45 protein-coding genes and 1 tRNA gene are annotated in these 57,671 nt (G+C 33.5%); 32 read left to right on the top strand and 14 right to left on the bottom strand.

Going from position 1 to position 57,671, the window contains the following annotated elements; all coding sequences use genetic code 11:
* Nucleotides 1–449 precede the first annotated feature (449 nt).
* Together ettA and mutL are read left to right on the top strand one after the other, a co-directional pair.
* Entirely contained in the window at nt 450–2,138 is a 1,689-nt protein-coding gene (gene ettA / locus IC221_RS18365) for an energy-dependent translational throttle protein EttA (RefSeq protein ID WP_188170362.1), read from the top strand.
* A gap of 173 nt (nt 2,139–2,311) precedes the next feature.
* Nucleotides 2,312–4,324 carry a DNA mismatch repair endonuclease MutL gene (gene mutL, locus IC221_RS18360; protein ID WP_188170361.1) on the top strand — a complete coding sequence of 671 codons (2,013 nt, stop codon included), beginning with the start codon at nt 2,312–2,314 and terminating at the stop codon, nt 4,322–4,324.
* On the opposite strand, the gene IC221_RS18355 is transcribed toward mutL, so the two are convergent.
* The 11 genes from IC221_RS18355 to IC221_RS18305 all read right to left on the bottom strand — a co-directional run bounded on the left by IC221_RS18355 (nt 4,321) and on the right by IC221_RS18305 (nt 12,393).
* Nucleotides 4,321–4,575 carry a 4a-hydroxytetrahydrobiopterin dehydratase gene (locus tag IC221_RS18355; protein WP_188170381.1) on the bottom strand — a complete coding sequence of 85 codons (255 nt, stop codon included), beginning with the start codon at nt 4,573–4,575 and terminating at the stop codon, nt 4,321–4,323. The genes mutL and IC221_RS18355 overlap by 4 nt on opposite strands.
* A 22-nt stretch (nt 4,576–4,597) precedes the next feature.
* Nucleotides 4,598–4,894: a hypothetical protein gene (locus IC221_RS18350; protein ID WP_188170360.1), complete on the bottom strand. Its 297-nt coding sequence runs from the start codon at nt 4,892–4,894 to the stop codon at nt 4,598–4,600.
* Between the two features lie 124 nt (nt 4,895–5,018).
* A complete protein-coding gene (gene purH, locus IC221_RS18345; RefSeq protein WP_044206201.1) occupies nt 5,019–6,560 on the bottom strand; it encodes a bifunctional phosphoribosylaminoimidazolecarboxamide formyltransferase/IMP cyclohydrolase in 1,542 nt (513 codons plus the stop codon).
* A gap of 147 nt (nt 6,561–6,707) precedes the next feature.
* Complete coding sequence (gene coaE / locus IC221_RS18340; protein ID WP_188170359.1) at nt 6,708–7,316, bottom strand: dephospho-CoA kinase; 609 nt, start codon at nt 7,314–7,316, stop codon at nt 6,708–6,710.
* A gap of 2 nt (nt 7,317–7,318) precedes the next feature.
* Complete coding sequence (locus IC221_RS18335; protein ID WP_188170358.1) at nt 7,319–8,362, bottom strand: hypothetical protein; 1,044 nt, start codon at nt 8,360–8,362, stop codon at nt 7,319–7,321.
* A 172-nt stretch (nt 8,363–8,534) separates the two neighbouring features.
* On the bottom strand, nt 8,535–8,858 hold the full coding sequence (yajC, locus tag IC221_RS18330; protein ID WP_044206262.1) for a preprotein translocase subunit YajC: 324 nt from the start codon (nt 8,856–8,858) through the stop codon (nt 8,535–8,537).
* Between the two features lie 109 nt (nt 8,859–8,967).
* Nucleotides 8,968–9,447, bottom strand: coding sequence for a DUF1573 domain-containing protein (locus IC221_RS18325; protein ID WP_044206193.1), 480 nt, complete (start codon nt 9,445–9,447; stop codon nt 8,968–8,970).
* A 171-nt stretch (nt 9,448–9,618) separates the two neighbouring features.
* Nucleotides 9,619–9,939 carry a YtxH domain-containing protein gene (locus IC221_RS18320; RefSeq protein WP_044206191.1) on the bottom strand — a complete coding sequence of 107 codons (321 nt, stop codon included), beginning with the start codon at nt 9,937–9,939 and terminating at the stop codon, nt 9,619–9,621.
* Nucleotides 9,940–9,960: 21 nt separating this feature from the next.
* Complete coding sequence (gene nusB, locus IC221_RS18315) at nt 9,961–11,145, bottom strand: transcription antitermination factor NusB (RefSeq protein ID WP_188170357.1); 1,185 nt, start codon at nt 11,143–11,145, stop codon at nt 9,961–9,963.
* Between the two features lie 348 nt (nt 11,146–11,493).
* Nucleotides 11,494–11,569 (bottom strand) — tRNA-Met (locus tag IC221_RS18310).
* A gap of 122 nt (nt 11,570–11,691) precedes the next feature.
* Nucleotides 11,692–12,393, bottom strand: a complete 702-nt coding sequence (locus IC221_RS18305) for a ComF family protein (RefSeq protein WP_188170356.1) — start codon at nt 12,391–12,393, stop codon at nt 11,692–11,694.
* A gap of 196 nt (nt 12,394–12,589) precedes the next feature.
* On the opposite strand from IC221_RS18305, the gene IC221_RS18300 reads away from it, so the two are divergent.
* From IC221_RS18300 to IC221_RS18260, 9 genes are all read left to right on the top strand, one after another.
* Entirely contained in the window at nt 12,590–12,952 is a 363-nt protein-coding gene (locus IC221_RS18300) for a hypothetical protein (RefSeq protein WP_188170355.1), read from the top strand.
* A 4-nt stretch (nt 12,953–12,956) separates the two neighbouring features.
* Nucleotides 12,957–13,721 (top strand): exodeoxyribonuclease III, encoded by a 765-nt coding sequence (locus IC221_RS18295; protein ID WP_188170354.1) that lies wholly within the window; start codon nt 12,957–12,959, stop codon nt 13,719–13,721.
* Nucleotides 13,722–13,877: 156 nt separating this feature from the next.
* Entirely contained in the window at nt 13,878–15,641 is a 1,764-nt protein-coding gene (locus IC221_RS18290; RefSeq protein WP_188170353.1) for an ABC transporter substrate-binding protein, read from the top strand.
* A gap of 115 nt (nt 15,642–15,756) precedes the next feature.
* Nucleotides 15,757–19,134, top strand: coding sequence for a DUF4175 family protein (locus IC221_RS18285; RefSeq protein WP_188170352.1), 3,378 nt, complete (start codon nt 15,757–15,759; stop codon nt 19,132–19,134).
* A 1-nt stretch (nt 19,135) separates the two neighbouring features.
* Nucleotides 19,136–19,552 carry an ATP-binding protein gene (locus IC221_RS18280; protein WP_223241425.1) on the top strand — a complete coding sequence of 139 codons (417 nt, stop codon included), beginning with the start codon at nt 19,136–19,138 and terminating at the stop codon, nt 19,550–19,552.
* The gene (gene ybeY, locus IC221_RS18275) at nt 19,552–19,989 is read left to right on the top strand and encodes an rRNA maturation RNase YbeY (protein ID WP_188170351.1); all 438 of its coding nucleotides are present in this window, start codon (nt 19,552–19,554) and stop codon (nt 19,987–19,989) included. The genes IC221_RS18280 and ybeY overlap by 1 nt, the downstream gene beginning before the upstream one ends.
* Nucleotides 19,990–20,469: 480 nt before the next feature.
* Complete coding sequence (mnmG, locus tag IC221_RS18270) at nt 20,470–22,344, top strand: tRNA uridine-5-carboxymethylaminomethyl(34) synthesis enzyme MnmG (protein ID WP_188170350.1); 1,875 nt, start codon at nt 20,470–20,472, stop codon at nt 22,342–22,344.
* A 153-nt stretch (nt 22,345–22,497) separates the two neighbouring features.
* The gene (locus IC221_RS18265; RefSeq protein WP_188170349.1) at nt 22,498–24,255 is read left to right on the top strand and encodes an Ig-like domain-containing protein; all 1,758 of its coding nucleotides are present in this window, start codon (nt 22,498–22,500) and stop codon (nt 24,253–24,255) included.
* Nucleotides 24,256–25,885: 1,630 nt separating this feature from the next.
* A complete protein-coding gene (locus IC221_RS18260) occupies nt 25,886–27,727 on the top strand; it encodes a tetratricopeptide repeat protein (protein WP_188170348.1) in 1,842 nt (613 codons plus the stop codon).
* A 383-nt stretch (nt 27,728–28,110) separates the two neighbouring features.
* Here the strand turns inward: IC221_RS18260 and IC221_RS18255 are convergent, their stop codons facing one another.
* Nucleotides 28,111–28,848, bottom strand: coding sequence for a cyclopropane-fatty-acyl-phospholipid synthase family protein (locus IC221_RS18255; protein WP_188170347.1), 738 nt, complete (start codon nt 28,846–28,848; stop codon nt 28,111–28,113).
* A 355-nt stretch (nt 28,849–29,203) separates the two neighbouring features.
* Between IC221_RS18255 and metG the strand changes: the two genes are divergently transcribed.
* From metG to IC221_RS18220, 7 genes are all read left to right on the top strand, one after another.
* Nucleotides 29,204–31,267: a methionine--tRNA ligase gene (gene metG, locus IC221_RS18250; RefSeq protein WP_188170346.1), complete on the top strand. Its 2,064-nt coding sequence runs from the start codon at nt 29,204–29,206 to the stop codon at nt 31,265–31,267.
* Nucleotides 31,268–31,335: 68 nt separating this feature from the next.
* Nucleotides 31,336–31,554, top strand: coding sequence for a hypothetical protein (locus tag IC221_RS18245; RefSeq protein ID WP_044206154.1), 219 nt, complete (start codon nt 31,336–31,338; stop codon nt 31,552–31,554).
* Nucleotides 31,555–31,559: 5 nt separating this feature from the next.
* Nucleotides 31,560–32,222, top strand: coding sequence for a hypothetical protein (locus IC221_RS18240; RefSeq protein WP_188170345.1), 663 nt, complete (start codon nt 31,560–31,562; stop codon nt 32,220–32,222).
* A gap of 399 nt (nt 32,223–32,621) precedes the next feature.
* A complete protein-coding gene (locus tag IC221_RS18235; RefSeq protein WP_188170344.1) occupies nt 32,622–33,308 on the top strand; it encodes a LuxR C-terminal-related transcriptional regulator in 687 nt (228 codons plus the stop codon).
* A 79-nt stretch (nt 33,309–33,387) separates the two neighbouring features.
* Complete coding sequence (locus IC221_RS18230; protein ID WP_188170343.1) at nt 33,388–34,128, top strand: hypothetical protein; 741 nt, start codon at nt 33,388–33,390, stop codon at nt 34,126–34,128.
* 239 nt (nt 34,129–34,367) lie between these two features.
* The gene (locus IC221_RS18225) at nt 34,368–34,730 is read left to right on the top strand and encodes a hypothetical protein (RefSeq protein ID WP_188170342.1); all 363 of its coding nucleotides are present in this window, start codon (nt 34,368–34,370) and stop codon (nt 34,728–34,730) included.
* A 242-nt stretch (nt 34,731–34,972) separates the two neighbouring features.
* Entirely contained in the window at nt 34,973–36,163 is a 1,191-nt protein-coding gene (locus IC221_RS18220; protein WP_188170341.1) for a DUF418 domain-containing protein, read from the top strand.
* 178 nt (nt 36,164–36,341) lie between these two features.
* On the opposite strand, the gene IC221_RS18215 is transcribed toward IC221_RS18220, so the two are convergent.
* Nucleotides 36,342–36,638, bottom strand: coding sequence for a hypothetical protein (locus IC221_RS18215; protein ID WP_188170340.1), 297 nt, complete (start codon nt 36,636–36,638; stop codon nt 36,342–36,344).
* A 108-nt stretch (nt 36,639–36,746) separates the two neighbouring features.
* Entirely contained in the window at nt 36,747–38,183 is a 1,437-nt protein-coding gene (locus IC221_RS18210; protein ID WP_188170339.1) for an aldehyde dehydrogenase family protein, read from the bottom strand.
* A 184-nt stretch (nt 38,184–38,367) separates the two neighbouring features.
* On the opposite strand from IC221_RS18210, the gene fahA reads away from it, so the two are divergent.
* The 14 genes from fahA to IC221_RS18140 all read left to right on the top strand — a co-directional run bounded on the left by fahA (nt 38,368) and on the right by IC221_RS18140 (nt 57,497).
* Nucleotides 38,368–39,621 carry a fumarylacetoacetase gene (fahA, locus tag IC221_RS18205; protein ID WP_188170338.1) on the top strand — a complete coding sequence of 418 codons (1,254 nt, stop codon included), beginning with the start codon at nt 38,368–38,370 and terminating at the stop codon, nt 39,619–39,621.
* Nucleotides 39,622–39,722: 101 nt separating this feature from the next.
* Nucleotides 39,723–40,253 (top strand): response regulator transcription factor, encoded by a 531-nt coding sequence (locus IC221_RS29825; protein WP_188170337.1) that lies wholly within the window; start codon nt 39,723–39,725, stop codon nt 40,251–40,253.
* Nucleotides 40,254–40,358: 105 nt separating this feature from the next.
* Nucleotides 40,359–41,639, top strand: a complete 1,281-nt coding sequence (locus IC221_RS18195; protein WP_188170336.1) for a retroviral-like aspartic protease family protein — start codon at nt 40,359–40,361, stop codon at nt 41,637–41,639.
* Between the two features lie 146 nt (nt 41,640–41,785).
* Nucleotides 41,786–43,036, top strand: a complete 1,251-nt coding sequence (locus tag IC221_RS18190) for a hypothetical protein (protein WP_188170335.1) — start codon at nt 41,786–41,788, stop codon at nt 43,034–43,036.
* Nucleotides 43,037–43,048: 12 nt separating this feature from the next.
* Complete coding sequence (locus IC221_RS18185) at nt 43,049–44,104, top strand: hypothetical protein (RefSeq protein ID WP_188170334.1); 1,056 nt, start codon at nt 43,049–43,051, stop codon at nt 44,102–44,104.
* Between the two features lie 56 nt (nt 44,105–44,160).
* Nucleotides 44,161–45,486, top strand: coding sequence for an SWIM zinc finger family protein (locus IC221_RS18180; protein WP_188170333.1), 1,326 nt, complete (start codon nt 44,161–44,163; stop codon nt 45,484–45,486).
* A gap of 3 nt (nt 45,487–45,489) precedes the next feature.
* Nucleotides 45,490–48,207 carry a DUF6493 family protein gene (locus IC221_RS18175; RefSeq protein ID WP_188170332.1) on the top strand — a complete coding sequence of 906 codons (2,718 nt, stop codon included), beginning with the start codon at nt 45,490–45,492 and terminating at the stop codon, nt 48,205–48,207.
* A gap of 369 nt (nt 48,208–48,576) precedes the next feature.
* Nucleotides 48,577–49,395 carry an energy transducer TonB gene (locus IC221_RS18170; protein WP_188170331.1) on the top strand — a complete coding sequence of 273 codons (819 nt, stop codon included), beginning with the start codon at nt 48,577–48,579 and terminating at the stop codon, nt 49,393–49,395.
* 294 nt (nt 49,396–49,689) lie between these two features.
* Nucleotides 49,690–51,096, top strand: a complete 1,407-nt coding sequence (locus IC221_RS18165; RefSeq protein ID WP_188170330.1) for an alginate export family protein — start codon at nt 49,690–49,692, stop codon at nt 51,094–51,096.
* A gap of 80 nt (nt 51,097–51,176) precedes the next feature.
* Entirely contained in the window at nt 51,177–51,836 is a 660-nt protein-coding gene (locus tag IC221_RS18160; RefSeq protein ID WP_188170329.1) for a CPBP family glutamic-type intramembrane protease, read from the top strand.
* 503 nt (nt 51,837–52,339) lie between these two features.
* Complete coding sequence (locus IC221_RS18155) at nt 52,340–52,843, top strand: hypothetical protein (RefSeq protein ID WP_188170328.1); 504 nt, start codon at nt 52,340–52,342, stop codon at nt 52,841–52,843.
* A gap of 630 nt (nt 52,844–53,473) precedes the next feature.
* The gene (locus IC221_RS18150; RefSeq protein WP_223241424.1) at nt 53,474–55,411 is read left to right on the top strand and encodes an FAD-dependent oxidoreductase; all 1,938 of its coding nucleotides are present in this window, start codon (nt 53,474–53,476) and stop codon (nt 55,409–55,411) included.
* A gap of 13 nt (nt 55,412–55,424) precedes the next feature.
* On the top strand, nt 55,425–56,537 hold the full coding sequence (locus IC221_RS18145; protein WP_223241423.1) for a glycoside hydrolase family protein: 1,113 nt from the start codon (nt 55,425–55,427) through the stop codon (nt 56,535–56,537).
* Between the two features lie 93 nt (nt 56,538–56,630).
* Complete coding sequence (locus tag IC221_RS18140) at nt 56,631–57,497, top strand: helix-turn-helix domain-containing protein (protein WP_188170327.1); 867 nt, start codon at nt 56,631–56,633, stop codon at nt 57,495–57,497.
* Nucleotides 57,498–57,671 lie beyond the last annotated feature (174 nt).

Below are 57,671 nucleotides of genomic sequence, written 5' to 3'. Positions count from 1 at the left end.
TAATAAAAGCTGTTGATTAAATTATTAATAAAATAAATTGGTGAAGATAATATCAATTAATACTTAGTCATTAACGTAGTATTAAAATGCATTTGATCAACTTTAAGAATTGAAATGATCAATAGTTTCTGATAGTCTCTTACAAACCGAATTATGATAATTTTTTAAATTAACTGTAATTTTTATCTATACGTTTTTTAAATTATTTTATTAGTCAAACTATATATTTACTACGAATGAGATATATACTTAAATAAGTTATAAGAATTGTGCCACTTTATATTATATACATGGTGTTTTTCTCACATTCTCTAATTATTATGCAATTTGCTACCTTTGATTTTGATTTGCAAATTTTACCACGATATACTCACTTTTATTAGTGATTAATTTAAGTATTCTTCTACATTTACGGAAAATAAGAGTTTTTAGTTCAATAATTTAAAGATATGAGCAACAATAACGAAACTGTCATCTTCTCAATGGCGGGTGTAACGAAAGTATATCCTCCTAATAAACAGGTCCTTAAAAATATTTATTTATCCTTTTTCTATGGAGCCAAAATTGGTGTCTTAGGTCTAAACGGATCAGGTAAATCTTCTCTTTTAAGAATCATTGCAGGAGTTGATAAAGAGTATCGTGGTGAAGTCGTTTTTTCTCAAGGATATAGCATTGGTTACTTAGAGCAAGAACCACAATTAGATCCTGAAAAAACGGTGAAAGAAGTTGTTCAAGAAGGAGCTAAAGAAACGGTAGATTTACTTCAAGAATTTGAAGAAATCAACTTAAAATTTGCTGAGCCTGAGATTCTTGAAGATCCTGACGCAATGAACAAACTCATTGAGCGTCAAGGAGAAGTGCAAGAGAAATTAGATAATCTTGATGCTTGGGAATTGGACAGCAAATTAGAAAGAGCAATGGATGCTTTACGTTGTCCTCCTGAAGATCAAAAAGTAGGTGTACTTTCTGGTGGTGAGAAACGTAGAGTTGCTTTATGTAGATTATTATTACAAGCTCCTGACGTTCTATTACTTGACGAACCTACCAACCACTTGGATGCGGAGTCAGTATTCTGGTTAGAGCAACATTTACAACAATATAAAGGTACTGTCATTGCCGTAACCCACGACCGTTATTTCTTGGATAATGTGGCAGGGTGGATTCTTGAGTTGGACCGTGGTGAAGGTATTCCTTGGAAAGGAAATTACTCTTCTTGGTTAGATCAGAAACAAAAGCGTTTAGCGAAGGAAGAAAAGCAAGAATCAAAACGTCAGAAGACATTAGAGCGTGAGTTGGATTGGATACGTATGACTCCTAAAGGTAGACATGCAAAACAAAAAGCACGTTTATCGTCTTACGAAAATCTCTTAAACGAGGAGGCAAAGGAAAAAGAACAACAGTTAGAGCTTTACATTCCTGCTGGACCTAGATTGGGTAGTAAAGTGATCGAAGCGAAAGGAGTTTCTATGGCTTTTGATGATAAAGTACTTTATGAAGACTTAAACTTCACGTTACCTCAAGGTGGTATTGTAGGTATCGTTGGTCCAAACGGTGCAGGTAAAACTACATTATTCAAATTGATCACGGGTCAACTTCAAGCGAACAATGGTACTTTTGAAGTAGGTGATACTGTTCAAATTGGTTATGTAGACCAAGAACATGCATTGATGGATCCTAATAAAACAGTTTGGGAAACAATTTCAAGAGGTAATGAACTCATGGAAATTGGTGGTAAACAAGTCAACTCTAGAGCTTATGTGAGTAAGTTCAACTTTGCAGGAAATGATCAATCGAAGAAAATCAGTGATCTTTCGGGTGGTATGAGAAACAGAGTACAGTTAGCGATGACCTTAAAAGAAGGTTCTAACTTATTGTTACTTGATGAACCTACCAACGACTTGGATGTTAACACTATGCGTTCGTTAGAGGAAGCATTAGAGAACTTTGCTGGTTGTGCCGTAATTATTTCTCACGACCGTTGGTTCCTTGACCGTTTAGCTACTCACTTATTGGTATTTGAAGGTGATTCAAAAGTACGTTACTTCGAAGGTAACTTCTCAGAGTATGAAGCGAAGAGAAGAGAAGAAGTAGGTGATACAACGCCAAAAAGATTGAAATATAAAAAATTGATGAAATAGTTTTTTTACAAACTTTTCTAAAAGATGCTTCTTTTATCTAATAATGATAATAGAAGCATTTTTTTTAAACAAAAAGAGGTTATTTTTGTAATTCTGATGAGATTCTTTTTTATTGAATTTTTTCAACAAGAATTTTGAAAATTTACTATATCAAATATAGTCAAAGATAGAATATGCAAGACGTCATACGATTATTACCTGAGTCATTAGCCAATCAAATTGCAGCTGGAGAAGTGGTGCAACGCCCCGCTTCAGTGGTGAAAGAATTGGTGGAAAATGCCATCGATGCTGGTAGTAGATCAATCGTACTAAAAGTGAAGGATGCTGGTAAAACATTAATTCAAGTGATTGATAATGGATGCGGTATGTCTGAAACTGATGTACGTATGAGTTTTGAACGTCATGCTACTTCTAAAATTGGATCTTCTGAAGACCTCTTCAATATCAATACATTTGGTTTTAGAGGTGAAGCACTCGCTTCTATCGCTGCAGTAGCTCAAGTGGCTGTCAAAACTAGAAGAGAAGAGGATGAGTTAGGTATTTTATTAGAAATAGAAGGTTCAGAGGTAAAAAATCAAGAACCAATCAGTACTCCTAAAGGAACTGCATTTTCTGTAAAAAACCTTTTCTTCAATGTTCCTGCAAGAAGAAAATTCTTAAAATCGAATCCTGTTGAATTAAAACATATCATTGATGAATTCCAAAGAGTGGCATTGGCTCACCCTGAAATCTCAATGACTATGATTTCTGAAGATAAAGAAATTTATAACCTCAGAGCTGGAAATATTGCAAAGCGTATTGTTTCCATGTTCGGCAAATCTTATCAAGAACAACTTTATCCTTGTCAAGAGGATTTGGGAGTAATCAAAGTAAAAGGTTATATCGGGAAGCCTGAAAATGCCAAGAAAACACGTGGTGAACAGTTTTTCTTTGTCAATGGAAGATACATTAAGCATTCGGCATTAAACCATGCAATCATGACTGCTTATGATACTATTCTTCCTGAAAATCATTTTCCTTTCTACCTTTTGTTTATTGAATTGGATCCTGCCAATGTCGACGTGAATGTTCACCCTACAAAAACAGAGGTGAAATTTGCAGACGAAAGAACAACTTATGCAATTGTTAGTGCTGCTGTAAAACAAGCATTGGCTAGCTATGGCGTTGCGCCTTCAATTGACTTTGGTATTGACGTCAACTTTGCAAAAGACGAAGAAAAAGGACCAATGCTATCTTCTACTCCTCCAAGTATAGATAGTATTGAAATTTCTTCTAATCTTCCAGACTTACCTCCCCCATCGGAAAGTAATTCAACTACTTTCTCCGATAATATTGGTAGTACTTCTACTCCATTAGATGATTTTGTGGTCAATGTTCCTTTTGATCAGGGAAGTAATGGAGAAGATTTTGTAAAAGTTTCTTCTCGATTGAATTCTTGGAGTGATAAAGAAGCGGGAGATATGCCTGATTTCACTCCTTGGAACCCTGATGAAGAACAAATTTCTTCTAACAATTTCTCGACCTCTGAAACTCCTGATGAACCGATCACATACAGCTCAAGGGCCAATGATATAGATCAGTCTGTTGAAAAGCTTTCTGATAATGTAGGTTTTCCTTCTGACAATGTAATTCCTACGCAATTACATCAGAAGTTTATCATGTATCAGGTTAAATCAGGTGTTATGCTCATGAATCAAGAAGCAGCACATGAGCGTATTTTGTATGAGAAATTCCTTTTACAAATTGATAATTCTTCAGGTGTATCACAACAGTTGCTTTTCCCTAAAAAAGTAGCGTTGAATCCTTCTGACTTTGTATTATTTACTGAATTTTCTCCTGAAATTACTGCTTTAGGTTTTGGTTTTTCAATGGAAGAAAATAATGAGATTCTAATCAAAGGCATTCCGGCCATTATACAAGGCGGTGATGAACAAGAAATCCTAGAAGAACTACTTGAGCAAGTAAAACACAATCAAGAATTGCGTCTTTCTGCTAATGAAAACATTGCGAGAGCATTAGCAAAAAGAGCTTGTATCAAGAGTGGTCAGGTATTAGAATTACAAGAGATGAAATCTATGATTGAACAACTTTTCTCTTGCGAGTCACCAAACTACACTCCTGACGGAAAGAAAACAGTTGTATTAATGGATACCGCTCAAATTGAGGGTTTATTCAATATCCGCTAGTTCAACAACTGATCAATAGCTTCTGCTAAATCCCTATCTTTTTCTGTAACAGTATTACCTGCATCATGCGTGGTGAGGTGAATTTCTACTGTATTCCAAACATTCGACCAATTAGGATGATGTTGATGCTGTTCTGCTAAAAACGCCACCCTTGTCATAAAAGCAAAAGCTTCTGAGAAATCTTTAAAAGTAAAAGTTTTCTGAAGTTTACTGTCTTTTTCTATCCAACTCATTTCTAATAATTTTTGTATCAAAAGTATTGTAAACTTTAGGTCATATTAAACCATAAATAATAGACCCAACAAATAGTATTACTATAACTAAGCTAATACCTACATGTTTCAAATTAGCTAACGCTTCTTTGTCATTATTAATTACAGTTGTATAGTAAATACTAGAAAAAATTATCCCTGTAGTGAATAAACTAATTGAGTTATAAGCTTCCTTGGGAATAAAATCTAATCTATTTAATAGTATAATAAAGAGTTGAATTGCACAAGCAAAAATAAAAGGAGCATTTTCTTTATTGACTCTGTTTTGATCGGGTTTTACTTTTTCTGGTTTTACCATAATGAAGGATCGTAAATATGAGTAATAGCTTATTTGTAATGATAGTCATTTTTATGAGTTCAAACAAAAAAACCGACACCCTAAGGTATCGGTTTCTTTGAAAGCAAATTGCTTTATTTATATTCTAGTGTTTGAAATGACGAACACCTGTCATTACCATTGCAACACCATTGTTGTTACAGAAATCAACTGAATCTTGATCTTTGATCGATCCACCTGGTTGAATTACAGCTTCAATTCCTTCTTTTTGTGCAATCTCTACACAATCAGGGAATGGGAAGAATGCATCTGATGCCATTACAGCTTCTGATAAATCAAACCCAAAGCTTTTCGCTTTCAAGATTGCTTGATTCAATGCATCTACTCTTGAAGTTTGACCAACACCACTTGCAAACAACTGACCATCTTTCGCTAAAACAATAGCATTCGATTTAGTGTGCTTACAGATTTTGTTCGCGAAAAGTAAAGCGGCAGTTTGAGCATCCGAAGGTGCTTTTTCAGTTACCGTTTTCAAGTCCTCCCAAGTTTCAGTCTGAAGATCTTTGTCTTGAGCCAATACACCATTCAATAATGACTTGTATTGAACTTTACCAACAGTTACTTCTTTTCTGTTAAGGATGATACGGTTTTTCTTACCTTTTAATAGTGCTAAGGCATCTTCTGCAAAACCTGGAGCGATTACTACTTCACAGAATAATTTGTGAATTTCTTCAGCTGCTGCTAAATCAATTTCTTTATTACTGATCAATACACCACCGAATGCAGAAACAGGATCACAAGCTAATGCTTTTACATAAGCATCTTTGATATCACTACCTAAAGCAACACCACAAGCATTTGTATGCTTCAAGATTGCAAATGCTGCACCTTCTTCAGCAGGGAATTCGTCGATCAATGCTACTGCAGCATCAACGTCTACTAAGTTGTTGTAAGAAAGTTCTTTACCATTTAACTGGTCAAACATTTCTGACAACTCACCGTAGAAAGTTCCTTTTTGATGAGGGTTTTCACCATAACGAAGTGTCTTAGCAGAACGCTCAGATACTTTTAAGCTTGGGATTTCTTCTTCCTCTTCAGCTACCACACTATTGAAGTACTCAAAGATTTTTGAGTCATAGTGAGATGAGATGTCAAATGCTTTTGCAGCGAAACGTAAACGATCTTTAAGATCTGTTGCTCCGTTTTTCTCTGATAAGATTTGAGCTACTTCATCATACTGCTCTCTAGAAGATACAATTAAAGTATCTTTATAGTTCTTAGCAGCAGCACGGATCAAAGAGATACCACCAATATCTACTTTTTCTACGATTGCTTGATGCTCAGCTCCTGAAGCTACAGTCTCCTCAAATGGATATAAGTCTACGATTACCAAATCAATGTTTGGAATATCGTATTCTGCAATTTGAGCTTGATCTGTTTCGTTGTCTCCTCTATTAAGGATACCTCCAAAGATTTTAGGGTGCAAAGTTTTAACACGTCCTCCAAGGATAGAAGGGTACGAAGTTAAGTCTTCAACAGCCGTTACTTCGGCTCCTAGTTCTTCTATAAAACTCTGTGTGCCACCTGTTGAATAAATTGTGACACCATTTTCTTGTAACAGTTTTACAATTGGCGCTAGATTGTCTTTGTAAAAAACCGAAATGAGTGCTGACTCGACCTTTTTCATATTATATTATTGATAATCTTTGATTTGTGATTATAGCGCGAAATTAATCATTTCAAGTTTAAAAAAAGACTGAAGAAATAAAAAAGACCAAAAATTATAGTATTCTATCTATAATTTTTAGTCTTTTTGATGAATTAATTATCAAGTTTAGATTAATTCACTTTCTTTTTCACCTACTGAAAAAGTTTTATGAAGTTCTATTATTTGTGGAATCAATAAAGTAGAGTCATCATTATTTAATCTATAATCCGCTAGATCAAATAACTCCTCTTCCTTTTTTTGTTTCTCAATGATATCTTCAATTTGCTTTGCTGACCTGTGATCTCTAGCTACTACCCTTTGAATTCTTTTTTCAATAGGCGCATCAACCACAATAACTTTGTCCATCTTTTTATAGTTACCATTACTAAACATCAATGCTGCTTCTTTTACAACATAAGGATGTTTTTTTAACTGAATCTCAACCCAGTTTTCATAGTGAGTAGCTACCCGAGGGTGAACAATTTCATTGATAGCTGTTAGCTTTTTTTGGTCATTAAAAATCTGATTCGCTAAATACGTACGATTTAGTTTACCATTTTCTAAGTACGCTTCTTCTCCAAAAACCTCTTTTATTTCATTTATAATTTCTGGGTCTTCGGTCATAAGCATCTTAGCACTGGCATCTGCATTATAGATAGGTGTTCCCAATACTTTGAAAACTCTACATATAAAACTTTTACCAGCCCCAATACCGCCAGTAATTCCTACCTGCATGTTTAATTTAATTTCGTTTTTCGCACTCTAAGGTGCTTCGGTGAGAGTAAAATGTTCTCGTAATTGTCGTTGTCTAAAAACACCTTTGGTGTTACCGTAGAATCTGCCCAATTAATATCCTTGAAGTCAACAACCACAGGGATAGAATCAATACTATTGATTAGGTCTTCTCTGATGATATAGCTAATATAAACATCCTTTGGATCTAATAAAAATGTTGAATCTTCTAGTTGAGGAAAGTTTACTCTTAAAATACGTGTTTTTTCTGTTGAAGAGATAAAATAGTGTACATCAAATTGTACTTTCACCTCATCGTACTGCGAAACTACTAATCGTTTTTGGTTTTTAAAAGGTGTTTCTATCGGTATGTATTCATTTAAATCTTCTGCAATCGGTTCCACATCATCGGAACTTAACAGCAATACATCAGGGTATTTTGCTAGCTCTGTAGCTGGCCCTCTAAAAGTAACACTATCCGGGGTCACATTAATTTTTCCTACCCTCCTATAACCATTTTGAAAATGAAAAGACGAAGAATCAATCTCTATTGCTAACCTTTTGTTGGTCAAAGTATCATAATCAAATGATAAGGTATCTTCTAAAATATAGTTGACTTTTAGTCCTTTTAGTACCTGAGATAATTCCTTCAATAAAAACTTGCCTGCCAAGTATTTTACAGAAACTGGATCCTCTAAGTTGATCGTCAACTTACTTTTACCAACACCTATTGATTTTGAAAGTAATGTCCATCCATTTCCTGTCGCATTGACGCTCACATATTGTGGAGGCTCCTGCAAAGCAACTACATTGTCTTCTTTTACCTTTACATCAACGGGTATTTCAATGGTAGACGTATGATCATCATTTAATGAATGGAAAATCCAAAAAATAAATGCTGTCATAAAACATATCATCATAGCACTCCAATCCCAAGTTTTCATCTCTTGGAAAAAGGTACTATCTTCTATGAGTTCGTCCAGCTTTTTTTTTGACCACTCAATAAGTTTTTCAAAATCAGGGATGTGATATTTCTTATTATCAGGCATATTCTAATTTAAGACCTCTCAGAGCATGTTCCAAATTTGCTCTTGTAAACTAAGGAAAGCTAATTCTTATTTATTCAATACTGCAATGTACTGAAAAAGAAAAGCCGTTGCACAATTTAATTTGTACAACGGCAGAAAATTTATTTCAACTACTTTAGGAAAAAGTTATTCCTTAAGCTTTCTTTTCTTTTTTAGGACCGAAAACAATGTTTGTATTTTCAGCAGAAATTGAAGACTTTTCAAAAGTTACTTTAACGCCTCTATCAATTTCTAACACAACTGAAGAAGAATTTACTTCATATACTTTTCCGTGCATTCCACTTACAGTCACTACCATCTGACCTTTCTTTACCGCATCAGAAAACTTTTGTTGCTCTTTTTGTTTCTTTTGCTGTGGTCTTATCATAAAGAAGTAGAATACAGCTACCATCCCCACGATAAAAATCAAGTTCATAATATTAGCTGACTGTCCTGCAGCTTGTAAAAGTATGTTCATTGTAAGCATAATGTAATTTTATTTATATGAGCCACAAAAATACAAACCTCTACTAGGTATATTTCCTAATAGAGGTTTTTTTTTGTGAATTATCAGAAAAAAGAAGGAATTACATTGAAGCTTTCTCTTCTTTAGGATTCACCTTAGCTCTGATTGTTACTACATCCATACCATCTTCTACATTGGCACTGATTGTAACTCTTTTCACTTGTGTTCCTTTTTTATGAGCACTGTTGAATGTCACTGTTAATTCAGCTGATTCACCTGGCGCTAATGGTTCTCTACTCCAGTTAGGTGCTGTACATCCACAAGTTGTTCTAACGTTTGTGATTGTCAAAGGCACTTCACCTTCATTCGTATAATTAAATACGTGTGTAACTTTATCGCCTTCTGTAATTTCACCAAAATCAAATTCTTTTTCTGTGAATTTAAATTGAGCTAATGGACCTGTTGGGGCACTTGGTTGTTTTACTTCCTCAATTTTTGCTTGAGTTGCATCTGCAGTAGACGAAGATTCCGATTTCTTCTCTCCACATGCTACCATTAATAATGTTAAGGCTAGAACTGAAAGTGCTTTTATAAATTTCATTTTTCTAAAAAATTAGATTTTACCTAGTAACTGATTTTTTATTGTAGGAATAAAGTTAAGAATAAAATTAACATTACTTACTTCACCTCGAGACACAATTATAAAAAACTTTTTGATGAAAAAAGGCAAGGAATTCAAAATTCCTTGCCTTCAAACTAGAATATATTAAAATTATTCATTGTCATCCTCTAAAACAGGCTCGGCGATACTCTCTTTAATAGCATCAACTTCTCCCATTAATTCTTCAGCACGCTTGATTGCATCATCAATCACTTTTTGACCTTCAGATTTTGCAGCTGTAACGGCAATGTTTCTTTCTTCCATTAAGTCTTCTACAAGATCTTCTAAATCTTCACGATACTTATCTAATTTATACGAAAGACGTTCTCTAGTATTTCTTCCTTTATCTGGAGCGAATAAAACGCCTAATAAAGCACCTGCTGCAGCACCGGCAACAAAGCCTAAAAATGAATTTCCACCGTTTTTTGCCATCTTAAAAGTAATATTGTTTAATTATTTGTTATCTAGTAAGCCTTTCCCACTCTTCTTAATCTTCCCTTCGTTTTGAAGCTCTTCAGAGATTGAATCTAACATACCGTTGATAAACTGCCAACTTTTTGGCGTACTATATTGCTTAGAGATCTCAATAAACTCATTTATGGTCACTTTTACAGGAATATTTCTGAAGTTTAACATTTCTGCCAATGCCATGTTGATCAAGATACCATCTACTTTAGCAATTCTATCAACAGCCCATTTTTTGGATTTGCTTTCGATAATTCCTTTGAAGCTTTCCTCTTGATTTAAGGTATAAGTGTAAAGATCTTCGAAGAATTCCTTATCCTCATCCCAGTTTTTAGAGATTGATAAGATTTCAGTCTCTTCTCCTTCACTTAAGTTTTTCACTGTCTTCAACACCATACTTCTAAGTATTTTCTTGTTTTCAGACCAGTTCAAATCTTCCGCTTCAAATGTAGATTCAATTACCTCATTTTTAAAGATGAAGTCTCTAACAATTAAACGTAATATTTCCTGCTGTGTTTCAAATGAATTTGATTCTTTTAAAAGATCTTCAATTTGAGAAATAATCTCTTCATCCTTCTTAAGAGTTCTCAACCATTCCAACACTCTTTCATCATCCTCAATTCTTCTTAATTTCTTTTCAGAAAGGATTTCATTTAAAGCAGCATCTTCTCTTAATAGTTTAAATGCATCATTGTTGTAGAACCAATCCACAAACTTCTGATCCATTTCCATGTTTCTTGCACCTCTTTCTGCTTTACGTTCTAATTCTTTTTTAGAAAGAACAGAGATATCAATGATATACGATAACAGCTTCAAGTATTTTGTAAATAATTGCTCTGTTTCAATGACCATTCTTTTTCTGAATTCCAATTGATCATTGGATACTAAATCTTCATAGTGACTTCTCGCATTAGAAGCTACTTTTAAAAGCTTAGCATCTAGGTTTTCTGTTGAAGCCTCGGCATCTTCATCCACATAGTTATTGAAATACTCAATTACCTTTGCTTGCTCTTCATCAATTCTAGCTTTCTCTTCTTGGCCTAACTCCAAAAATTCTTCTCTGAATTCTGCTTTGATTTTATCAATCGTTAATTCTTTGTTAGAAGCTTTACTTTGCTTAAATGCATAAACGCTTTGCATCACTTTGATGCGTAATAACCTTCTGTTGAGCATGGATTTATATTTTTTCCTAAAACCTAAAGAACATTTACTATTAGTTGACGATAACATTCAATTGAAAGTTCATATCAATCAACTTTATTAAGAGAGTATGTTATATAAATTGTGTGGAAAAGGGAATAATATAGATGGGATTCTCTTTCAAACAGCAAACAAACATACTCTAAGATACTATCTAATTATGGCATTTCATACATGATAATCAGATATTTAAGTATACTTAAAGATGAGATGTTTGTTTTACAAGTTTTTGATTTTGCTTGATGAACAAAGCGTAACTTCCCCTTTAATGGTACTTGGAATGCAATAAAAAAAGGCTAGTCTTTTACGACTAGCCCTACTTGGTAGCGGGGACCAGACTCGAACTGATGACCTTCGGGTTATGAGCCCGACGAGCTACCAACTGCTCCACCCCGCACTGTTTTTCTTAAATGCTTGGCAAAAGTAGAGGTTTATTTTTTACCAACCAAATAAACTTTCAATGTTTAAAGTTAACATACTATAATGCAGACTAGTAAAATTAAAAATAAATATTTTTCACTACATTTTAACCGCTATAGAAAGTATAGAAATGGATTTCGCACCGTTTTTCATCAAAGTGTTTCCTAAAGACTCCACGGTAGCTCCAGTCGTTAACACATCATCTACAATCAAGATATTTTTATCCAGAATCATTTTTTTGTCTGGAATTGCAAAGACTTCTTCCATACTTTTCAACCTTTGTTCTCTTGTTTTCTTCGTTTGAGATGTGGTATACTTCATTCTTTTCACTGCATCTTTGCCATACTCCACACAAGTAATGCCTGATATTGATTGACACAAAACATCAACTTGATTATACCCCCTCTCCTTGTATCGTTTTGGATGTAAAGGTACCGGTATCATCAAATCAAGGTCTTCAAAAAAAGTTTTCTTATCATGATCCAAATAAAAGTCTGTGATCCATTTTCCAATATTCTGATTTCCTTTATACTTTAAATCATGAATTAAACTCTGGACTGCCGATGTATTCTCAAATACAAAAAATGAAGCTGCTTTCTTTAATGGCATTCGGAACTGAAATTTATTAGTGATATAGTTTTTATCAGAAATCCCCCAACTGAATGGGTAGCTAATAATGGTAAATTGACATTTGAAACAAAGTGTCTCCTCTCCTTCTTTTAGAAGCGAATCACAATGAACACATGTCTTCGGAAAAAGACCATAGAAAATAAAATCAAAAAGTTTAGTAATATTATGCATTGAAAAAATAATTAGTTTGAATATGTCGCTCTAAGTAGACAGAAAAAGTAACTTAATCATAAGATTACTCTATTTTTGGGATAGTAATACTACTAAATAGATTGTACTCAAAAGTACAGTAACTAATTGTGCTTACTCTTCATTTTTGTTGTGCTACTAATGTAGTGAAATATTCAAAGAGATAAATAGAATAAAGTTGGAAAACGAAGATTTAGAAAATATAAAAATTGAGTGGTCTCGATTAATCAGTGTTTTAACTGAAGTATTTGATAAACAGCCAAGTGACTTGAATAGTATCTTATTTATGATTGGTGTACAGGAATTAGGAAAAGGTCCTATTCCATTTTCTAAAGAAGAAAAACAAGACCTGATACATATTGCCACTTGTAAAGTATTAAGCTATTCTGGTTACTATGAATTAGAAGGGCTGGACAAGGAAGGTTGGCCTCATTGGAAACTTCTAAAAAAGATCCCTTCTATGGATCTATTGGCTCAAGAGCAACTCATGAGATGGCATATCTTAGAGTATTTTAAAAATGAAACGGACCTATTAGATTAGATAAATGAAACTCATATCTTATAATGTAAATGGCATTCGAGCAGCTTTAAAAAAAGAACTCGACCAATGGGTAGCCAATGTGAACCCAGACATCATCTGTCTTCAGGAAGTAAAAGCAAATCCAGAACAGGTTGATCTGACAATTTTTGAAGACTTAGGTTACAAACATGTCTACTGGCATTCGGCTGAAAAGAAAGGGTATAGTGGAGTCGCTATTTTATCAAAAATCCCTGCAAAGTCTACTAAAATAGGCATGGGAATTGATATATACGACAATGAAGGAAGAACGATACTGTGTGAGTTCGATAATTTCACTTTAATCAATACATATTTTCCCTCTGGAACGTCTGGAGACGAGAGACAAAGTTTCAAGTACAGCTTTTTAGATGATTATTATAATTATATAGAAAGTTTAAAAGCAGATTATAAAAACTTAATTGTGTGTGGTGATTTCAATATCTGTCACAAAGCAATTGATATTCATAACCCTGAAAGAAATAAAAACACATCTGGCTTTCAACCTGCAGAAAGAGCATGGGTTACGAAGTTCATTGAAGAAGGAGGTTTTGTAGATGCTTTCAGAAAATTTGATCCTAGTCCCGGTAAGTATAGTTGGTGGACCTATAGAGCAGGAGCTCGTGGAAAGAACTTAGGTTGGCGCATTGATTACTTTATGGTACAGAATGAATTTGCTAGTCAATTAACAAACGCTGTATTGCATAATGACGCTTTCCATTCTGATCACTGCCCTGTAGAAATTGATTTTTGAAATAAATTTCATAAATAATTGGTCTTTTGTAGGCAAATGATCAATTTTTTGAATATTTTTAGTCTTGTGCATATTAGATGTATCTCTTTCAAAATAAATGATTAATCCTAGTTATACACTTTGTGTAACTGTAACAAATAGAAAATTTCATTGCAGATGAAAAAGCTAATAGCTATTACATTCTCTTTATTGACTTTATTGACCTTCACAGGTTGTACTCCTGGCGATTCTGAAAACAATTCGGAAGAAAATACTTTAACCCCTGCAAAAGGAAATAAGTATTACGGAGGAGTCTTTAGAGTGAATGAATCTGAGTATATCAAAAACTTATACCCTCTTAGTATAATTGATATTTACTCTTACAGAATTGCATCTCAGATTTACGAAGGGTTATTTAAGTTTGATCAGCAAACACTCCAAGTAACTCCTAGTCTTGTAGAAAGCTATGCAAAATCAGATGATCAGCTAGTTTATACTTTTAAACTTAAAGACAATGTCTTCTTTCATGATGACAAGTGTTTTGAAGATGGAAAAGGTAAGAAACTGACAGCTCAAGATATTTTCTATAGTTTTAATCTTATCTGTACTTATAATAAGAACAATCAGTATGCTCATTTATTTACGGACATCGTTGTAGGTGCTGCAGAGTATTATAATGCTACAAAAGAAGATTTATCATTTATCAGAACACCAAAAGGTTTAGAAGGAGTATCAGGTTTTAAAGTAATTGATGAACATACGTTTGAAGTTACGTTGATTAAGCCTAACTCAATGTTCTTATATAACCTTGCTAGGCCAGGTGCTTTTATCTTCCCAAGAGAAGCTAGAGAGTTTTATGGTGATGATATGCGTACAAAATGTGTTGGTACAGGTCCTTTCCAAATTGCATCTGTAGATGAAGATATTAGTATTATTCTTTCTAAAAATGAAAACTACCACGGTACTGATGAGTATGGAAACAAGCTTCCATTCTTAAAAGCAATAGTAGTTTCATTTATCAAGGATAAGAAAATTGAATTTTTAGAGTTTAAGAAAGGTGAATTGGATATGATGTATAGAATCCCAACGGAGGATATCATTGACATTTTAACTGAATCAGATGAAAGCTCTGCAAATTACAAATACCGTTTGCAAAGAGTTCCTGAGATGTCAACTCAATTCTTAGCTTTAAACAATCAAAGTAAAATTTTCAGTGATGTCAATGTTAGAAAAGCATTTAACTTTGCTATCGATAGACAACGTATCCTAGAATACATCTTAAATGGTGAAGGATATATGGAAGGGTATAATGGTATAACTCCTCCTGTATTCAAAAACTATGATATAGGTGAAATCAGAGGTTACTCTATGAACATTGACTCTGCGAAGTATTATTTAGCAAAGGCAGGTTATCCAAACGGTAAAGGTTTTCCAAAAATCACTTTGGACTTAAATACTGAAGGGGAACAATACAGTAACGTTGCTTTAGAAGTGAAAAAACAACTGAAGGATCAACTGAATATCAATATTGAATTGAAATTCTCTCCTTTCGCTCAGATTGCAGAGAAGAGTATTATGGGTAGATATGATTTCCTACGTTTAGCATGGATTGCTGACTATCCAAGTCCAGAAAACTACTTATGGGCTTACTACTCTAAAACATTGCCTGAAAATCCAAATGAGAAATCATGGCCAAACTTAATTCGTTACAAGAATCCTAAGTTTGATGTTGAATATGAGAAAGCATTAGCAGCTACTACACAAGAAGAAGCATTGAAGCATTTTATGAAAGCTGAGCAGATTCTAATGGCAGATGCACCTTTCATTGTACTATGGTATGACGAAGGATATAGACTAATTCAACGCTCGGTACAAGATTTTCCTAATAATGCGATGCAATATCGTGATTTCAGTGCCGTTTATTTTGACAAAACTAATTAATATTAATTATATTACTATAGATTAATAATAAGACTGATTTTATTGTAAAATCAGTCTTGTTTTTTCAAAGAGTAAAGGGTTTTTGCCCTATTTATTTAAAATTAATTTATAGCCCATGTTCGAAAGTAAAATCAAAGCCTACAAACAAAAGCTGTATAGGAATGCAATTCTAAAGGGAGCAATTCTAACGTTTGCCGCTGTTCTGGGTTTGCTTTTACTTTTTAGCGTTTTAGAGTATCTCAATAATTTTGGTACCACTACAAGAACAATTCTATTTGGGTTATACATCTCTACTTTTGTTTATACCTTATTTATTTGGGTATTAAAGCCTGTAGCGAAACTGAATGGTATTAGTAATCGAATCTCTGATGAAAAAGCCGCTGAAGAGATCGGAAAGTACTTTCCAGAGATTTCTGATAAACTTCTTAATACCATCCAACTTCAATCAGAAGCAAAGAAGAATAGCCTCATTCAAGCAACTCTCGAACAAAGAGATAAGCAATTTTCTCCTATCAATTTTACATTAGCAATTTCCTACAAAGAGAATTTAAGATACTGGTATCAATACTTACTACCAGCTCTTTGTATTTTATTGGGCATATTACTGATCAAACCTCAGGTTCTTACAGAAAGTACTCCTAAAATTGTTCAGTTTGATAAAGAATTCCTACCTGTAGCTCCTTTCTCTTTTGAATTAATCTCTTCTGACTTAGATGTATTCAAGGGTGATGACTTCGAGTTAAGAGTAGAATTAAAAGGTGAAGCCATTCCTAATGATGTTTATATAGAAACAGATAAAGGTTCTCTTATCAAATTAGAGGCCTCTACTCCAGGTTTCTCATTTAATCATACTTTCAAAAAGCTACAACACCCTATCAGGTTTCGATTTAAAGCTGCAGGATACTACTCTAAGGAGTTTAAAATGAACATGCTAACAAGACCTAGTCTTTCAAAGTTTAGTGTTCAAATAGAGTATCCTAGATACACCAACAAGAATAATGAAACAATAGCCAATACAGGAAACTTATTAGTTCCTGAAGGTTCTAAGATAACTTGGCTTTTTGATACAAAAACAGCTGATTCTATTAGACTTTACTTTAAAGAATTAGTCATTAATCAGAATGCAAAGAATATTGATGACAATGTATTCAAGTTTGAATACACTTCAAGTAACTCAACGGAATACAGTGTTACTCTTTCAAATATTTATGGTACCAACAAAGACAGTATATCCTATTACCTTAATGTCATAAAGGATCAATACCCAAGTATCAGTATGCGTCAGTATCAAGATACAGTGATGTACGACTACTTGGTATTTGGTGGAAATATTGGTGATGACTACGGTATTACTCGATTAAGAACGAGATATAGAATAAAAAGAAAAGATGATAAAAAGGCTCCTAATACTTTTGAGAAAATTGATATTCCTTTTAATAGAAGAGCTATTGATCAAAGTTTCTACTATCAATTACAAACGGATCAGTTCAACTTAAAAGAAGGTGATAAGTTAGAATACTTTGTGGAAGTTTATGACAATGACGGAGTGAATGGAAACAAAAGAAGTAAAACACCTTTGTATACTTTTCAGTTACCTACGTCAGAAGAAATTGAAAAAGATCTAGAACAGACAAAAGAAGAAACGAAAGATCAACTGGAAGAAACGCTTGCTAAAGCAGATCAATTAGATCGTGATCTAAAGAAATTAGAAGAAAAGCTAAAAGGTAAAAGACAACTGACTTGGCAGGATAAAAAAGATATTCAAAAATTAATCGAGCAGAGAAAAGCTTTAGAAAAGGAAATTGAAAATCTTCAATCTCAAAGTCAGGAGTTGAAAGACAAACAGAATAAATTTTCTGATCAAGATAAAAGTACAGCTGAAAAGTCAGAACAGCTTCAGAAAATTATTAATGATATCAATGATGAAGAGACGAAGAAACTTTATGAGGAACTAAGTAAACTCATGGAGCAAAATCACATTAATCAATCTCTTCAGGAAAATTTGAAGAATATTGAAAAGCAACAGAAGAATCTTAAGCAGGAATTAGAACGTACGATAAAGCTTTTCAAAAAACTTCAAATGCAGCAAAAGGCAAATGAAGTTTCTAAGAAATTAGAGGACCTTGCCCAAGAACAACAAAAGCTTGCAAAAGAAACAAAAGATTTAGAAAGCAAAGAAGAAGAAGCCTCTTCTGAAGAACAGAAAAAAGAAAATGCAGAAGAGAAGAAAGAACTTGTTAAAAAACAGGATGAGTTGAATGAAAAGTTTGATAAAATCAAACAAGAAATGGATCAACTTCGTAAGATGGATAAAGAAGAACGAACAAATCAAGACTTCGAACAATTTACCCCTAATGAGAGATCTATTTCGAAAGAACAACAAAATGCTTCTGAACAATTAAAACAGAATCAGAAAAAGCAAGCCCATCAATCGCAGAAAAAAGCAGCCAATAAAATGCAGCAAATGGCGAAGCAGATGCAGCAAAGTATGCAGTCTGCAGAGATGGAACAGATCAGTGAAGACCATGATGCTTTAAGGCAAATCATGGAGAATTTGATCAAACTTTCCTTCGATCAGGAAAATCTGATGGAATCCTTTAAGGAGGTTAGAAGAATTGACCCTAAATTTGTGGAATTATCACAAACTCAACTTAAATTGAGAGATGATTCTAAATATATAGAAGATAGCTTAGTTGCACTATCAAAACGAGTATTCCAAATTGAATCATTCGTCACTAGAGAAGTGACAGATATGAATAAATATATGGATGAAAGTTTAGATGCCATTAAGAGACGAGTTCCAGAAGTGGCCGCAAGTAAGCAACAGTTTTCTATGACCTCAATTAACAATCTAGCTTTGTTATTGAGCGATATTTTAGATAATATGCAACAGCAAATGAGTCAGAGTATGGCAGGGCAACAGATGAATCAAAAGCAATCATCGTCCTCCCCTAGTCCAAGTCAGATGCAACAGCAATTAAACCAACAGATGGAAAACTTAAAGAAAAGTGGGAAGTCTGGGAAGGAATTATCCAAAGAACTTGCTAAACTTGCAGCACAACAGGAAATGATCCGAAATGCTTTAAAACAAAGTATGGGTAAAGGTCAGGAACAGATGCAAGGAAAGGATAAAGGTGGCAAAGATGGTGAAGGTACTGGAGAAGGAGATGCTTATAAAAAAATCCTTAAGCAAATGGAACAAACAGAAGATGACTTGGTCAACAAGCGTCTTACTGATAAGCTAGTAAAAAGACAGAAAGAAATTTTAACTAGAATGCTTGAGTCTGAAAAGGCGAAAAAAGAAAAAGGAAAAGATGAAGAAAGGAAAGGTGAAACTGCAAAACAACAAAAGCAGATTCCACCGCCAGATAGTTTTGATGAGTACTTAAAACAAAAGGAAACTCAAATTGAATTACTGAGAACAATTCCAACTTCATTAAATACCTACTATAAGCAGGAAGTGAATAAATACTTTGAAAAGATAAAAGATTGAAATGCCGAGTAGCACAATGAATAAGCCATTCAAATTAAAGATACCTTCGTTAATAGAAAACGTTCGTATCGCAGAGAGTTTTATCGACCAAGCTCGTGACGAGTTTAATTTTAATGACGACATCTATGGTAACATTATGATTGCTGTAACTGAGTCGGTCAACAATGCAATCATTCATGGTAACAGAAATGAAAAAGAAAAGAATGTACATTTAGAATTAGATGTATCTGATAAAGAAATTTCATTTACTGTAGAAGATGAAGGAAAAGGTTTTGACTATGATAGTCTCCCCGATCCTACTGCTCCTGAAAATTTAGACAAGCCAGGTGGTAGAGGCATTTTCTTAATTAAACATTTAGCTGACGAAGTAGAATTTTCTAACGAGGGGAAAGCAATTACGCTAAGATTTTATATTTAATGGATAATATTACTTTTTTCAATGAAGACATTGATTTTACAGTTCAGAATGCTGATGAAGTAAAACAGTGGATTCATGAAGTAATTACAAAGTTTAACTTTGAGTTGATTGAGGTCAACTACATCTTATGTTCTGATGAATATCTACATAAAGTAAATGTTGAGTATTTAGATCATGATACTTATACTGACATCATTACTTTTGATAATTCAGAATATGAAAATGAAATTGAGTCTGACATTTTTGTAAGTATTGATAGAATAAAAGAAAATGCTTCTTCTATTGGTACTTCAGAAACAGATGAATTACATAGAGTCTTAATACATGGAATTCTTCACCTCCTTGGTTTTAAAGATAAATCCGAAGAAGAAGCTAAAAAAATGAGAGCTTTAGAAGATGAACAATTAGGCATTAGAATTGAAAAATTGAAAGCTTAGTTTTTTACTTTTATCAAAATATTTAATGTTCCACGTGAAACACTTTGAGATTATAAGATCTGATTTGTTCCACGTGGAACTTTTTGGTTTATAAGATTTAAGATTAGATCATCAGTAGATGTGAATGTTAGTTGATGTTTCACAACTGGTATATTCAATGATAAAATAAGCTTATCTCATTGTTAGAATAAATTGAAAACAGTTCAATAAATCAATTTCAATATTGAAAATGAGAACATGTGTATGAAGAATTATTAATAAATGTATACCTAAAGAATAAATACATCTTTTCATTTATTATCTTTGCACTGCTTTACTAGTTACTACCTATCTGTTAATCAAAGTTTAACTAGTAAACAATTCAATGACTATTTCAGTTTTATAAAATTGAAAATGAAATAGTAGACTACTAAGACTCTTTAGTAGTTTCCACAAAAAGAAAAACATGTTCCACGTGGAACTTTAAAATAAGGAGAAAGAATGTATCCATCTTATGACGTTATTGTAATTGGCGGAGGACATGCTGGATGTGAGGCTGCACATGCTGCTGCAAACCTTGGATCTAAAGTATTACTGATTACAATGAATATGCAAACCATCGCTCAGATGAGCTGTAACCCAGCTATGGGTGGTGTTGCTAAAGGACAAATAGTAAGAGAGATTGATGCTCTTGGAGGAATGTCAGGTATTATCACAGATAAGTCTATGATCCAATTCAGAATGTTGAATAGATCAAAAGGACCTGCTATGTGGAGCCCAAGAGCACAGAGTGATAGAATGTTATTTGCTCAAGAGTGGAGAGATGCTTTAGAAGCTAATCACAATGTAGATATATGGCAGGAAATGGCTACCGAAATAGTAATGGAAGGTGATAAAATCACTGGAGTTAAAACTAGTTTGGGAGTTGTTTTCAATACCAAATCTGTTGTACTGACAAACGGTACTTTCTTAAATGGCTTGATTCATATCGGTGAAAAGCAATTTGGAGGTGGACGTAGTGGCGAACATGCGGCTAAAGGTTTGACAGAACAATTAGTACAATTAGGTTTTGAAGCAGGCAGAATGAAGACCGGAACTCCTCCAAGAGTTGATGGCCGTTCATTGAACTGGGAGAAAATGCAAGAGCAGGCAGGTGATGAAAACCCTGAGAAATTCTCTTTTTCTGACAGTACTTCTACACTAACAAAACAACGTAGCTGCTTCATCACTTATACTAGTAATGAAGTGCATGATATCTTGAAAACTGGCTTCGATAGATCACCAATGTTCAACGGTAGAATCCAGGGTTTAGGTCCAAGATACTGTCCTTCTATTGAAGATAAAATCAACCGCTTTGCTGAAAGAGATCGTCATCAGATCTTTGTGGAGCCAGAAGGATGGAATACTTGTGAAATGTATATCAATGGTTTTTCTACATCACTTCCTGAGGATGTACAGTACAAAGCACTTCGTAAAATTGAAGGTTTTGAAAATGCAAAGATGTTCAGACCTGGTTATGCCATTGAATATGACTTCTTCCCTCCTACCCAACTGAAGGCGACTTTGGAAACGAAGCTTGTAGAAAACCTTTATTTTGCGGGTCAGATTAATGGTACTACAGGTTATGAAGAAGCAGCTTCTCAAGGTTTAATGGCAGGTATAAATGCTCACAATAAGATCAATGAAAGAGAGCCTTTCGTATTGAAAAGATCGGAAGCTTATGTCGGTGTTCTTATTGACGACTTGATCAACAAAGGAACAGAAGAGCCATATAGAATGTTTACGTCTCGTGCGGAGTATAGAATCTTATTGAGACAAGATAATGCTGACTTAAGATTAACGCACTTAGGCCATCAATTAGGTCTTGCTTCTGATGAACGTTTTGAAGCGGTTCAGAAGAAAAAAGAGCAAATTGAAAAAGCTACTGAAGTCTTAAAAGAGACGAGTGTGAAGGTTAGTAATGCCAATCCTCATCTTGAAGAAAGAGGTTTACAAACAATGAATCATGGTTTGAAAGCTGATAAATTCTTGAAGAAAACGAAGGTAGATATGGCTCTGACCTTAGAGAGTGCTCCTACTCTAAAAGAAGCTTTTGAAGGTTTTGGAGAGAAAGCACTGGAAGAAGTTGAGATCCTTTTGAAGTATGAAACCTACATTGAGAAGGAAGAAAAGATCGCAGAGAAGTTAACTACTTTGGAGAACTATAAGATTCCTGAAGGATTTGATTACAAACAAATCAATGCGTTATCAGCTGAATCAAGAGAAAAGCTAACAAGAGTTGCTCCACTTACATTAGGACAAGCATCGAGAATTTCAGGTGTTACACCTGCTGATGTTACCATCTTAATGGTGTATTTGGATAAGCAAAAAGCTTAGTTATTTCGAGATCAAAAAAAATAATATATTTTTAGATAAAAGGCATATTTCTTTATAGAGATATGCCTTATTTTGTAAGTGCATTTTTTGTAACGAAGAATAGAGTTACAATTCTGCTTTTACTGAAAAATATGTCTTAGAAAGTCTATCATAATGAACTTAACCTTAAGAATAATAATTTCTGTATATATACTTTTTACAGTGTATGCTTGTGCTGTCATCTCCTCTCCTACCGGAGGTCCTAAAGATGAAATTCCTCCAAGGTTTGGTGCCAGTACTCCATTCAACGGACAAACAAATGTGGATACCACTAAACTAAAGATCACACTTTATTTTGATGAATATGTACAGGAAGAAAAGTTAAGACAGAACTTAATTATTACCCCATACAAACCCACTTTTCAATACAAATCTAGGTTTGCCAGAAACAAAGTTATCATCAACGTTTTAGATACTCTTGAACAGGATATGACTTATTTCTTTGACTTTGGAAATTCGATAGTCGATGTTACTGAAAAAAATCCGGCAAAGAATGTTCGTTTTTCATTTAGTACAGGAGATTATTTAGACTCGCTAGAAGTAACAGGGCAAGTAAGAGATTTACTTACAGACGAACCTATTGAAGGTGCAATTATCGCTTTGTACGATCCTTATGATTCTCTTGATGTCAACACAGATCCACCCGTTTATTTCTCAAGAACAGTTAAAGATGGTCTTTTCATTTTAGAAAGATTTAAACCCGGCTACTATAAAGTTTATTGTATTGATGATACAAATGGAGATTACAAATACACTTTAAGAGAAGAACGAGTTGGCTTCTTTAGCGATTCTATTCTCTTGGATAGAAATGTTGATGATGTACAATTATTCGTGAGAGATTATGATTTAGTACCTTTCAACTTTAAGAGTGTCAAAGTTGAAAAAAAGGAAGACCTTCTAGTGAAGTTCAATAAATTCGCTGTTGAATATGATATCGAATTCCCAGAAAAAAATTCTTACACTGATAGTATTTTTCATCAAGATCAAAAAGGAGAAATCAAACTAATCTATATCGGTGAAAGAGATATGGAAGATTCATTAAGAATGACAGGATATGCCATTGACTCTATTGATCAACGAATCGAATTTGATACAATGATTATGTTCCCTAGTAAAGCTGAAATAAAAGCGGAAGAGCGAAAAGAAAAAAATAAAAAGAACGGTGGTTTAATTGGTGGAGCTTTAAAATCAATCGGTGATGCTGTAGGTGTTACAGAAGAAGAAGAAGAGGAAATTATAAGAATTAAATTCGATAAAAAAATACCTGAAGATAGTGATCTTATTCCTGAAGACAGTGTAGAGATCGTTTTAGAATTTCCTTTACCAATGAAAGAATGGAATCTTGATAGTATGTATTATGTATATAGTGAAGACACTACAAGATTAGATAGTATTTTAATTGATAAAAACTTAGAATTTAATTTTAATCACACTGAAGTTAGTTTTCCTAAATTTTATGCAGACTCTGCCTTTAGTTTAATTTTTACAGATAATGCTTTCGTTTCCGTAAAAGCAGATTCTACACAAGCTAAAACACTTAACTTTACGATTAAAGAATTAGATAAATATGGAATTGTAGAAGGTCAAGTGGTAGGAAGTCATGAAAGTTTCTTTGTGCAGTTAGTAACATCAAAAGGAGAAGTGATCCAAGAAGTACAAAATGAAAGACTTTTTTCTTTTGAATATGTGAAGCCAGGAACTTATGGTATCAGAGTTTTAATTGATGAAAATAATGACGGTGTCTGGTTCCCTGGAGATTTTGAAAATAGAATTCCTCCAGAACCTACAGCTTTCTTCCCTAAAGAAATTAAAGTTGAAGCAAACTGGGAAATCAGAAGAGAAGATACTATCATTAATACAGACAAAATATAAAATAGAAATTCAGCATAAAGAAAGTGAGCAGAGATGTTCACTTTTTTTTTGATCAAAAATTTAATGAAAAGAAAAATCAATTCTATACTACTCTTTTTATTTTCTTATAAAATCAACTCTCCACTTTTCTTTCCTATCATTTATGAAGGATAAAATGGTAATGTGTAGTGGTTCACTAAGACGTTGCAATGCAACTTCCCTACAGCACTACATTTTATAAGATAATTATATAACCCTTGACTTTTTTGCTTCGCTTTTGTGTTAAGACAAAATGAAGAAGAAAGAAGGTTAAAAGTATATTCTATAAATACTTATTGAAAGTTGACGATAATCTAGACTGTTGGAAATAAAAAAATTCTTATGATCTATAATGATACTATCTCTTATGATTTGTACTAGTGGAGGTTTTATCATTTCAGTTTAATTATACTCCTTGACGAAAAAGTTATCCCCAATAGATGATCGCATAGAAATGAAAACTAAAAACTGTATGATAAAGTAGACCTAATCATTGAGGTATAAACTACAGTTGTGAACAATGAATAGATTCTACACAAAAATTAAATTCAAAATCATCAAAAAATAAACAAAGTCTCATATAAGTGTGAATAACATTTTATTGTTTATTATTCTTATCAATACATTTAATAATAAAAGGTTTCACTACCCTATAATTAGCCTTTACATAGTCAAAAACAGCAATTTTTAGCTAAGCCTGTATAAATCAGTAGCATAAGAAATAGAACTATAATATAATCTTAATTCTTATTTACTAACATTAAATATTGAATTTTGTGAACAACTATTGAGGTTATCAACAGACTTATAAACATATTGGTGATTTCAAGCAATATTCACCTATTTATACACAAATAATGGTATAAATTATGACATTATAAACATATTAAGTATCTGATTATCTGATATTTAATGTAATAATATTCAAAATTATAAACATATAAACAAAAACCTAATTCACAGTATGTATATGAGTTAGCATAAAATTTCAAGAATTGATAAGGAAGATAGAGGCTAAATGCATACAGAGAAGTATAGAGTTACAGGCTGTGAAATAAGAAAATGATAGTGTTGATAAATCTTCTAAATGCGCTGTTATTTTTAGGCGCAAAAATGATTGATAAATGAACAAAGTATGTATATTGATAATAAGCTTAAGAGTTATTCACTGTAATTATCCTATTTGGCTAAAAAATTGGACATTAAAGATATTTATTCATAAGTTATCCACATTATTCACACGATTTTTACACAAAATTGTGATTAGTGAGTAAAATGTTGAATAAGCGTTGATAATATCCACAGTAATTCACAAATGGCTCTTATTCACACTATTCACAAGGGTGTTCATAAAGTGATGTGATTAAAAATGGCGCTTTTAAACACACCAATTAACTGAATAACTTCTGAGTGAATAATGCTGTGAATACTGTTGAAAAGCGCTATAAATCTTTGTTTTTGAATAGTTTAGGCGGTTTATAAGGCATTAGTATTAATGTTTATAAGTAAGGAAAACCTGTTGGTATGTAGAGTTATCAACTTATAAACACCCCTAATAATAATAAAAGAGAATTTTAAATTTTTATTTTTTTATAATCTATTAAAGAGTGAAATGTTGAAAACCTTATTTGGTCAAAAAAAAACGTATCTCTATTTTTTCCTTTGTTTTATTATTTCTCAAATCAGTTGGGGACAAAGTAAAACAGAAGAGAAGTTAAACTTAGCCCAGGAATATTATAAAACGGAAGAATTCGACAAAGCCCTTGAATTGTACAGGGACTTGATTAAGAACAAAGAACTGCTGGGACAAATCCATGAAAACTATTTAGATCTACTTTTAAAAAAAGAAGAACTCAAGGAAGCTGAGAAGTATTTAAAAAAACTATCCAAGAATAATCCTGACAATTCCATGTACAATGTGGATTACGCTAGGGTAAAGTTGATAGAAAAAGATACCCTTGCAGGAAACAAGATCATGGAGACGTATATTAAACAAGTTGCCAACAATACAACAAAGCTAAGGTATGCAGCTTTGTACTGTATAGATTTGGGATTGTATAACTACGCTGAACAATGCTACAGAGTTGGTGAGAAGAACCAAGGAGAGACTTTTTACTACGAGCTGGCTGATCTTTATGCCAACTGGGGGAAGTACGAACAGATGATCGATGAGTATATGCAGCTTTTGTCAGTGAAGCCTGATCAGCTTGAATATGTTGAAATGGCCTTACAAGACCGTCTAACGACAGAAGAGAAGTTTGAGCTTATAGAACCACAGTTACTCACAATGGTGCAGAAGAACGCAAATATGACGGTATTCAACGAGCTGATCGTTTGGTATTACTTACAGCAGAAGAAGTTCTACGCTGCATTTATACAAGCTAGAGCGTTAGATAAACGTCTTCGACTAGAAGGATATAAGATTTTAGAAATTGGTCGACTGGCTAAAAACAATAAAGATTATAAAAATGCCTCTAAGATTTTCCAGTATTTGGTGGATCGCTACAAAGAGTATGCAGTATACCCAATGTCAAGAAAACTGTTGATAGAGACCAAAGAGGAGATCATTAAGAGCACCTACCCTATTGATAAAGATCAGATCAATTCATTAGTGAAAGATTATCAACAAATTATTGATGAAATTGGTGTAAACGGTCAGACAGGAGATGCTTTGAGGAATATGGCGTTGCTTCAAGCATTTTATTTGGATGAAAAAGAGAAAGCAATTGTGGAATTAAAAGAACTTATCAACAATCGATCAATTCCAAAGTCATTAGTTTCACAAGCGAAGCTAGATCTTGGGGATATCTATTTGCTTCAAGACAATCCTTGGGAAGCTTCTTTACTTTATTCACAAGTAGCCAACAGTAATCGTGAAATGACGATTGGACACATTGCAAAATTGAAAAATGCAAAGCTGCATTACTACACGGGAGATTTTCTATTGGCACAGTCACAATTAGATATTTTGAAATTAGCCACTTCTAGAACGATTAGTAATGATGCTATGGCACTATCTATGTTGATAAGTGACAATTTAAACCTCGATACCACTTCTCTAGCTATGGAACAGTATGCAGCGATTGATTTGTTGGTATTTCAAGGAAAATATCTGGAAGCCATAGAGAGTTACGAACAAATGTTAGTAAAATTCAAAGGACACCGTTTATCTGATGAAATTCTTTGGGAAAAAGCACATTTGTTAATAAAATTGGGGAATTATGAACAAGCCACTGAACCTTTAAAAGAAATAGTCGAGTTTTATGGCTATGATATTCTCGCTGATGATGCACATTATCTCTTGGGAATTATTTATCAAGATCATCTCAATGATAAAGAATCAGCCATGAACTACTTCAAGGATATTCTGATTAAGTTTAAAGGTTCAAGCTATGAAGTTGATGCTCGTAAACGATTTAGAGCATTGAGAGGTGATAACGTGAATAAATCATAGATTAAAGCACATTCTCATTTCATTTTGTTGATAAATTCTTTTTTTAGATCGTTTTTATTCGATTGTTGTCAACAAGAGGTTTATAATTTCTTCAAATAATTAAAAAATCAAGAATTTATTCAGAATGATGTGAGTAAGTAATTGAAAATCGATGTTTATAAGGTCATTTTCACAATTCACATTATAAAATATACAGAATAAGCATTTTATTCCCTAAAAAGAGAAAGTTATCCACACTGGTGAAGGTGTTTTGTGAATAACTTTCTCTTTTTTGTGGATAAATATTCAATTTTATAGCTTAAAAATTAAATGATATCAACAAAAAAAGGGATACTCAATGAAGAATATCCCTTTTTATATCTTGAAATTATATAATTATGTGATTAACTCTTTTGAACCACGAAAATCATACGGTCAGAAGTCTCTTTATCGAAAGAATTTAGCTTATAATCCCCAAAAATGTTGATAACTTTTAGTTTTACCTTTTCAAATAGGCCCAAAAAGTCTGATTTTCTTAAAGCCTCCACTCTTTCTGTGAATATGTAATGCTTTCCTTTATCTGTAAACTCAATTTGTTTCATCACATGACGATTATTGAGAAACTTATGCACATTAAAAGAAAGTTCTGGACGCTCAATCACTGTTTTTTCTGGAAGGTTACTGATTACTTTATAAGTATTAAAATAATCAAGTACTAAAACGCCTCCTTCTTTTAAGCTATGGGCAATCATCTGTAAAGCAGAAAGGTCTTCCTCTTCTGTTTCGAAATAGCCAAAACTTGTGAATAAGTTAAGAACAAAGTTATATTCCTGTTCTTTATAGAGTTCACGCATGTCATGCACATTAAACTTCAATCTGTCATTTTCAAATTGACGTGCATGTTGAATACTTTCTGTAGAAAGATCAATTCCTTCCACATCGAAGCCTTGTTTGTTTAGAAAAATGGAATGTCTGCCTTTTCCACAAGCTAGATCAAGTACTTTGTCGTTTTTGGAGATTCCCAAATGATCAGACAGTGCACACATAAACTGTTCTGCTTCATTAAAATCTCTATTCTGATATAGAATGTGATAATAAGGTGTATTAAACCATTGATCAAACCATTCTTCTCCCTTTTGCATTTTATTCACTAGTTTTTATTTTTCTATAGTAAACAACTATTACCTTTGTGCTGTTTTGAGAAAATTATACCCGAAAGTATAATTTTCATTTTTAGGGATCAAACCAATTTTGATTACTGTTCATAAGTTTTTGAAAATTCCACCTTTTTTATTGAAAATTCATGATTTTCGTTGAGTTATCAACAATCTGAAGTATAAAGTGTGAATAACTTCAATTTCCGATACTGAAATCATCTGTAAATCAGTATTAATAGGAGATGATTTAGAAGTGCAAAATGTTTATCTTTGCATCGACTTGAGTAATAAGAATTGAGTGCCTAGTCATTTTAAAAGCATAGAAATTTAAAGACAATCCATGTCAAAGCATTACAATAGATACACTGTAACAGCGGCATTGCCGTATGCAAACGGGCCTTTACACATTGGACATATCGCGGGTGCATATTTGCCTGCTGATATTTATGTAAGATCATTACGTCAGAAGGGAAAAGATGTAGCGTTTATTTGTGGTAGTGATGAACACGGTGCTGCGATTACTATTCGTGCACAAAAAGAGGGAATTACGCCTCAGGACATCATTGATAAATACAATAAACAAATTGGTGATACATTTAAGAAGTTCGGAATTGCTTTTGATTTGTTCCACAGAACTTCAGCTCCTGTTCACCATGAAACGGCTCAAGATTTCTTTAAGACATTAAATGAGAATGGAGAGTTTGAATTGAGAGAGTCTTCTCAGTACTATGATGAGGAAGCGAAACAATTCTTAGCCGACAGATATATTATTGGTACTTGTCCTAAGTGTGGTCATGATGCAGCTTACGGTGATCAATGTGAAAAATGTGGATCTTCTTTAAGCCCTACTGATTTGATCGACCCTAAATCTCAGATTACAGGGAACACTCCAGTTTTAAAAACGACTCGTCACTGGTACTTGCCAATGAACAAGCACGAGGATTGGTTACGTGAGTGGATCAACGAAGGTACTTTAGAAGGTAGAGAACATCATACGCCTTCGGAGTGGAAAAACTCTGTTTTAGGTCAGTGTAGATCATGGTTGGATCAAGGTTTACAACCTAGAGCTATGACTAGGGATCTAGACTGGGGAGTGAAGGTACCAGTAGAAGGTGCAGACGGAAAAGTTTTATATGTGTGGTTGGATGCTCCTATTGGATATATTTCAGCAACAAAAGATTGGGCGGCTTCTCAAGGTAAAAACTGGGAGGACTATTGGAAGAAAGCAGATACGAAATTAGTTCACTTTATTGGTAAGGATAATATCGTATTCCACTGTTTGATTTTCCCTATCTTATTGAAATCACATGGTGAATTCATTTTACCGGACAACGTTCCTGCCAATGAATTCTTAAACCTTGAAGGTGCGAAGTTATCAACATCTCGTAATTGGGCTGTTTGGTTACATGAGTATTTAGAGGATCTTCCTAACCGTGAGGATGAGTTACGTTATGTATTGACATCAATTGCTCCTGAAAATAAAGATTCTGAGTTTACTTGGAAAGATTACCAAGAGCGTGTGAATAACGAGCTAGTTGCCATTTTAGGTAACTTTATCAACAGAGCGGTTGTACTTACTCACAAATACTTTAAAGGAGAAGTACCTGTAGCAGGTGAATTTACTCCAATGGAAGAAGGTATTGTGAAGGAGATGAAAGCTATTCCTCTTCGTGTTGAAAAATTAATCGAGCAATATAAATTCAAAGAAGCTTTAATCGAAGCGATGAAATTGGCTCGTTTAGGTAATAAATATTTGGCAGATACAGAACCTTGGAAATTGTTTAAGCAAGATCCAGAGTTAGTGAAGACGATTTTGAATATGTCTTTACAGATTGCTGCCAATTTAGCCATCACTATTGATCCATTCTTACCAAATACGGCGAAGAAAATCCAAAATATGTTGGGTATGGAATCATTAGATTGGAATCAAGTTGGAAATCCTGAGTTGATTACGGCTTATGATCGTTTGGCTCCAGCTGAGTTATTATTTAGCAAAGTGGAAGACAAAGTGATCGAGGCTCAAATTGAAAAATTAGAGAAAACTAAAATCTCTCAGACTCCAGTAGAACCTCAAAAAGACGAAACTACTTTTGACGATTTCCAGAAAATGGATATTCGTGTAGGTACTATCGTTGAAGCAGAGAAAATGAAGAAAGCGAAAAAGCTTTTGAAATTGACTGTCGATACGGGTATTGATAAAAGAACTGTAGTAAGTGGTATCGCAGAGTTTTTTGCTCCAGAGGATATCATCGGAAAGCAGGTTTCTATTTTGGTGAATTTAGCTCCAAGAAAGATCAGAGGTATTGAATCTCAAGGTATGATCTTGATGGCTGAAGACAAAGACGGAACATTATCGTTTGTATCTCCAACTTCGCAGATTGCGGAAGGAGGTATTATTCGTTAATTATAAATACAAATAAAGCCCACGATTTCACCTAGTCGTGGGCTTTCTCACTATTAACTACTAAACTTATGAGCAAAGGATTCGGAAACATCGTCAATATCATTTTTGCCATTACTTCAGTTTCATTATTTATTCTTGCCTATTATGCCTATGATAGAGGTGAAGAATATATGGAAAACCTTCAATTGGCAGGTTTGACAACACTACTTTTAGTATTAAGAGTATTTATGTCAAAGCAGGCTGCAAAAAGAGACCGTAATAGAAGAAACGGCAAATTTGGAAAATAAGTATTATGTATTCAGTTCGTGAAATTTATACTTTAAGAGAAGAGGGAAAATATCAAGAAGCCTTTATCACTGCTAGAGGTCTTTTGGAATTATCTCCAAATGATGAAGAGATTCATGCCGCTATGGCTTGGGTACTTTATGATATGCTTAAGGTGGCTCAACAGGAGAATGAACACGAACAGTTTTTAGAACTTTATTCCGCTTTTGTCGAATACATTCCAACGGAAGCTGATCGATTACAATACTGTGCTTGCTTGTCATTTTATGATGAGCTAAGATCATTACTGGAGCAAGAAAAATATGAATTGGCAGATCAGCTTTTACTTTTATTGGCTCCCCTCTCCTTTCATCCACAAAAAGAAAAGCCAAAACCTTTTTATCAGCTACTGGAATTGGTGATGCACTTCAATCAATACTTACCTAATTTTCTAGCTTTTATTCGTAGTTGGAGGTTATCCAATCTACAACCTCAGCATTATCAAACCAATGGGCAAAATATGTCCATTGCAGAAAGAGTACATTGGTTGGTAGGTCAACATCTTTATGAAAGAAACAGAGGCGATCATGATCTCATTGCAGCTTATGTGAAGCAGTTAGATTTGCTTTTGGAAAGACGCCCTCAGTTTCATCATATCAAAAAAATCAGAGAAAAACTTATTAATAATTGATTTGGGTAACATTGTAAATAATGGTTACATAATATCTATTAACTTTAAAAAGTAACATTGTTTCTTATTTGTCGTATATTTGTATCATACAAACGGAAATAAAGATAGTAGTAGTTATAAAATTCTTTACCCACGTTATTTCATAATTACTTGAGGCAAGTTTGATGCAGCAAAATAAATGACGAATAACAATCAGCTATAACACACCTTGCAAACTATTAGTTGATTTGGCTCTTACAAAAAGTACTCTTTGTAAGAGCCTTTTTTTATTATAATACAAAGAAAATTATGCATTAAAATTAGATTAGATAATGGAAGTCAAGAAGTTAAGTTGTGAATGATCATCTATTTTGTAATTCGAAACACCTATCTTAAAACAAACTAATCTTAATAAAACTAATGCTACTTTACTCAAGCAACTATTTAGAAATCTATTATGAACCTCAATACGAAAGATGCATTTTGAATTGGATTGATTCGCCGCCTACTGTTGAGCTTTTTAAAAAAGATATTACAGAATATACAGAAATAGCCTTGACATTTAAAAGCAAACAAGCCCTTTGGTTACAGCAGAAACTCACTATTCATATGGATAGTGAATTGATAGAATGGTTAGAAGAAAATATGAATAAGCCAATCATCAATACTATTCTTGCTGATAACTTTTATCCCTTGGATTGTAATCAAAATTATCCCGTTGCACTTGTATTAGGACAAAAAGAATATAACCTACTTCTGCTTTACAGTTTGACCGATGGTAAAACAGATAAATCATTGATGATTGAAAAGATGCCACGATTTTTTTGTGATGAAAAAGAAGCAAGAAATTGGTTGGATCAGTGGAGATCCTTTAAAGAGATTGAGCCTGCAAAGAGTGTTGCCCAAAAAGAGCAATTGCAATCTCATAAAGAAATGAAGACACTGACCAAGAGAGAAAAGGAAATTATTGAATTTAAATACCAAGGTAAAACGCCTAAGGAAATTGCTGAACTAATGAATATTTCTATTAATACAGTAAGGACGCATTGGAAAAATATTAAGAAAAAAGTTAATATTAAGTCGACAATAGATTTTACCATAAGCTAACAATCTACCCAATGTTGGGTATTTATTCTTTTTGACGATTTGATCAATTTTGTTTTCATAATCATTAAAGCAAGTAATTATGAGAGACTATAAAATACCCTATGTTCTTTACCTAATAGTAATCATTCTGTTTGGGGCATGTGAAGACAAAGAAGATTCTTTAGAAGAAGAGAAAAATGAAAAAATGGCATCATTCAACGGTGAATATCATGGTTATATTTATGACAGTGATAATCAATTGATGACAGATTGGTTTATTAAAATTGAAGATGGAATCTTGTTTGGTAAATTTGATTTAGGCGATCAATATCAACAATATGAAGGAGGGATTGATGAAAATGGAGTTATTAATGCTATTTCTGAATTTGATGATTCCAATATGCGACAATTGAAAATGTTGACTATTACAATAAAAGCATCAGTTTCATTAGAAAATGGTACGATGTCAGGTACTTGGTCAAATCAAAATGGACATACTGGAAGTTTAGAAGGTTTAAAATTTGAAGATAGAATAGATTTGTTTGATGGAGAATATTATGGAAATTCTTATACATCTTCTGAAGAAGTAATTACAGATTGGTATTTCAAAATCGAGAAAGGTGTAATGTATGGAAAGTATTCGTCAGCTAAAGATTATGAACGTTTTGATGCAAAAATTAATGAGAACGGTACTTTTACCTCAACATCAATTTATATTAGTGGTGGAAACGAGATGCAAATCAACTCTTCAGGGACAATTTATTTAGATAATGGTTCCATACTTGGAACTTGGTCAAACGGGCAGGGTGATGAAGGAACTTTTGAAGGCTCCAAAATTTAATTTTATCACACCACATTATTAGAAAGGAACTTAAAAATATGCCCAATTGATATTAAAAATGGACACCTCTTATAATAGAGGATGTCCATTTTTTTATCTGATGGTCAGTTTCCCATTTTTGTAACATGAGCTGAAATGGTTACATAATATCTATTAACTTTAAAAAAGTAACACCGTTTCTTTATTGTCGTATATTTGTATTGTATCTTGAAAATCAATCAACTAAAAATAGAACGAAAATGAAAAATCTTTTATTATCTATTGTATTAATCACTATCTCATTTGTTTCCTTCTCTGAAGAAACAGAGCCAAAAAACATCAATCTTTTTGATGGAAGAGTAGAGGCATATTTAGATAAAATGGGCCTTCTTTCAAGAATTGATCCTGACTTATCTTTTAGAGATCAATATCAAAATAAAACAAGATATGTTTTAGTACAGTATTGTGGAGCTGTAGCTGTATTTGACCTGTATAATTCTGGTTCGGTCAACTTTATTCATAAAAATGACTGCCTTTCGACAGATGATCAAGCAAAAATCTGGTTGAATGAAATCAATAAAGAGTCTAAAGGCACTATTGCCAGAGCAAAATTTTTGAGATAAAAATTTTACATAAAAAAGTAACATTGTTTTCAGTAACTCAGCAGATTTTAGTTTTGAGCTGACTCAATTAGATTTCTAATAAAATAATATCAACTCCACTTCTTTACCTCTACTTTAGTATGTAGGTTACCCTGGTGTCTCTTATTGAGCACTAGGGTATTTTTTTGTATTAACCTATATCATCAATATTTATTAGTGTATTTTTTACTTTTGAAAAACGACAATTTTATGACTAAATCTTTATGGAACCTATTTTAACAAACCAACCTTCCTCCAAAGCTTCTACATCAAGGATTGATGTAATTGATGTCTTGAGAGGATATGCTGTAGCGGCAATTATGTTAATTCACAACATTGAACATTTCAACTATTACCATTATCCTGATAAAGCATTAAATCCAGATTGGTTGAATACACTTAATACGGGAGTATTTGATCTTACTTTTTTTCTTTTTGGAGGGAAGACGTATTCAATCTTTGCCATTTTGTTTGGGTTCACTTTTTATTTGATGAATAACAAACAGACGAAAGCGGGAAAAGACTTTGGACCTCGATACTTATGGCGTCTCTTTACTCTTACCTTTTTTGCATTGATTAATGCCACTTTCTTTCCTGGAGAAGTATTAATGCTTTATGCTTTGACGGGTGTCATTTTATTCTTTGTCAGAAAATGGAGTAATAAAGCATTACTTTTTGGAGCTTTCTTTTTCTTACTACAACCCACTGATTTATTACATTACGTCTACTCTATTTTTAACCCTGAATATACGCCTGCAGTGAGAATGTTTGCTGCACCATGGAAGGCGTCAATGGACATTATTAAAGAAGGAAACTTCTTAGAAACATTGTGGGGAAATATTACTTATGGACAACAGTTTTCATTACTCTGGGCTATAGAATGTGGAAGGGCCATTCAAACCATGGGCTTATTTATATTTGGTTTCTGGTTAGGAAAAGTAGGAGCATTTAAACCTAAGCATTACAATAAATGGAAAAATGTATTGGCTGTTTCATTTGCAGTAATGATTCCATTGTATTTCCTCAAAGTGCACTTTATGGGAGGAGATCAAACTGAAATCATCAAAAGAACAATAGGAACTGCTTTTGATATGTGGTGGAAGTTTAGTTTTACACTAATATGGATCTCTTTCATTATTCTAATTTATAAATCAGATACAGTAAAAAGACTTTGTAGACCTTTACAAACCTATGGCAAGATGAGTATGACAAACTATATCGTACAGTCAATTATTGGTGGTATTTTATATTTTGGGTACGGATTTCATTTGGCAGATACATGCGGAGTGGCTTTTAGTTTGTTAATTGGTTTTATTTTTCTGATTGCTCAAATAAAAATGTGTCAACTTTGGTTGAAGCATTACAAACAAGGTCCTTTTGAAATGCTATGGCATAAGTTGACCTGGCTGAAATAATGAATTAAAACGCTATATTATCTTGGATGATGTAGCGTTTTACTTTCTAAGTACGTCGTAAACTTAGTTTCGAATAGGTAATAAAAAAGCTACCATAAAATGAATTATGATAGCTCTTTGAAATACTTTTTAAAATAACTCTAACGGAGTTATTTATCGACTTATTCTCAATAAAGAATTAGTTACAGTAAAGTGCTGTTTGAATATCTTTAGTAAGTAATACTAAGTCGATGTCTGCTTCAGTAAGTGTACCATTAGAATTTTCAGCGATACAGCTTTTGTTTTCTTCCAAGAAAGTAAAGTACTCAGTGGATACTGCACACAAGTCAGCACTTTGATCACTAAGCTTTGTGATATACTCAGTGTAAGTAGTAAAGCAGTTTGCTTCTGGAGTAACATCATCTTCATCGAAACACCCTGTTAAGGCAAAAAGTGATACAAATAACAAGGTAGTAGATAAAAGAAAGTTTTTCATCGTTCTAAAAAATAAAAAATATTAAAAAATTAGTTTGCATTACGAATTTAATATTACGTATTTTTTATCTTATTAACAATAAAGTGTTAAAATATAGAATTAGTCTAATTAAAAGTACTTAATCATAAGATCAGTAAGTTTCTTTGCTAAATTGCCATAAGGAGGGTAAATCGTTTTAATAGTTGTCATCCCTATTCTATTTTTTAATACAGCACGCTGATTCGAGAACCCATCAAAACCAAACTTTCCATGTGACTTTCCAATTCCACTGTTGTTGACCCCACCAAAAGGTAATTCTGGATTGTTGATGTGAAGAATTGTTTCATTGATACAAGTTCCCCCTGCCGTAGTGTTGTTTAGTACTTTTCTGATAAGCTTTTTATTCTTACCAAAAATATAGAGTGCTAATGGTTTTTCTTTTTCTTCAATGATATTGAAAGCGTCTTCCAATTGTTCATACTCCATTACAGGTAGTATTGGTCCAAAGATTTCCTCCTGCATAATTTTCATATCATTGGAGACATTGGTAACAATCGTTGGAGGAATAAATTTAGTGTTCTCATCCATTTCACCATTCATTATGATAGTGGCTCCTTTGTCAGCAGCATCTTCAATAATACTCTTTAGTCGGTTAAAATGATTGTGATTGATAATTCTACAAAAGTCTTCTGAGACACTTACCACTTCACCATTTGGAGAGTAAAACTCATTGATGGTGTTGGACATTTGTTCTATAAATTCTTCTTTTCTTGATTTTGGGATTAATACGTAATCTGGTGCAATACAGGTCTGACCTGCATTTATAAATTTACCCCAAGTCATTTTATCAGTGGTATCTTTAAGATCCGCATCTTCACAAATTACAGCGGGCGACTTCCCTCCTAATTCTAATGTTACCGAAGTAAGATGTTCAACAGCAGCACGCATCACAATTTTACCTACTTGCGGGCTTCCTGTAAAGAAAATATGATTGAATTTTAATTTTAATAAAGCGGTAGAAACATCTACACCTCCCTGCACTACTTTTACCTCATCAGAAGGGAAAAGATCATCCATCATCGTTTGGATAAAGGTGGCAGTATGATTCGAAATCTCACTTGGTTTTATCATTACTGTGTTTCCTGCTGCAATAGCATAAACCAGAGGTGTGATCGCCAAGTAAAAAGGATAATTCCAAGGGGCTATAATCAAACAAACTCCTTTAGGTTCAGGAAGAATGTAAGAAGACGTTCCTAACATATTCAAAGGACTGCCTACTTTACGTGGCTTCATCCATTTCCTTAAATTTCTCTTTGCATGACGTAATAGACCTAACGTACTCAATATTTCGGTGGTATCAGCCTCCGTTGGACTTTTTCGGAAGTCATTATAAACAGCTTTTTGAATATCTTCTCGGTACTTAAGGATATATTGTTCAATTTTTTCAAGCTTTTGTATACGTTCTTTAGCGTTAGTATCCTTTATATTTTTAGCGTTATTTCTAAGTTGAATGAATATATCTTCAATTTTTAATTCCGAAGGAGAAAGGTCTATTATAGTGTCCATGATAAAGGTGTGATAAGGTTTTGATTAAAAATAATAGCGAAACACTATTTTTAAATGTGAGAATTACGTTAATTACACTAATATCTTTATAACATGCAAATTAAATTAAGTGTTTGGATAAAGTATAATTCTTTGTTAAAAACTTAATTTTCATGTACTAACCAAATCATAAACACAATAAACTATGGCTATTGATCTTACTAATGATCCTTCGGTACAATCCTGGGTGAATGTTCCCGATAACTCTTCATTTCCGATTCAAAATTTACCTTTTGGAATCTTCAGTACTTCATCAAGAGATCGTAGAGCTGGAATTGCAATTGGAAATCAAATTTTGGATTTGGTGGAAGTAGCCAAGCTAGGGCATTTTTCTTTTATAAAGGAAGCAGAAGTGCTTTTCTCTCATGAAGTTTTAAATCCTTATATAAGTCTAGGAAAAGAGGTACATAAAAAAGTACGTTCTATTGTTTTTGAACTCTTAAAGGAAGGAAATACCTCTTTAGAAGGGAAAAATGTATTAGTGGCTCAAAACGAAGCTTCATTGCACTTGCCTGTTCAAATTGGTGATTACACTGACTTCTATTCTTCAGAAGAGCATGCAGTGAATGTAGGTACGATGTTCCGTGGAAAAGACAATGCATTAATGCCCAACTGGAAACACCTTCCGGTAGGTTATCACGGACGTTCTTCTTCTATAGTAGTTTCTGGAACACCCATCATCAGACCTAATGGACAGAAAATGCCTCCGGGAGCTGAAACTCCTGTTTTTGGAAAATCTAACCGAATGGATATTGAATTGGAAATGGGTTTTGTGGTAGGAAAATCAACTGCATTAGGAGAAAGTGTACCTGTAGACAAAGCAGAAGAGTATATTTTTGGCTTGATGCTTTTTAATGATTGGTCAGCTCGTGACATTCAAAAATGGGAATATGTTCCATTAGGTCCTTTCTTGGGAAAAAACTTTGGATCAACTGTTTCACCATGGATTGTGACATTGGATGCTCTAGAGCCTTTCCGTACCAAAGGACCGGATCAGTCTCCTATGCCATTACCTTATCTTCAATCGGATAAACCTTCTACTTTTGATATTCAATTGGAAGTACATCTGAAAACAGAAAGTGGAAATGAAGCTAAAATTGCTACTTCCAATTTCAAGTATTTGTATTGGAGTATGGCACAACAACTGGCCCATCAGACGGTCAATGGTTGTAATTTGAATGTAGGTGATCTATGTGCTTCAGGTACCATTTCTGGTCCTACCAAAGATTCTTTCGGCTCATTATTGGAGCTCACTTGGAATGGAAAAGAACCCCTTCAAATTGGTGAAGAAACACGTACTTTCCTCGAAGACAATGATACCATTACCTTAAAAGGTTTTTGTGATAATGGTGAATTGAGAATTGGTTTCGGTGAAGCAGTAGGAAAAATCTTGAAATAATAATTGAAGTGATGGAGAGTCAAAATGAAGTTTTTGGCTCTTCATTATTTTATCAAATGCATTAGATATTGTACTTTGCGAAAAAGTCAAATTAGTCAAATATGCTAAACAAACTAACCTTACTTCTTCTTTTTACTTTCATCTCATCACTAAGTAGAGCCTCTTCTTCAGATACCTTACAAGTGAAAGAAAATACATCTCAATTGCAAGAGGTGATTCAAAAATTAGGCGCTGAAAGTTTACAAGATTCTATTCATTTAATACAAGTTAACGATAAAAAATATACAGTAATTGAAGGTGATACCTCTTTTCAGGTTTTTCGTTTTGAGATGTATGAAATACTGAGTGTAGTGGTCATTGCCATTGCCTCAATAAGCATTGTTATTTATCTCCTTCTTTTTTGGAAAAAGAAACAAGAACAGCATCAATCTAAAATTGAACTTTTATCAGAAAGAGAGCTCTTGGTTGCTCAATTGATTCAATCAGGAAAAATGAATAAAGAGATTGCTGACGAGCTTAATATTTCCATCAGTACAGTAAAAACACATATCAATAATCTGTATAAAAAATTAGAATTAACCGACCGGACTCAACTCAAAAAGCTTGATTTAAATACTCTCAGAGGGGTATGAGTCTAAAATCCACCCCATTCTCCACCCCTTTTCAACCTTACATTTCATAGAGAAACATTCTTTGTCTTCTACTTTTGATTCATCATATCAAAAACAAAAAAACAGATGAAGAATGTATTAAAACTCTTATGGATTTCTCTTTTATTAGAAAGTGTAACAGTTCAAGTTTATGCTCAAGAACAAGAGAAATGTAAACTATTTTCGGAGCAGTTAGCGACCGCTATTAATCAAAAAAATGTAGAAAATTTGACTGAATGGTTGTCGGATGATTTTACTATTTTAAATCAAAAAGGAGTGATTGCCCAGAAAGTATTGGATATGTTGATTACGCAAAGTATCAATGATACCGTTTTGAACTATTCAGAAAAGGACGCTCAAAAAAATGGAAACACTTTGACCTTGAAATATGACTTTGAATACGAACAGAAAGGAAATCAAGAAATAACCATTGTGTTTGATGTATCCAATAAGGTGAGTAGTTTATCACTGATCAAGGCCGAAGTGAAAGTGATGATGGCCGAAGATAAAATGCAGGTGAAAAATAATTCATCAGAAAGTTATCAACAAATTCCTTTTGAGCTTAAGAGTAATCTGATCATAGTAGATGCTGTTGTGAATAATGAAAAGCAACAGTTTATTTTTGACAGTGGTTCTTCAAGGACAATATTAAACGCAGCCTATCAAAACAGTAAAGTCAATTCTGTTTCCAGTGCAAAAGGCATCAATTCTAATATCAACAATCAAGACATTATTGAGATACCAAAAATTGAATTTGGAAAATTATTGGTTGAAAATGAAAGAGTGTTAGTCTCGGATCTTTCTCATTTGGAAAAAGAAACAAATACTAAAATCTATGGTATCATAGGTACTGATTTCGTCAATCAGTTGGATGTGATGTATGATTATGCTCAAAAGCAATTGATATTAATAGCTCCAGACCAATTTGAGACTCTTCAAACTACTCACTTATCTGAAACGGAATTTCAAACTTTTCCTATGACCACTTTACTGGGGCATTTACCAATTGTGACCTTATCCATCAATGGACAAAAATATAATGTTGCCATAGATAGTGGTGCAGGTGCCAATGCGTTTTCGACTTCTCTCTATGAAGAATTGAAACCAGTTTTGAAGGGTGTCAAAACAACAGAATTGCAAGGTCTATCAGGAAAGGTAAAAGAGGTACAGAAGGGTAAAATGAAAAAGTGTATGCTTGGTGATGTCATGTATAAATCCATCCCCACTGTTTTCACAGATCTTGGACATTTAGATGCTTTTAAAGAAGTCAATATAAGCGGTATTATCGGTTATGAAATTTTATCTAAACAGAAGTTCATTATTTCTTACCAGCGAAAAGAGATTCTTATAGAACAGCAAAATCTATAATAGATGTTCTTTCTAAAACAAAATGTGACAGTAGCACTGAAGGTACCATTATTTTCAGTGCTCGTTTTTCATTCATAAAAAATCAAACTAACTTGAACATGATAAAACAAACATAACTCTTTAGTCATTTTTTATTTTACTATGTTATGATACGTAGTTATTGGATTTTACTACTGCAGACACTCTTAATCAGTACCTCTTTATTTGCTTTTGAAGTGAAGGTAAGTCAATCAGAATTCTGTATTGATAATAGGCCTAACACTTTGATCTTTACAATTACACACGAAAGTGAGGAGGAATTTCAAATGATATCTGGAATAGAAGAATTAGGTGTATTGACAAATACAATTGAGTCTTCTGAAACGGAAACTATCTTGGTGGTAGCCATCGATAATAATGTAATCACAGCTGATTTACATCAAGCAAAAATTGAAATACTTAATACTGTTACTTCTGATATAGCATCAGAAATTGTGGTAATTGATGTCTTTGGTAAAGTTCAACGTTCTGTCAACTTTAATCGTTTTTCAGATTTAGTCTACTATTGTGATTATGCTTCTATCAATTTTACTACTGAGGGAGATACGTTGACAGACGAATTAGTATTGGTGTATATCAATGATCGTTTTTACAAAGAACAGAAACTTACTGTTGAGGGAAAAGTAGGAAAACTAGAAGACTTGAGAATCGAAAGGCCTATGGAAGACTCTTTGCAGGTTGAGATTTTTTTGGAATCATCAAGAGATAATCAATGCTTGAATAGAGTACAAATCCAAGAAGAAGGTTTAGAGTATATTGCTCCAATTTCGCAAGGTATTATTGATGATAATTATACAGTTTCGAATGCAGCGTATGGTGTCACTACATTTTCATCCCATTCACTCAATAGTGATAGACAGCGATGGGAAGTGTATGAAGATGGGAATTTAATTAGTATCAATATGCTTTTTGACAATGAGGATTTTGTCTATGTTTTTCCCACTTCAAATTTTGAGAAAAATGCTGAAGCACCTTTTAAGCAATATGATATTATCCTTATTGCCACTGATGCATCAGGTGCGGGTGGTTGTCTTGATGGTCTTAATAGAGACACTTTAAAAAACGTTGAGATTCCTTATTTCCCTAGAGTAAAAGTACCGACGGCCGTTTCCAAAAGAAGTAGTTTTAATGAGGATGGTAGCTATCGCTTATTAATTAGAAGTCAAGTGGAAATTACATCTTTTAAAATTGAGATTTTTGATACCTCTAATTTCTTAGTGTTTGAATCAGAGGATTTCAATTTTATTTTCGGTGATGATGAAGCTTTCACCTCTTCCCTTTACAACGCAAAAATATTGATCCATTACTCCGATGGTTTAACTGAGCGTTTAAATACTTCTTTTATTGTCACTCCTTAAATCATCAAAACCATGCTACGTCAACTACTCTTTCTTGCTCTTTGTGGTCTATCGATCCATAGTTTTGCTCAAGACTTAATTACAGCCAATCCACTTTGGCTTCCCTCTTCTCACAACCCTGCCTTGGCGGGTTCTACAGTAAATAAAAATAATGTGGGATTTAGATATGCTTCTCAACAAGGAGGCATGGAATACATCAGTGTAGGTGGAAGTTTGGGGATGTATCGAAAGTCTAAAATGAGAAATGGTTTCGGAATTGGAGCATTATTTCAACAAGTCCATATTCCGATTAAAGATGGAGATAAAGAGATCACTAACTTGAATATGCAAACCTTTAGCGTACCACTTTCGATGACGTATAGAGATAGAGACAAAACATTTAGTTTTGGTATATCAGTAGGTGCATTGGTTTATTCTTTTGGAGAAAGTCCTGGTTTGTATTACAGTCAGCTAGACCCGGATTCTGATTTTATTGGAGGTACTCCTTCCTATTCATTGTCCAAACGTCAAGAAGGATCTATAGATATTGGTGGTGGAATAAGTTTTTATACGCATGAAAATCTATTCTTAAGTTTCTCCGCTAAACATCTTCAAAGTGTAATGGGAACGAATGGAGATCAAGTCAGTTTATTCCAAGATCTGAAACCACGCTTTGAATTGATGGGAAGGTATATCTTTTTCAACCCAATGAATTATACAGGTATTGAAACCACTTTCGGTTATTTCAACCAAGGTGAAAACAACGAACTATATCTATCAGCAGAAGCAAGAGTATCGGTCATTAAAGTCGGCGGAGGCTGGATTCCATCCATCAATAACTTTTCTAATTCCTCTACGGTATTTATAACTTCCTCTGTGAAAATTCCTTTCGGAGAAAAAGCCAACTATTCTAAAATAGGACGAATTAATAAAGAAAGTGATCATATAGAACTCAGAGTTTCTTACTATCCAGAAATCTCAAGTACAGCCTTTTTACAGCCCTCTATTGAATTCACTTTATCGGCAGGGTTTTCTAATGACAAATATAAGGATCAAATGAAGCGTTTGAGTACGTTGCCGGTGTTGTAATTTCTTTTGAGAAAAGTACTTATTTTTAAGGAAGTTACACTGGCATCAAAAGTAAAATGGAAGAACAGCTAAACTATTGTTATCAGCAAAAGTCTGATCTAAACTCTGAAACTATATTTTTATCACAATTTAGTGAAATTCATAAAGGAACTTCATCTTGTCTTTTTTGGGGTAAATTAAAATATCCTTATTATCTATCTAGGTGCTTGATTACGCTTTCAAATGTGGTAAAGTCAAGTTTTAATCTATCACCTTTTCAAATAGCATTATTAAAGGACCCAATTGTTACTGTAGGAAATCAACAAATTCGCTTTGAAGGTTTCTCACATTGTGTTGGTGTTTATGCAAGGGTTGATGTTTTAGAAGATGGTCTTGATGGTGAAGTATTGGAATACGGAACAACTAATGTAGACTTCAATCAAGAATTAATTACTGCTTTGGGTAAAGTAAATCGGAATGATCAACTATCATTATCGGTTGGTAAAAAGGAAGTAGGTTTCCATCAGGATGGTGAAAGTTTTATTGAAAGAAAAGTACCATTACCCACTAAATGGATCAAAGGTTTGTCAACGGTTCAACTTTATTTTTCTCAGTCTAATCCAATATTTACTTTAACTAAAGTCCAAGCTTTACAGCTTTTCAAAACACTTCCTGTAGGAAAAGTTAAAGAGGATTATTATTTGTCGAAGAAGGGTAATCGGTATTCTTTTACAATCAGAAAAGAAAAAGATACAATTACTATCGGAGGAATTCATCGTCTGAAATTACTTCAACCTCTTCTTCCACTGATTAAAGAAATGAGTGTTTATGAACAGGAAGAAAAGCAATCTGTTACTTTCGTTTTGGTGTTTGAAGGAGTAAAATTCAATTTCTCTTTATCAAGGAATTATTATAGAGGATTTTCGGGTGAAGGTGCCTTGTTAGATGGTTTACTAGATACGTTTCCTGAAAAATTAATCAAAGCTTTTGATAGCTTCACATATACTAATCAAACTTTTAACCCTACACTATTAGCTGTAGATAAAGATTTAGATCTTTCAAAAGTTGAAAATCTTACTAATGTATTAGCTGGAATGGGATTATTGGGGTATGATTTAGAAACTAGGAATTTCTATTACAGAAGACTTCCTTTTAAATTAAATAGGATCCTTTCTTTGAATCCTAGATTAAAAGGAGCTGAAAAATTGATTGAAGAAGGTAAAGTAAAGATTCTATCTCAAAACGAATATGAAACTAAGGCAGAAGTAGAAGGAAGTGGAGGAATACAACATTACGTTTTGATTCAAGGTGAAAATAAAAAATGTACTTGTACTTGGTATAGTAAAAATCAAGGAACAAGAGGATTATGCAAACATATATTGGCAGTATTAAAACTAAAGTAAACTATGCTAACTACTGAACTAGAAAGTATAATTAAAAATGAAGAGGAGATTATCCCTTTTTTAAAGACATTAAGCCCAAAAGATAAAAAAGAACTATGGTCTCAGCTGAGAAGAATTAAAAAAGGGGTTTATGAATTTAGTGAAGAACAAGGAAGAAGAATATGCCATTACAATGATGCTCAATTATTATTAATTGATGTCGCATCATTTGTGATTTGCGAAAAGAAAAACTTTAGCCGAATTACCTATAAAACAGATTTTGGATCTGAGTTTTTTGAGAATGAAATATTACCATGGTATGTACCAAGTTGGTACAGTGATTATATAAATAATGAGAAGAAAATAAGTTATGATAGAGTATTACAACTCAGTAAAAAAGGATTCTTAAAACCTACTACCTCATTAATTGCTGATTGTTTGGCAATAGTGTGGGATGATGATTTATTTAATTACCCAGAAACTTTAAAAGAACACATTTGGTATCTATTTCAAGAAGAAACTATAATCTCACAGAGGTATTCTTATGTTTTTGATGATAGAAAAAATAGAAGATGGATAGATATTTTTACCAAACTAGTTGAGGAAAATCACATTGAAAGAGAGAAAGTAATAACGCATACTATTCTCACTTTTACATCTGGATTTAATAAAACGAATACAGGTTGGTTTACCGATCTTTTATTGTCACTAGAAATAACAAAAGAAGAGATTCTACTTCATCAAGAAGAAATATTTACTGCATTAAATACTCAGCATTCAAAACCCATCAATACTTTGCTTAAATACATAAAAAGTATTGTGAGCGAAGAAGAATTTCAAATAGATTTATTTATACAATATGCAGGTATATTGTTCGTCTCAGAAACTAAAGCGGTAGTCAATACTGCATTACAGATTTTTGAGAAAATAATACAACAACCGACAACGGATAAATCAGATCTTCTTAAAATCATAACGGAAGGTTTGATTCAAACTGATGAGAAAATTCAATTGAAGGTCGCTAAACTAATTGTGAAGTATGGAGATCCTTTAGATGAACCATTAAAAGACCAAATAAGTATTTATCATGAATCATTATTTTTCTCTGTAAAGGAAGTACTTTCTTCTTTTTTAATCCATGAAGAGACCTATGAAGAAATAGAAGAAAAGAACTGTATATCCGTTTTATTTGATGAAAATGAAATTCCAGTTTATTCAACTTTTGATGAAATTCTTTTTTTAATAGCTCAAGTTATAGAAAACAATGAAGTCTATCATGTAGAGTTATTATTGAACTACCTTCCAAAGTTGGATCAATTGATCACCAATGAAAACGTTTCTAAGCTTGAACCTGTTTTCAAGAGAGTTTTAGAAGTTCATACTTCTCGTACTTGGACAAAGAATGTAGGTGCTTTAGAAAAGTATTATATTCCTAATTATCTCAATGAGTATGCAGATATTTTGATGGAACGATACCCCAATGAATTACAGAAATACAAACAGTTTAGAAATAAAAAGAACATTGGAGATGAATTGAAATATTTGAAAGAAACAGGTAGAATTAATTTTCCTTTAGGAGTTTATTATCAATTGATTCTTTATTCTAGACAACTTTTAAAAGAGAATCAAAAGGTTGATTTTCTCTCAACCCCTACTCATGCACCATGTTGGATTGCTCCACAGGTTCTTATTGACCGTATTATTTCATTTGAAGAAAAAGGAGTGGCAATTAATTTGATTGATTTTCAAATAGCTATTGGCCGTATACCTGTTCAAGATTTTAAAGGAAAGCTTACTTCTTTAATTCAGAAAATAAATCATCAAGAGATCAAAGAAGTACTGAATTATCATTTTTCTGAAAAAGCACTTCAAACACTGACTATAGATCATCCTGAATTATGGTTACAAAGTGTTATCTCTAGAAATATTCAAGATGAGATTACTTTTTTAGAAAATAAGTTGAACACTAATTTTGATATAGAAAGAGGGGTATTTAAACGGAAATTTAAATCAGAATTTGCTTCGTCTTATAATTACACAAAGGTAAAATTCTTTTTAGAAAATGAAGTAATAAATGATTTTAACGGAATATTTAAGAGGGATTACTTATCAAGTTTGTTTCATGAAAATATTCATCATAATGATGATATGAAGGTATTATTATTACAGCCGAACAACCCTAATATTTTATTATCTAAAGCCTTTCATTCTTTTTATTTCGGTGGTACAATTTTACCAGAAGTTCCAGAACAAACATTCGAGTTAGATTATTTAAAAGGTTTGGAAAAAGTATGGTATAAAGAAGAAACAAATGATGCTCCTTATTGTGTACTTATGGGAGGAATATTAAATCCCGGAAATGTACATAGAGACCTTTCTGTTGAAATTTGGTTGAATGTAAATGATAAAGGAATTTTTGACAACAAACGTTTTGGAGCGATCATTGGAGAATTTCAAGCGAGAGGATATGCACCTGTTAAAAGATTAACAGACCTAATTGTAAAACGAATGCTGAATATCTCTAAAAAGCATAATGAGAACTTATTGGAGGTATTAGTTGGTATGGTAGAAAATATGCCTTCTACTCCCATCAGAGGAATTAAAAAAGTATTAGAATTAATAAAAGAACTGAAAACAAGTCACTCTAATTATCTATTAAGTGATCGGTTTAAAGAAACGCTTGAGGTTTGGAAAGAAAACAAAGGCTTGAAATCAGTTATTAATAGTATTCTTGAAATTTAAAATTCTGAATTTATATTAAAATACATTAATTTATTCCGTTTGTTAACTAAATATTAATTTTATATTTCGTTTATTACTTTCTAACCCAAATCGTTTTTTTAATAAATTAAGATAAGTGTCAAAACTACTGTTAATCAATGCAAATTCTATTCTATTCCTTGTTAAGTTGGTTAAAACATTGATGATCCCTTAGATATAATTGTACCTTAAAATTACCGAAGAGGCCTCTTCTTTAATCTATCTGTTCATAAGGGATGTAGTGTGAAAACTATGCCCGAGAGTATAATTGATTGTCCGTTTTTACACTAATAATCAGACTATTAGTGGTGGGATTGTATTGTCATGCCTACTCTACAAACTATTATAAATATGATTGATATTTTAAAATTTATGGGTCCAGAAGGACTGTTTATCTCCTTTTTAGTCTTACTAATCGCTATTGTACAACTCTTCAGAGTTATTATAAGCAAACAAAGCAATCTTTCTCCATTACCTCAAAGCAACCCCCTAATCAAAAAGTATGACGATGTAAACTTAGACAAGTACACTAATTTCTTTCGAATGCTCGGGTTGAGTATTGGTTTAACAATTGTCTTGGCGGCATTTGAGTACCCAACTCCTAAAGATGTATTGGTCACGCTAGACAAGAAGGGTTGGTATGTCGACGATTCGGATTTGGATTCAGCTGTTGTGTTACCTAAACCAAAATTACCTCAGCCAAAGAAAATTCCAGTGGTCACTATCATTGAAGTTAAAGATGATAAAGAAGAAACGACCGACATTGAAATTGAATTTCCTGAGTTTACCGATCCTGATGAGATCATTGAGGAGTATACTCCTATAGAAGAACCCGATGAAGTGATCGAATCTGAAGTGCACATCATCGTAGAAAAAAGTGCTTCTTTTAGAGGAGGCATGGGTAAATTTTACAAATGGTTAGGCCGAAAAATCAAGTATCCATCTCAAGCTAGACGTATGGGTGTTGAAGGAAAAGTATTTGTGGAATTTGTCATAGAAACGGATGGTTCTTTGAGTAACCTAAAAGTGGTAAGAGGTATTGGTGCAGGTTGTGATGAAGAAGCAATCCGTATTTTAAAGACTTGTCCAAAATGGACTCCTGGAGAACAAAGAGGAAGACCTGTCAGGCAAAGAATGGTATTACCGATCTCTTTTCGTCTTCAAAATTAATCTAATTTCTGAGACAGTTATGAAGCATCACTTAAAATGATCCCCTTCGCTGTCACAGAAAACTATCATAATCGTAATCAAGTGCTACTGGAACAATTGATGTTTCAGTAGCATTTTTTTGCACTTATTTCTAGAATTTGGTGCAATAACCATGTACTTATTATTATCCTTTTTAAGTGTTTATATTTGATTTTTTATTTAATAAATTCCAATTTTTACCATTATTGTCTTCTTTTTTACCTTTAATCACTAGTAAATAATCAGGTCCTTTGTAGTGTTAAAAAGATAAACGCTATGAAAACATTACTCGATATTCTCTTTATTACTTTCGGCATGTTGCTTGGTTTCACTATTTATTCTCATGCACAGGTAAGGCCAATTCATGATCTTAGGTACAATGATGATTTTTCCTATTTATTGTCAGATACGGTTCAGAAAAAAGGTACTGATCATTTAAAATTGATGTCTATTTCTAAAGATGGAAATACGAAGTTGTCTATAGGAGGAGAAGTAAGGGAATGGTATGAATACCGTAAAAATCCCAATTTCGGAGATGTACCTCCAGGTACGATTACTGATTATGATGGAAGTTTACAGCACCGTTTGATGTTGCATGCTGATCTTCAGGTCAACACAAGAATCAGAGTTTTTGGGCAACTTAACAATACTTTGGAATTGGGGAACCCCAATCCTCCCGTTCCTGAAATTATAGTTGATGGTCTTGGTTTACACCAATTCTTTGTGGACTTGAATGTTGGAAAGAAAGGAAATGAAAAAGGACAAATTATTCGTATCGGTCGTCAAGAGTTAGATTTTGGAAATGGCTTATTGATTTCATCAAGAGAAGGCCCTAATAATAGACAGGCTTTTGATGGAATTTCTTATATCGCTCAAAAGAAAAATTTTGATCTACATGCCTTATTTACCACGCCCGTCATCATTCATCCAGAAGTATTTGACAATTCACATATTAACGAATTTATTTGGGGAGCCTATGCTAGTTTTAGAAAATTAAAACCACTCAAATTAGATCTGTATTATTTTGGATTTTATACTGAAAGAAGACAATTCAATTACGTTTCAGGAAAACAAAATAGACATACCATTGGAGGACGACTATGGCAAAGAGGTAGAAGACTTTGGGTAGATATGGATTTGATGTACCAAACAGGAAAGTTCAATGATTTAATGGTTCACGCTTTCAATGCAACAGCAGAAGTACATTATTTCTTTCCAGATGTTTTTTTAAAACCAATGATTGGCTTGGGAGCAAGTTACGTTTCGGGTGATTATGATCCGAATGATAAGCAGTTGAACACTTTCGACCCTATGTACCCAAAGCCCGTTTATGGACTAGCAATGGCTCAAGGGCCAAGTAACATTATGCATATCAAACCTACTTTTGGTCTGCAACCTTTAGAACGTTTATACATTAATTTCAGCTGGTATTATTTAGCGAGAGCAAGTAATAAGGATGGATCTTACGCTCCGAGCATGGTACAAGTACGTCCTTCTTCTGAAACTCAAAGTGATCAATACGGTGTAGGGATTCAGTATGGATTAGATATTTTTTATATCATCAATCAGCACTTCACATTAATGTCTTTTAATTCTTATGTGACTCCCGGTAGTTATGTAAAAGAAACTGGAATGGGTAAACCTATTACTTTTTCAGCAGTTGCATTACAGTATAAGTTTTAAACTTTAATAAAGAAATTAAGAATAGAATGATTAGATTAGAGGTTTGAAAAATGTACTAAAAACTAACTTAAAGTTTAATCATGCTATTTTTACAAGCAAACTATATTCGTTCTCTAAGTAAGAGGGATATTAGAAACTACTTTTTAACAATTGTAGTTTCATTTATAGTCTTAGGATTTTTATCCTTCCTAGCAGCACAATTGTTTAGAGGAGACCTTTCTTCAGTGCAATTATATACTAAAAGTGGATTAAGTAAAAAGCAATTTCTATTCTTTGCAGTGATCTATGCCCCTATTGTAGAGGAACTTGCCTTTCGGTATTTTTTGAATTATAAAGTAGAGTCCTCTAGAATATCTTTTTCATTGATGTTTGGTTATTGCTGTATTACTCTGTTTTCTTTCTTTTCCATGGGTATCTATAAGTATTTTTTTGTACTCCTTTTTTCTGGTCTATTTTATATGTTTTATTCGAAAAAGATAGATGAAGAATTTGTTGAAAAATGGAAAGGTATTTACATTTACCTTTCGGTATTTTTCTTTGGTTTTGGTCATATCGCGAACTTTGATTTTGACTTAATTACGGTAGCACATATTCCTTATATTTTTATTTATGGACTAGTTCTTTCTATATATGGATATACTTTTACCGTGATCAGAATTAGAAAAGGCATGAAGTATAGTATGCTCGTCCATGCTCTAAAAAATTATTCTTCATCAGTATCACTGCTTTTATTTTTATAAGACAAATAAACTGTAAACTAAATTTTCGTTAATTACAGCAGTTCCTTTTGTGAAGGATAAATGGTAGTGCATTGTGGTTCGCGAGGACGTTGCAATGCAACGCCCCTACAGCACTGCATTTTAGAAGATAATTACAAAATCCTTTTCTTTTATAATCAGGTAATTATTTAGTAGTATCTAAATCAGCCTTGAAGGGAAAAGCGTTAAGAAGCTTGAAAGTTGATCCTATTAAGGCTTGCAGAAAGGTCGATTAAAAGTTAACGATAGTTTAGTTTACACTGCAATAAATACATTGATAATCAGTTGTGTATTATGTTAAACGACTACAGTAGTAGTATTTAAAAATATTAACTAATATCTATAAGGAAGGTAAAGTTGAAATGGTCATATTTAAAGAAAAGGCAGAGTTATATGTTTAATTCAAGCCAAAAACTTTAAAACCATTGAGGGTATTTTCATACTCTTTCTTTTTAAACTTTATTCATCAACCATTTTTTAACGTAATGAAAAAACTATTTGCAAGCTTCATTTTAATGAGTGCTATGGTGTCATGCTCTGATAAAATTGATAATGATCTAGTGACAGCTGATAACTCTGGTTTCTATCAATGGAAAACAGAATTTAAGGCAGAGATCACTGAAGGTGAAGAAACCAAAACTGTTTCTACAGGAAGTATTCCAACTACTGAACTGAATATTTTACCCAATGGAGATGCTGAGGTGAAATTTTATGAGTATCAATTACATTATGATTTAGATGACAATCTGATCATCGAAAATGATCAAATTCAATATGATCTTTTTGTAGCTGAAACAAGAACAGGTGATGTGGTTCAATCTTTATTGGGAGAGTTTTCTGTGAATTATACAACTTCATGCGAAGCAGGAAAAGACACTGTGGATACTCCTAACATTAAGACCTATTTTGTAAGAGACTTTGGTCCAGTGAAGGCAGAAGGCGGATTTACGAAACGTACTTGTTCAGATTTGATTCCAAAAGCGGAATAAGTACTTCAACAAAATATCGTACACCATGATTGAATCTGTTGTGTTCATCGTGGTGTACGAGAAAATGAAGAAGAAGCAAATTCTAAAGTAGCATATTTATATTGTTTAGAAATCAGGAGATTTCTGCTGATTTTTAGGACACGAATGATGCTATCGCTTAACATTCGCGCCAGTGGACTTTCTACCTAATTCATTTGCTACTTCTTCCCCCGGCCTTGAAGGGAAAAGCGTTAAGAATTTCATGGATTGAGCCGTTAAAAATGATTTTGCTGTTTGAGCGCAGCGAGTTTAAAATCATTTAGGCGAAAGGAATGAAATTTAGCTTTTGACTTCTAAGCCTTGAATTTTTTGCTTCGTTTTTGTTTCAAGACAAAAATGAAGAAGAAGGAAGCTTGAAAGTTGACGATAATTTAGTTTACAGTGTAGTATTATTATCTTTAATGGTTCCCCATGTAACTCAACTATTATTATTTCTCATTTTAGAAAACGTTATGCTGATTTTGGGGTGTATTTTTTTCAACTCCTTTCTCTATTTTTTGATATAAAAATCTACCCCTCTAAAAAACCGATTTATTACCGTAGCCTATTCAAGTTATTCATTATCATGCATTCAGAATGAAATGAATAGTTATGAAACGAAGAGAATTTTTAAACGTTGGTAGCAAAGCAGCACTTATGCTTTTGGCTTCCAATGATATCTTAGCGAACTCCAACTTACTTAAAAAACTAAATGGAGACTTTTTATTTATCGAAGCAGAACAGTTTTCTGATTTAGGAGGATGGGAAGTGGATCAGCAATCTATGGATCAAATGGGCTCCTCTTATCTTCTTGCCCATGGTTTAGGAATCCCCGTAAAAGATGCCATCACACAAGTTGCTTTTCCTAAAAAAGGAAGTTATAGAGTATGGGTAAGAACCAGAGACTGGGTGGCTCCGTGGAAAGTGGAAGGCGCACCTGGAAAATTTCAATTACTGATCAATGATCAACCAGTCAAGGAGACCTTTGGAACTAAAGGAGCAGAGTGGCATTGGCATGATGGCGGGGTCGTGGATGTCGCTAAAAATACAAAACTGACATTGCATGATCTGACAGGATTTGAAGGAAGGTGTGATGCTATTCTATTTTGTAAAGACAAAGATTTTGTTCCTGTTGATGATGTGAAAGCACTGACTAAATTCAGAAGAAAATTACAAGGTTTTTCAGACAAACCTGAAAATGGAGGAGCTTTTGATCTTGTCGTTTCAGGAGGAGGTTTTGCAGGAACAAGTGCGGCAATTTCCGCAGCTCGAAAGGGATTAAAAGTAGCCTTAATACAAGATCGTCCTGTTTTGGGTGGAAATGGAAGTTCCGAAGTACGTGTGTGGCCCGAAGGGCATACCTTACAACAACCTTATCCGCATGTAGGGGAAATTGTAGAAGAGATCTCTCCAGATAAAATTGATAGAGGAAGATACGGTACCAGAAATGCACGCTTGGGAGTAGCTTATAATGATCAGCGTAAAACGGAGGTGATCAACAAAGAACCTAACATCACACTGTTTTTAGAAGAAAGAGTGATTGATGTAGAACATAAAAATCAAACGATACATGCAGTGGTTACTCAGCATACGAAGACAGGTGTGCAGAAAAAAATCAAAGGACAGTTTTTCGCTGATTGTACAGGTGATGCCACTGTAGGATTTATGGCGGGTGCCGAATATAAAATGTCAGCTTCTACGTTTATGGGCTCTTCGAATATGTGGAGTGTGTTGGATGCTGCCAACAAAGAAGAGGTACTGAAATGTGAATGTAAAGATAAATCAGCTTTAACGATCTCATGTGATATTGGAGAAGTAGAACAACCTTTTCCTAGATGTCCTTGGGCGTTAGACCTCTCTGATAAGCCCTTCCCTGGTAGATCCAATTACAAAGGACAGTGGGGAGCGAAAGATCCATTGGGCAACCTCGGTGGATGGTTTTGGGAAAGTGGATTTGATAAGAATCCAATCACTGATGTAGAAAAAATTCGTGACCTCAATTTTAGAGCAATGTACGGGGCTTGGGATGCCTTGAAAAATGTAGATAAACTTTATCCTAATCACCGTTTGGGCTGGTCTGCATTTATCTCTGGAAAAAGAGAATCAAGACGATTAATGGGAGATATAAAACTGACGGCAGATCACTTTAGAGATAAGGTAGAGTTTGAGGATGGTGCTTACCCTTGTTCTTGGGGAATTGATGTACATAGTGCTCATCAAGAATTTGATAAAGGATTGGAAGGAGAAGAATTTATCTCTTTTGCAACGACGGGAAAAGGTTATGATTACGAAGGTCCTTATTGGGCACCTTATCGAACTTTATACAGTAAAAACATTCAGAATCTATTTATGGCAGGGCGTAACATCAGTGTAAGTAGAGATGGTTTGGGTCCGGTGAGAGTAATGAAAACGTGTGGTATGATGGGCGAAATTGTTGGTTTGGCTGCCTCCATTTGTATTAAAGAAAAAGTGACACCTAGAGGTGTATATCAGCAGCATTTGGATCAATTGAAAAAGCTCATGCAACAACCATCCACTCAACGTTCTTAAATTCTGTCATGTTATGTATAAGCTATCAAAATTAGTATTGAAGGTAATTGTATCCTCTTTGATTTTCATTCTTTTCTTACAATTTAAACCCAAGAAGAATCCATCCAACTACCAACTGAAACTAGGCGAAGTAGCGACAGTTTCTAAGTTTGAAGATAAAAGATGGAGTCATTGGGGAGGATCTATTGTAAAAGACAAAGAAGGAACTTATCATCTTTTTTATTCTCGTTGGAAAAAAGAACTAGGTTGGGCTTGGGTAACACATTCAGAAATTGCTCATGCTGTCTCTGATGCTCCCGATGGCCCTTTTGAGTTTAAAGATGTGACCCTAGGCGTAAGAGGTGAAAACTATTGGGATGGATTATGTACTCACAACCCCACTGTACATGAATTCAATGGAAAGTATTATCTCTATTATATGGGAAATACCGGAGATGGAAAAGTGATGGGTACTCCAGAAAAAATAGTTTTAAATCCAGTACATCGAAACAATCAGAGAATTGGAGTGGCAGTTGCTGACCATCCTAATGGACCCTGGATGCGATTGGATGCACCATTAATTGATATTTCTCCCAATGACCAAGCCTTAGATGCATTAATGGTGAGTAACCCCACGATTACTCAAAATGATAAGGGGGAATTTTTAATGGTTTACAAAGCGGTAGGCAAAAAGAGAAAAGGCATTTGGGGCGGTCCGGTAGTACATTGTGTGGCGACTTCTAATTCACCTGTTGGTCCTTTCAAGAAACACCCCTCTCCCATTTTCCAAGCGGAAGGTTATGATTTCCCTGCCGAAGATCCTTTTATTTGGTTTCAAGAAGGACATTATTATGCCATCGTAAAAGACATGCATGGTGCTTTTACAGAACACGGCCGATCATTGGTACTTTTTCATTCTTACGATGGATTAGATTGGAAGCTCTCAGACCATCCTTTGGTAAGTACTTTAGAAATCAAATGGGAAAATGGACAAACTCAATCCGTATCTCATTTAGAGCGTCCTCAGTTATTCTTAGAAAATGGAAAACCGAAGGTATTATCGTGTGCAGCAGATATTGAGGATGAAAACGGCGTGCTTCAATCTTTCAATGTTCAGATACCTGTAACGGCTTTTGAGGAAATGTAAGGTGAATTCATTTTATGGTGTGATGAACTTTGATAGTTTAGAAATCAATCCTTTTGAATAACTTGTCAATAATTTAGGATTGAATATCTATATATGCATCACCAAAATATCTCCTATCATCAAAATAAAAAATTGGGTAAAGGATTGCCTTTTGCCATTGTACCCTCTTCTATTCTCTTGGAAGGAACAGATATTTTCTCTCCTTCCAAGAGAGATTTTCATGTATTATTTTGGTTTAAAAAAGGAACAGGTACTTACTATATCGATTTCCAAGAATACACCTTTCAACCCAATACCTTGATGTTATTGTCTAAAGATCAAATCAGTTATTTTGATACTTTAGACCCTGAAGAAGTAGAGATACAAAGTATTGTTTTCACCCCTGAGTTCTTGTATCGTAATGATCACGATCTTCAACATATGTTTCAATTTTCATTGGCTTCACATATTGAAGGAATGCAATATTTATCTCTGTCAGAAAAGAATAGTACATTTTTTAATTTACTAAGCGAACATATGTTTGAGGTGTATGATCATTGGAAATTACCTCAACAGGAACATGCTTTTTACCATTGGCTCAGCTTATTTTTGATTCAAGTAGAAAGAATCCAAAAACAACATCAAACCATAGAAAGACTTTCCTCATCGGATCAATTATACCTAAAGTTTCAGCAACTACTGGAGCAAAACTTTAAAAAGGAATTTAAGGTAGAATTTTACTTAAAGACTTTAGGAATCAATATCAAAGCACTAAGTAAAATACTCAAAGAGAAATACGATTTATCGCCCAAAGCAGTGATTGATGAAAGAAGAATTCTTGAAATTAAACGCTTACTGAAAGGCACATCAATTCCTATCAAAGAAATAGCGTATGACATGGGATTTGATGAACCCACCAACATGGTGAAGTATTTTAAGAAAAGAACTTCTTTGACACCTAATGCATTTCGTAAGGAATAGAGAAACGCTATTGATTACATTGCAAACGAAATTACAATTAACTTCCAATTTACCTTTTTACAAGATTGTATAGGATCTACTTTCAAGATTCTTTCTACTTCGTTTTTGTCTTGAAACAAAAAGAAGCAAAAAATTCAAGGCTTAGAAGTCAAAAGCTAAATTCCATTCCTTTTG

It is taken from the genome of Flammeovirga sp. EKP202 (assembly GCF_014534745.1).
In the GTDB taxonomy this organism is placed as follows: domain Bacteria; phylum Bacteroidota; class Bacteroidia; order Cytophagales; family Flammeovirgaceae; genus Flammeovirga.
The sequence above is the reverse complement of the archived record's forward strand: the minus strand, read 5'-3'. Positions and strand labels throughout refer to the sequence as shown.

Bases quoted from the DNA above. Each gene is read 5' to 3' on its own strand.
- IC221_RS18185 (WP_188170334.1), top strand. From the start codon at position 43,049: ATGCTACGTCAACTACTCTTTCTTGCTCTTTGTGGTCTATCGATCCAT.
- ybeY (WP_188170351.1), top strand. From the start codon at position 19,552: ATGGATAATATTACTTTTTTCAATGAAGACATTGATTTTACAGTTCAG.
- ettA (WP_188170362.1), top strand. From the start codon at position 450: ATGAGCAACAATAACGAAACTGTCATCTTCTCAATGGCGGGTGTAACG.
- purH (WP_044206201.1), bottom strand. From the start codon at position 6,560: ATGAAAAAGGTCGAGTCAGCACTCATTTCGGTTTTTTACAAAGACAAT.
- mnmG (WP_188170350.1), top strand. From the start codon at position 20,470: ATGTATCCATCTTATGACGTTATTGTAATTGGCGGAGGACATGCTGGA.
- IC221_RS29825 (WP_188170337.1), top strand. From the start codon at position 39,723: ATGCTAAACAAACTAACCTTACTTCTTCTTTTTACTTTCATCTCATCA.
- IC221_RS18180 (WP_188170333.1), top strand. From the start codon at position 44,161: ATGGAAGAACAGCTAAACTATTGTTATCAGCAAAAGTCTGATCTAAAC.
- IC221_RS18295 (WP_188170354.1), top strand. From the start codon at position 12,957: ATGAAACTCATATCTTATAATGTAAATGGCATTCGAGCAGCTTTAAAA.
- IC221_RS18145 (WP_223241423.1), top strand. From the start codon at position 55,425: ATGTATAAGCTATCAAAATTAGTATTGAAGGTAATTGTATCCTCTTTG.
- IC221_RS18165 (WP_188170330.1), top strand. From the start codon at position 49,690: ATGAAAACATTACTCGATATTCTCTTTATTACTTTCGGCATGTTGCTT.
- IC221_RS18215 (WP_188170340.1), bottom strand. From the start codon at position 36,638: ATGAAAAACTTTCTTTTATCTACTACCTTGTTATTTGTATCACTTTTT.
- IC221_RS18350 (WP_188170360.1), bottom strand. From the start codon at position 4,894: ATGGTAAAACCAGAAAAAGTAAAACCCGATCAAAACAGAGTCAATAAA.
- IC221_RS18210 (WP_188170339.1), bottom strand. From the start codon at position 38,183: ATGGACACTATAATAGACCTTTCTCCTTCGGAATTAAAAATTGAAGAT.
- IC221_RS18140 (WP_188170327.1), top strand. From the start codon at position 56,631: ATGCATCACCAAAATATCTCCTATCATCAAAATAAAAAATTGGGTAAA.
- IC221_RS18265 (WP_188170349.1), top strand. From the start codon at position 22,498: ATGAACTTAACCTTAAGAATAATAATTTCTGTATATATACTTTTTACA.
- nusB (WP_188170357.1), bottom strand. From the start codon at position 11,145: ATGCTCAACAGAAGGTTATTACGCATCAAAGTGATGCAAAGCGTTTAT.
- IC221_RS18335 (WP_188170358.1), bottom strand. From the start codon at position 8,362: ATGCCTGATAATAAGAAATATCACATCCCTGATTTTGAAAAACTTATT.
- IC221_RS18170 (WP_188170331.1), top strand. From the start codon at position 48,577: ATGATTGATATTTTAAAATTTATGGGTCCAGAAGGACTGTTTATCTCC.
- mutL (WP_188170361.1), top strand. From the start codon at position 2,312: ATGCAAGACGTCATACGATTATTACCTGAGTCATTAGCCAATCAAATT.
- IC221_RS18175 (WP_188170332.1), top strand. From the start codon at position 45,490: ATGCTAACTACTGAACTAGAAAGTATAATTAAAAATGAAGAGGAGATT.
- IC221_RS18190 (WP_188170335.1), top strand. From the start codon at position 41,786: ATGATACGTAGTTATTGGATTTTACTACTGCAGACACTCTTAATCAGT.
- IC221_RS18325 (WP_044206193.1), bottom strand. From the start codon at position 9,447: ATGAAATTTATAAAAGCACTTTCAGTTCTAGCCTTAACATTATTAATG.
- IC221_RS18235 (WP_188170344.1), top strand. From the start codon at position 32,622: ATGCTACTTTACTCAAGCAACTATTTAGAAATCTATTATGAACCTCAA.
- IC221_RS18230 (WP_188170343.1), top strand. From the start codon at position 33,388: ATGAGAGACTATAAAATACCCTATGTTCTTTACCTAATAGTAATCATT.
- IC221_RS18220 (WP_188170341.1), top strand. From the start codon at position 34,973: ATGGAACCTATTTTAACAAACCAACCTTCCTCCAAAGCTTCTACATCA.
- IC221_RS18225 (WP_188170342.1), top strand. From the start codon at position 34,368: ATGAAAAATCTTTTATTATCTATTGTATTAATCACTATCTCATTTGTT.
- IC221_RS18240 (WP_188170345.1), top strand. From the start codon at position 31,560: ATGTATTCAGTTCGTGAAATTTATACTTTAAGAGAAGAGGGAAAATAT.
- IC221_RS18260 (WP_188170348.1), top strand. From the start codon at position 25,886: ATGTTGAAAACCTTATTTGGTCAAAAAAAAACGTATCTCTATTTTTTC.
- fahA (WP_188170338.1), top strand. From the start codon at position 38,368: ATGGCTATTGATCTTACTAATGATCCTTCGGTACAATCCTGGGTGAAT.
- IC221_RS18320 (WP_044206191.1), bottom strand. From the start codon at position 9,939: ATGGCAAAAAACGGTGGAAATTCATTTTTAGGCTTTGTTGCCGGTGCT.
- IC221_RS18290 (WP_188170353.1), top strand. From the start codon at position 13,878: ATGAAAAAGCTAATAGCTATTACATTCTCTTTATTGACTTTATTGACC.
- yajC (WP_044206262.1), bottom strand. From the start codon at position 8,858: ATGAACATACTTTTACAAGCTGCAGGACAGTCAGCTAATATTATGAAC.
- coaE (WP_188170359.1), bottom strand. From the start codon at position 7,316: ATGCAGGTAGGAATTACTGGCGGTATTGGGGCTGGTAAAAGTTTTATA.
- IC221_RS18195 (WP_188170336.1), top strand. From the start codon at position 40,359: ATGAAGAATGTATTAAAACTCTTATGGATTTCTCTTTTATTAGAAAGT.
- IC221_RS18305 (WP_188170356.1), bottom strand. From the start codon at position 12,393: ATGCATAATATTACTAAACTTTTTGATTTTATTTTCTATGGTCTTTTT.
- metG (WP_188170346.1), top strand. From the start codon at position 29,204: ATGTCAAAGCATTACAATAGATACACTGTAACAGCGGCATTGCCGTAT.
- IC221_RS18280 (WP_223241425.1), top strand. From the start codon at position 19,136: ATGCCGAGTAGCACAATGAATAAGCCATTCAAATTAAAGATACCTTCG.
- IC221_RS18160 (WP_188170329.1), top strand. From the start codon at position 51,177: ATGCTATTTTTACAAGCAAACTATATTCGTTCTCTAAGTAAGAGGGAT.
- IC221_RS18155 (WP_188170328.1), top strand. From the start codon at position 52,340: ATGAAAAAACTATTTGCAAGCTTCATTTTAATGAGTGCTATGGTGTCA.
- IC221_RS18285 (WP_188170352.1), top strand. From the start codon at position 15,757: ATGTTCGAAAGTAAAATCAAAGCCTACAAACAAAAGCTGTATAGGAAT.
- IC221_RS18255 (WP_188170347.1), bottom strand. From the start codon at position 28,848: ATGCAAAAGGGAGAAGAATGGTTTGATCAATGGTTTAATACACCTTAT.
- IC221_RS18245 (WP_044206154.1), top strand. From the start codon at position 31,336: ATGAGCAAAGGATTCGGAAACATCGTCAATATCATTTTTGCCATTACT.
- IC221_RS18150 (WP_223241424.1), top strand. From the start codon at position 53,474: ATGAAACGAAGAGAATTTTTAAACGTTGGTAGCAAAGCAGCACTTATG.